Below are 57,671 nucleotides of genomic sequence, written 5' to 3'. Positions count from 1 at the left end.
GATGCTTATCACATGACTTCACCAAGTGAAGACGGTTCTGGTGGCGCTCTAGCGATGGAAGCCGCGATGCGTGATGCTGGAGTCACAGGAACTCAAATTGGTTATGTTAATGCTCACGGAACGTCAACTCCGGCCGGTGATGTCGCGGAAGTAAAAGGCATCAAACGAGCATTAGGTGAAGAAGGCGCTAAACAAGTATTAGTCTCTTCAACCAAATCAATGACGGGTCACTTGCTCGGTGCAGCAGGTTCTGTTGAAGCGATCATTACCATCATGTCGTTGGTTGACCAAATTGTTCCACCAACCATTAACCTTGATAACCCAGAAGAAGGGTTAGAGATAGACTTAGTGCCCCATACGGCGCGTAAAGTATCAGGTATGGATTATGCGATATGTAACTCGTTTGGCTTCGGTGGTACCAACGGTTCACTGATTTTTAAACGCGTATAATTAATCTATCTGATTGAGTTTGAGTTTAAACGGCTTGGTGCTTTGCATTAGGCCGTTTATTTTTTCAGGGAGTCAAGCATGATTGGGCAAAATGGATTCAACGAGCCCCTAATTACCGCCAGTGATCGTTCTTTCCAATATGGCGATGGCTGCTTTAGTACTCTATTGATTAAACAAGGTAAAATTCAGCTCTGGGATTATCATCAAGAGCGAATGGAGGCTTGCTTACAGCGCTTGGCGATTCCATCTCCTGATTGGTTGAAAATAGAACTTGCGTTGAATCAAGCGGCGATAGGTAAGCCACTGGCGGGAATGAAACTGCATATTAGCCGTGGCGAAGGAGGACGAGGTTATAGTCCAAGCCAACAACATTCATCAAGAATTACATTGAGTCACTTTGATTTTCCAGCTCATTATCATCAATGGCAACGTCAAGGGATCAGATTAGGCGTCTGTAAGCAGCGCATGGGACTCAACCCATTGCTGGCGGGACATAAACATAATAACCGCTTAGAGCAAATTTTACTGCGTGGTGAAATGGATCGTGCAGGGTATGACGATGGCGTTTGTTTGGATCTTAATCATCATATCGTTGAAACAACGATGGCAAATTTGTTCTGGGTGAAAAATGGCACCTTATATACGCCGAGTCTTGATAATGCTGGTGTTGCTGGTGTCGCGCGGCGGATGATTTTACAATCGGCAACATCATTCGGGTTGACCGTGGAAATTGGTCAGTTTCCAATGGAGCATTTAATTGCTGCTGATGAGGTTTTTATTTCTAATGCCATCATTGAAGTCGCGCCTGTCATCGGTATTGCGCATCATTTGTATACCATCGGCCGTTATGTACGAGATTTTCAGGAGAGTTTTAATTCGTGATTAAAAAATTACTGGCCTTAATTTTAGTCATCATTGTTTTTGCTACTGCAAGCTACTTTTATGCAGTTAAAAAGACCAATGATTACCTCGCGCAGCCGTTATTGATCACTGAACCGCAGTTGATCACTATTCATGGTGGGACGAGTTTAAACAGAGCGTTGGCGTTAATGACCGATCAAGCTTGGTTAGTTGATGATCCTTTGGCCTCGAAGTTATTACGTCGTTTCTACCCTGAATTAACGCCGATTAGAGCGGGAACGTATCAATTACAGCCCGGGTTATCGCTACAAGATAGTTTAGCGTTATTGGTTTCTGGGCGAGAATTTCAGTTTTCGATCACCTTTATTGAAGGAAGCCGTTTTTCTGAATGGCGTGCTAGCTTAGCGCAAAATCCTAACTTACAACAAACGCTGACTGAGCATTCAGAGGCAGACATCGCCCAATTATTAGGCATCGATAATGCAAAATTAGAAGGCTTATTTTTGGCGGAAACCTACCATTTTACTAAAGGGGAGAAGGATATTGATATCCTTCGTCGAGCGCATCGTAAGCTCAATCGTCTGCTTGAGCATGAATGGGAGCATCGTCAGCCTGATTTGCCATTGAAAACTCCTTACGAAGCCCTTATTTTGGCGTCAATTATTGAAAAAGAAACGGCGATCGATACGGAGCGGGAGCGAGTCTCTTCGGTGTTTATTAATCGATTAAACAAGCGAATGCGTTTACAAACGGACCCTACGGTTATTTATGGAATGGGTGATCGTTATCAAGGGCGGATTCGCCGTGCTGATTTGCGTGAAGCGACAGAATATAATACTTACGTGATCAATGGACTCCCTCCGACGCCGATCGCGATGGCTGGCCCCGCTTCGATTAAGGCCGCTTTAAATCCGGAACAGAGTGATTACCTTTATTTTGTGGCCAGTGGTCATGGTGATCACGTGTTTTCAAAAACATTAGCAGAACATAATCGCGCGGTTCGCGCCTATTTACAAGTGATCAGAAGTCGACAATGAACGCAAAATTTATCGTAGTAGAAGGGCTAGAAGGCGCAGGAAAAAGCACGGCTATTCAGGTTGTGATCGATACGTTACAAGCTTTTGGTATTGAGTCAATTACCCAGACTCGTGAGCCCGGTGGCACGGTATTGGCTGAAAAAATGCGTGCTTTAGTCAAAGAAGATCACCCTGGTGAAGTTTTACAAGATGTGACGGAAGTGCTGCTAATGTACGCCGCACGGGTACAACTTGTGGAAAACGTCATTAAACCTGCATTGGCGGCAGGATGCTGGGTCGTGGGCGATCGCCATGACATGTCTTCGCAAGCTTATCAAGGCGGCGGACGGCAGATTAGCCCTGCGACGATGCAGCAGCTTAAGCAGTTAGCGTTAGGGGCGTTTAGCCCAGATTTTACTTTATACTTAGATATCGATCCGCGAGTCGGATTAGAGCGAGCTCGTGGGCGAGGGGAGTTGGATCGTATTGAGAGAATGGACTTGAGTTTTTTTGAACGTACACGACAGCGTTATCTAGAACTGGCTAAGGACAATCCATCAGTCACGATTATTAACGCGCAGCAAACCTTACAAGCGGTGACACAAGATATTCAGCAAGCGTTATTAAACTGGTTAAATCAACATAAAGGTTAATGATGAACGCAGTATATCCTTGGTTAAGCGAGGCATGGGAGCGTTGGAAACAACAGCTTGAGCATCAGCGCTTTGCTTCAGCAACCTTAATCAATGCCCCACACGGAGTAGGCGCAGAGCAGTTGATTGAGAAATTCTCGCAGGCATTAATGTGTACTACACAGCGTAGTGAGCCCTGTGGATTTTGTCATGGCTGTGAGTTAATGCTATCGGCCACGCATCCGGATTATCATCTTGTTCGTCCTGAAAAAGAGGGCAAGTCGATTACGGTTGAGCAAATTCGTATAGCGAATCGATTAGCACAAGAGTCTTCACAGCTCTCAGGCTTTCGGTTGATCGTGATTGAGCCTGCCGAAGCAATGAATGAATCAGCAGCGAATGCTTTACTGAAAACGCTTGAAGAGCCCGCAGAAAAATGTGTTTTCATTTTACTGACTCATCAAGTGAGCCGTTTACTGGCGACAATCGTCAGTCGTTGCCAACAAATTATTATTCCAGAACCGCAGCCACAAGCCGTTATGCCGTGGTTAACCGAACAGTGTCAACAATCGATTCCTGCTTTTGCTGCTCATATTCATGGTAATGCTCCATTACTGACTCGAGCGTTTATTTTACAAGGTGAACTCCAAAATTATTTGGCGATTGAGCAGCAATTTGTTCAGGCATTACAAGGCGACATTTCGGCATTATTAAATTGTGCGAAAACGATCAGTGGCCAGCCTCTCAGTGGACTACGTTGGCTTTGGTATCTCTTGACTGACGCCCAAAAAACCGCTTTTGGGGTATGGCAGCCTTACTTTACTCCGCAAAGTCAGTGGCTTGCTCAAGCTCGTTCTTTGTCTTTATTACAACAACAAACGGATTTATTGGCGCAGTTGATCAATCAATTACAGGGATTTAGTGGGTTAAATAGTGAACTTTTAATTGCTGATTGGTTATTTAAATTTAATGAGGAAACATGTTTGTAGATTCACATTGTCATCTTGATAAACTGAACTATCAAGATTTACACCAAGATATCAGCGATGTTCTTGCTAAAGCCGAACGGGCTAAAGTGACACAATTACTTTCTGTGGGTGTGACGTTAGACTCATTTCCCAATATGTTAGCGATGATTACTCCCTTCGATAATATTCATGCTTCTTGTGGTGTCCATCCTCTCGACGTGCAAAGTGATTTTGATCTAGAGCGTTTTCACACTTATGCCCGTCACCCTAAAGTGGTTGCGATTGGTGAAACTGGGCTCGATTATCACTATCAGCCAGAAATGGCGGAATTACAACAACAGCGTTTTATTCAGCATATTGATACTGCCGTTGAACTCAATAAGCCATTGATTATTCATACTCGTCAAGCGCGAGAAGATACTTTAGCTATACTCAAAGCACATCACGCAGAGCGTTGTGGCGGGGTTATACACTGTTTTACTGAAGATTGGGCTTTTGCGCAGGCGGCAATGGATTTAGGCTTCTATATTTCGATCTCTGGGATCGTTACGTTTCGCCAAGCAACAGAGCTCAAAGCCGTGGTAAAGGCACTACCATTAGATAGGTTGTTGATTGAAACCGATTCGCCTTATTTAGCGCCAGTACCTCATCGAGGTAAAGAGAATCAGCCGGCTTATGTGGTTGAGGTTGCGGCGTATATTGCTCAACTTAAAGGGCTTTCTTTGGGCGAAGTTGCAGAAAAAACCAGCAAAAACTTCCAAGATCTTTTTTTGCGATGAAAATCAAATTTTATAGGTGTAAGACGCCTGGAATGGCTGTTTTACGTGCTTTACTTCAAATTATCATCAAGAATTAGCCTTGTTTACTTAATATGTTGAATATTTAGTCTAAACTAATCAATTGGTAATTTTGTTACTAAAAATAACAACCTCATCAATTTAATTTACCAAGTAAAATTAATTGATGGAAAATTATTATTAATATAAACAATAGGATAGAATGCTTCTGTTGCCTTGTCGACAAGTGATGGCTGTGTGATCTGTCTATTACTTTGAAACTAAATTTCTTTACGAACTGGAAAGTTTGAGGGGCATCAAGATATATTTAGAGGCGGAAAATATAATACATTTGTGGTTACATTTTCATTGGGTGCTAACATTTAGGCTACGGGGGTGTGCCGTTGGAACCCGAAAAATTCTAATAACTTAATCAGGAGCATAAACATGTTAAAGAACGCTTTTGCTAACCTGCAAAAAGTAGGTAAAGCACTGATGCTTCCAGTATCAGTCTTACCTGTTGCAGGTATTTTGCTTGGTGTTGGGGCGGCAAACTTTAGTTGGCTGCCAGAAGTCGTATCCCATTTAATGGAACAAGCTGGTGGCTCGGTATTTGGTCAAATGGCACTCTTGTTTGCCGTTGGTGTCGCCCTAGGCTTTACCAATAACGATGGTGTATCAGGACTTTCTGCTATTGTCGGCTATGGCATCATGGTTGCGACCTTGAACGTTATGGCAGAGGTAATGGGTGTTGATGGCATCGAAACAGGCGTACTTGGCGGTATTCTTGCGGGTGGTGTTGCAGCGTGGTCGTTCAATCGTTTCTATAAAATTCAGCTACCAGAATATCTCGGATTCTTTGCGGGTAAACGTGCGGTACCTATTATTACCGGTTTCTTGTCGATTGCTCTAGGTATTCTCTTATCGGTAATTTGGCCTCCGATTGGTGGCGTTATTGCTTCTTTCTCTGATTGGGCTGCGCATCAAAACCCAGTCACTGCATTTGGTATTTACGGTATTGTTGAGCGTGCACTGATTCCATTTGGTTTACACCATATCTGGAACGTACCTTTCTTCTACGAAGCAGGTTCTTGTGTGACTAACTCCGGTCAACCAGCAACAGGTATTATGACTTGTTTCTTGACTGCGAATGATGTGACTCGCGAAGCGGGTAATGGTTTTGGTCAGTTAGCCGGTGGTTACCTATTTAAAATGTTTGGTCTTCCTGCAGCGGCTTTTGCGATTGCGCATTGTGCTAAACCTGAGAACCGTGCAAAAATCATGGGTATCATGGCTTCTGCGGCATTAACTTCTTTCCTAACCGGTATTACTGAGCCAATTGAATTCTCTTTCCTATTCATTGCTCCTGTACTTTACGCGGTTCACGCGGTACTTGCTGGCTTGGCGTATGTCTTAACCAACTCGCTAGGCATTGTTCATGGCCACACGTTCTCTAACGGCTTTATTGACTTTGTTGTTCAATCTCCTCGTGCAGAAAACATGTTGCTACTGGTAGGCTTAGGTATTGCTTATGCTGTGCTTTACTATGTGGTATTTACGTTTGTTATTCGTACTTTGAATCTGAAAACACCGGGCCGTGAAGATGAATCCGCTGATGCGAATACTTCAACAGGGTCAGAGTTAGCAGGTGAATTAGTAGCGGCATTTGGTGGTAAAGAAAATATCACTAACTTAGATGCTTGTATTACTCGCCTACGCGTATCGGTTGCAGAGACAGAGTTGGTTGATCAAGCGAAACTAAAACAACTCGGTGCTGCTGGCGTTGTTGTGGTGTCTGGTGGTGTACAAGCTATTTTTGGTACTAAATCAGATAACTTAAAAACAGAAATGGATGAGTGGATTCGCAACCACGGTTAATTCTCATTCTTTCTTCCCCTATAAATAAGGAGACTTCGGTCTCCTTTTTATCGGTTTGCTGAAAGTGCTCATTATCAATGATGTTTTAACCTCTACCTATACTCTATCTTAACCTATCTTTACCTCTTTGCTGACATTGCTCAGTACACTCCTCGTTAGACTGCCGTTATTTCCTTTGATTTTATTTTGCACTTGGTTGGATTCTTCATGTCATGTTTATTCTTTCTTCTGGCGGAGCCGACTTTGCTGCAATTGGACATCATTGGGGAGTTTATTTCTCAATCTTAGAAATTTGAGTAAATACCAGACGATATAGGATAAGTGACTTATGAAAAAAATAGCTGCAGTGGCGATGTTATTCAGCGTACCAGTAAGTGTTTATGCACAACAAGAGCCGAGTTTAAAAGTGGGTATGGCCGTAGATAAGCAGTTGAGTGCAGTCATTGAGGTTGATGAGCAATATCGTTTTATTCTTGGTAATGAAGGTGCCGCTTTTGATTATTTGATGCGCCGTGGCAATTTTGAACGAGCTGACGTTCCTTTGGATTGGTACGTTGGGATTGGTGCTTGGGGAGAATGGGATGGTGATTTTGGTCCGCGCGTACCATTAGGGGTTAACTGGCCAATTAACAGTAATATTGATGTCTATGGTCAAGTTCATCCAGAGTTAAACCTCCATTCAGGCATCAATTTGCAACTGGGCGCGGCGCTAGGGGTTACTTATCGCTTCTAAAATCAATAAGGCCACGGCAGATTAGCTGCTCGTGGCCTTAATTAAGAGGAGATTACTCTTCTTGTTTCGCCATGGCTTTTTTAATGCAGATGGCTGCACCGCCCCAAGTGAGTCCGAGGCCGATAATCATCATGATAATTGCACCTGTAGTCATTAGTTTGCTTCCTTGCGATTAGTTAGATTAACGATGGCACCTAGCGCCAGTAACGCGATAATAATGGTCCAGCCTAGGGTCAGATCATAGCCGCCATACCCTTCAGTGAGCAGTGCACGTAATTTAGTTACTACAATGATCGCCAAAACGACTGGGGAGACAAAGCGCAAACAAATATCAAACCATACTCCAATCGTAAAATCAGAAATGGAGTTAACATATTTACGCACGTCGGAAATTTTCAGCAACCAAGTCATGAGAATGAGTTCAACTAGGCAGCTCGCCATAATGCCGACATTGTTCGCAAAGTGGTCGACTAAATCGAGCAACAGTAAACCGCCATTGGTCGCAAATGCCATAGAAATAATAAAGCCTGAGCCGATAACGATATTAGCTGCTTTTTTACGACTCCAACCCAGTTTGTCAATCACCGCGGAGGTGACGGCTTCTAAGATCGAGATGTGTGAGCTTAGTCCAGCGACCACTAACGCTAAGAAAAATAGCGGGCCTAGAATGTAAGGGATTGGAAGTAGGTTAATAGCCGCAGGGATAGTGACAAAAGCTAAACCAACGCCAGCAGAAACAACTTCAGTCAGCGGTTTGCCTTGTTCTTGAGCCATGTAACCAAGAACTGAGAAAATCATGATACCAGCGAGAATTGAAAAACCGCAGTTGATCAAGACGGTCATAAAAGCATTATTGGTGATGTCAGATTTCTGTGGTAGGTAGCTTGAATAGGCCAGCATAATCGCAAAGCCAATACTGAGCGTAAAGAAGATTTGCCCATAAGCGGCAGCCCAGACTTTAACATCCCAAATCTTACTAAAATCAGGCTCAAACATATAGTTGACGCCATCTAATGCACCCGGTAAGAAAATCATGCGTGCAATCAGCAGCAGTACCATGATAAACAACACCGGCATCATGACTTTAGAAGCACGTTCAATACCAGATTTAACTCCGCCAACGATAGCCGCATAAGTTATTGCCCAAGCAATCGCCATCGTAAAAGCAATTTTCCACTGAATTGATCCAAGGTTAGTCGGCGAGTTATCACCCAGACCTAAGTACTCGCTAAAGAAAAAGCCATTGGTATCCGTTCCCCAACTTTGGGTAAATGACATGCCGAAGTAGGAGATTGCCCAGCCAATCACGGCTACATAGTACACCCCAATGGTTGCCGCGATACCCACTTGAAACCAACCAAGCCATTCAAATTTTGTGTTAATTTTGGCAAGAGTCGTTGGTGCAGAGCCGCGATGTTTTTGACCCATACTGAATTCAAGGATCATAAAAGGAATGCCGGCTGTTAGCATGGCAAATAGATAAGGGATGAAAAAAGCGCCCCCTCCATTCTCATAAGCCATGTAGGGAAAACGCCAAATGTTACCTAGGCCAATCGCAGAACCTACTGCGGCTAAAATGAATCCGGTACGGGATCCCCATTGTTCTCGCTTCATTTATTTCTCCTTAATCATTCCCTGAGGTATGAAGCCTCATTAGACCTTGTTTACTCATTCATTGAGATGTGGAAGCAAGCCTTCCCGTTACCGCTCACTTTTGCCAGAGTAGACTGCCGAAAAGATCATCGTATGAGTATAGGTCTAATTGTTAAAATATTGTTCCATCATCCATGAAAGTGTAAAAACGTAGATTTACCTGTGGTCTATGTGGTTGTTTATTGGAATTTTATGCTGTTATTGTCGATGTGTGTTTGCGTAATCTGAAATAATCAGCTGCGCATTAATTGAGAGACTACAGAGAACTTTTAAAAATGGCAATACAATGTAAACGGTTTGTTGTTAGTGATAGATAGCGGCATTCAAGTTATTAAAGCACAAATCTAGGGATATATTTGTGCTTTTGGTCGTTAACTGAATCAATTCGCTCTATTGAACGTCATTATCCATTGATAAAACTGTATTTAACAACAGAGTGCTTGACTAAAAAATCATCAGTTAGTGGTCGGTACTTCTAGTAACGATTGATCTTGTAAGGTTAAATTTGGTTGGAGATAAATGGCTTCATAGCTATGATTCGCAATCAGGGAGACGATAAAGCGTTTTCCATACTAACCAGCGATGAATAGCTTAAAAACGTAAGCTGAGCCCTAGATTAAAAGCAAATTGATTCATCCAGTTGGAGCGAAAGCCAATCACACAGCCATTATTTTTCTCAAGTTGACAAATAGCACTGGTATCGTTGTCAACCATAGTGCCAAGCCATCGGAAATGCGATGTAATGGTGAGGTTCGAGGCAATTTTGTAGTCTATTCCTGCAAACACGCTGGACGAGAAGCCATATTTATTATTAACCCAGTCAACATCAGCGTATGAGCCACCCAGTCCTACACCAATAAACGCAGAACTTTTGGATTCTAGAGGGTAATAAATACTACTTTGGAAGTGCAGATAATGCATGGTGGCTTGATTATCGATTTGTTCAACTTGTGATGATTGATGGCTATAGAAAAAACCGATGCGTCCGGTTTGAAAGGAGGTTTCGATGGCTAATGCGATATTTTCCGATGGTTTTATGTCGTAGTGACGTTGCTGCTGATCTTCCACTTTGCCACCCAAGGTATAGCCAAAGTAAGGCGTCACATACAGTTCACTTTTTACTGGGAAGGCGAGTAAGCTCAATAGTAGGGGTAGCATAAACTGGGGGTAGAATAGCAATCCATGATGTCGCATTGTGATACTCCTTAAGTACAATTATCTATCCTACTATAGGATAGGATAGGATAGGATAGTGAGTGAAGACTCTCACTGCTCCGATAACTAAGAGTAAAAGCCTTGTTTGCTGCTCGTTCTGCGAGGATAAATGTGATAATCACTTGATATTTGTGTGGAAAAAAACGACAGTATAAAGGATTAGTGTATGCTTATGTTGTCATTCAGTGATTCTCAAGGAGAGGTGTATGGAACGCGATCTTAAACACGCATTAATGATTACCGCGGCAATATTTGCTGTTCTTATCGGATATGGTTTAATTACTATCGCCAATTAAAAGCTAGAGGTTCTGCTTATGGTGAACAGTGGAACAGTCTCAGGGCTAGAATTGAGAGTCGACATTGTTCGGCTCTCGAAGTTTCTGACTGGTAAAAATAGCTTAGTCGCCCAAGGTGGAGGGCAGCGGGGGATTTTTACTGCAGGTGTATTAGATGCTTTTATGCTGTCTAATTTTGACCCGTTTGATGAATTTTATGGTACGTCAGCGGGCGCGTTAAATCTTTGTTCCTATCTATGTCGTCAGCACGGTTTAGGTAAAGCTTTCATTCTCGAGCTAACCACCGATCCGCAATTTTTTCATTTATTCAGTTATATTCGACGTAAACAATACATGAATTTAGACTGGGCGCTCGATAAAATCAGCGATTATCCTTATCGTTTAGATTTGGACATGGGGCGACATGTCTTGGGCCAGCGCCAAGCTTTTGCTGCGGTGACGGAGGCTCAGTCATTAACCGATGCTTATTTTCCGATGTTGGGTGACGATTGGCGAGAAGTGCTTATCGCTACCTGCGCGATTCCAGGCTTATATACTCAAGAGGTCTCATTAGGTCAACATTGCTATATTGATGGTGGAGTGTCAGCATCCATCCCCGTTCAACAGGCTTGGCGTCAAGAAGCACGTTTTATCACGGTCATTCGGACTGAAACGTTAGAGGAAGAAGACCAACAAAATGCATTAGCAGAGCAAGAGTCTGATTCTCAGGTTAAATGGTTACGTGAATCGGTGAATCATATCCAGCAACATTGGCAAAATAAAATGTTGCAGTGGAAGCAAGATTGGAGTGGTTTTCTTCAACAACAAATCGCCAAGGCGCAACAGCTCAAGAAAGAGCAAAAACATCTCGATGTGTTAAATGGTGGACGTTGGTTGTTTGGTGCCGACAATATTTATCGGTTAAGCCATCTGTTAGGGAATAAATTTGATGCGGGGCTCGCAGATATGTTGATGGTCCATTATCAAACCTATTCATTGACCAGTGACTTTCTTCATACACCACCAGATGATGCATTTATTTTACAAATTGTGCCAAGTGAGCCACTGAAATCAAGTTCCTTACTCAGTAGTCAGGAAGCGTTGCTTTATGACTACGAGTTAGGTCTACAAGCTGGCTACCGATTTATTGAAACCTTTGAACAGGCTAAGCGACTCGTGACTCAGCGTCCTAATCCTCCTGTCATTGATCCTTTTTATGGCGATCAATAGGAGGAGAGTGATTTATTGGTATTCTTTTTCCCATATAAAACTCAATGTCATTCGGGTAGGTACGTTCCCTGTACCTACCGCTCAGATTAAAATACCGGCAAGATCCGCATACAGTTGGTGGTTCCTTCTACATCCATAATATCACCTTGAGTAATGATCACCAGATCGCCAAACTCGAGGAGCTTTTTGTCTTTTAGGGCTTGTAGGGCGGCTTGAGCCACCTCCGCTCCCTGACCATGGTTGCTATCAAAATAGAATGGCGTTACCCCTCGATAGAGCGCGCAACGGTTCAGAGCATGCTCATTACGAGACATGGCGAAGATAGGTAATATCGAGTTAAGGCGTGAGGTCATTAGCGCAGTTCGCCCTGACTCCGTTAACGTGACCATCGCTGTTACTCCTTCAAGATGGTTGGCGGCATAAATGGTCGACATCGCTATTGTTTCTTCTTCGGTTTGGAAAGCGCGATCGATACGATAATTTTGTTGGCTGGCTTCAATCATTTTTTCTGCGCCGACACAGACTTCGGCCATGGCTTTGACGGTCTCTACTGGGTATTTACCAGCGGCGGTCTCTCCTGAAAGCATGACTGCGTCAGTGCCATCAAGTACGGCATTGGCGACGTCCATCACTTCTGCTCGGGTTGGCATTGGATTGGTGATCATCGACTCCATCATTTGAGTTGCGGTTATCACGATGCGATTGAGCTCTTTAGAACGACGAATCAGTTTCTTTTGCACCGCGATTAACTCAGGATCACCAATTTCGACACCAAGGTCGCCTCGCGCAACCATAATGACATCAGAGGCGCGAATAATATCATCGATATTTTCATCACAAGATACCGTCTCTGCACGCTCAACTTTGGCCACTAATCTTGCATTCAGTCCTGCTTCGCGAGCCAAACGCCGAGCATAATCCATATCTTTCCCATTGCGTGGAAAAGAGATCGCTAAATAATCGACGCCAATGTCAGCTGCCAGCACAATATCTCGCTTATCTTTTTCTGTTAAGGCTTCAGCAGAAAGGCCACCGCCTTTTTTATTAATGCCTTTATTATTGGATAATGGTCCGCCGATAAGAACGGTAGTGTGAATTTTACTTCCTTGTACAGCGGTGACTTGCAACTGAACTCTGCCATCGTCGAGTAATAAAATATCTTCTGCCACAACGTCATTTGGCAAAGCTTTGTAATCAATCCCCACAGCGTGCTGTGTGCCTTCACCGAGTCCGAGCTCGGCATCTAAAATGAAACTGTCGCCTTCATTGAGAAAAACCTTGTCTTCTTTGAAGGTCGATACTCGAATTTTAGGACCTTGCAGGTCGCCTAATATCGCTACGTGTCGACCTAATCGTTGGGCAATTTCGCGAACTTTTTCCGCTCGTAAACGGTGATCATCTGCCGACCCATGGGAAAAATTCATTCTGACTACATTCACCCCACAGCGAATAATCGTTTCTAACACACTACCTTGATCCGTTGATGGACCTAATGTAGCGACAATTTTTGTTCTTCTTAACGCTGCGGTCATATTTTTCTCCTTGAAAGTCCGGCCAATAAGCGCAACCTATTGGATCTCAGTATAGACCTAAGTCTCTAAAAATAGAGGGTTTAGAAAAAAAATGACGATTTCTCGATCCAACACCCATCTTGGGTCTTTTGGTGGTGAAATCTGTAGTTTTGGGGTTAAAAACACAAACTCAAATTTATATGCGTGATGGCTGTCACGGCTATACATCAAGTTGCTTCACAATTAGTTCGCAAAGTAAAAAAATTGGCAGGTTATTGAAATCTGGAGTGCACCATGTATATGGCTCAACCAGGCCATATTGATCATATTAAACAGGTCAATGCTGGTCGTGTATATAAATTGATAGATCAAAAAGGCCCTATATCGCGCATTGACCTTTCTAAAGAGAGTGAATTAGCTCCGGCAAGTATTACTAAAATTACTCGCGAATTAATTGATGCCCACTTGATCCATGAAACGACGGTTCAAGAAGCGATCAGTCGTGGCAGACCTGCCGTTGGTCTGCAAACCAATAATCAAGGCTGGCAATTTCTTTCCATGCGCTTGGGACGAGGCTATCTGACGATTGCGTTGCATGAGTTGGGTGGGGAGGTATTGATTGACACCAAAATTGATATTCATGAAATCGATCAAGATGATGTTTTGGCGCGATTATTATTTGAAATAGAAGAGTTTTTTCAAACCTACGCCGCCCAATTAGATCGGGTGACAAGCATTGCGATTACTCTGCCGGGTTTAGTCAATTCACAGCAGGGCATGGTATTACAAATGCCCCATTATAATGTGAAAAACTTGGCGTTAGGTCCTGAGATTTATAAAGCTACTGGGTTGCCGGTATTTGTTGCGAATGATACTCGAGCTTGGGCCTTGGCAGAAAAATTATTCGGTCACTCTCAAGATGTCGATAATTCGATATTGATTTCTATTCACCACGGATTAGGGGCCGGGATTATCGTTGATGGGCGAGTATTACAAGGTCGCTATGGCAATATTGGTGAACTTGGGCACATTCAAATTGATCCTCAAGGTAAACGTTGTCATTGCGGTAATATCGGGTGCCTTGAAACGGTGGCGAGCTCGCAAGCGATTCGCGATCAGGTGTCGTTACGAATTGCTCAAGGAGAACCGTCGTCATTAGCCGAACAAGAGACGATTTCGATTGAGGACGTTTGCTTGGCGGCTGCCAATGGTGATCCGCTCGCCGTAGACGTGATTGAGCAACTCGGACGTTATTTAGGCGCTGCGATTGCGATAGTGATCAATTTGTTTAACCCTGACAAAGTGTTAATTGGTGGGGTGATGAATCAAGCAAAAACGGTGTTGTATCCTGCGATTCAGCGCTGTATTGAAGAGCAAAGCCTTCCTGCCTATCACCAACATCTGCAGTTGGTTGAATCCCGTTTTTATAAACAAGCCACAATGCCAGGAGCGGCTTTAATCAAGCAAGCGCTCTACGATGGTTTATTATTAATGAAAGTGGTTGAAGGATAATTTTTCTTCGTTTTTTTTGCACGACAGTTTACATTGTTCGCCTAAATTAATGATCTACCCAAGTGCCTCACAGAAATTTAGGTATATACTGTAAACGATGGTGCTTTTCTATTAGCGGGATTTTCTATGTCGAGTATCTTAAATACGGTCGATCAGCGTACCAATTTGGTGGGAGAGAACCGCCTAGAACTGTTGCTGTTTAGTTTAAATAGTCGACAGATTTTTGCGATCAACGTATTTAAGGTACGTGAGGTAATCAAGGTACCGCCAACGACTAAAATGCCCGGTTCTCATCCGAACATTATGGGGGTTGCTTCTCTACGAGGTGTTGCGGTTCCGATCATTGATCTTCGTCGAGCGATTGGTTTTCCTGAAACCAAGCTGGACAATCAAGAGCACAACTTAATCATTACCGAATACAACCGTACCGTGCAGGGTTTTTTGGTTGGTCAGGTACGCAATATCATTAATACCGCATGGACCGAGATTCAGCCACCACCAAAGTCGGTTGGGCGTTCAAACTACCTGACCGCGATTACGCACATTAAAGAGCAAAATCAAAACCATATTGTTGAAGTGATTGACGTGGAAAAAGTGCTCGCTGAAATCATCGACTATGATGTCTCGATTTCTGAACATGTGTTAGATCATGACATATTAGGTGAAATGGTTGGGCGTAACATTTTGATTGTTGACGACTCTTCCACCGCCCGTAAGCAAATTAAAGATACTTTATCTCAACTTGGCTTAAATATTATCGAGTGTTGGGATGGTTTAGAAGCCTTGAAGCTACTAAAATCATGGTGTGATGAAGGTAAAGATATCAATCAAGAGCTGTTGATGATGATCACCGATGCCGAAATGCCAGAAATGGATGGTTATAAGCTGACTTATGAAGTGCGTAACGACCCGCGCATGGCGAGTTTGTACATTACGCTGAATACCTCACTCAGTGGTAGCTTTAATGAGGCGATGGTACAAAAGGTCGGTTGTGATAAATTCATCTCCAAATTCCAGCCTGATTTACTGGTGCAAGCGGTACAAGACCGATTACGTGATACCTTATGATCCGCGTATAACGAATGACTAAAAACCCCGTCGTTGATATCGAATTAGCGACGGGGTTTCTATTTTCCGAATGAATGTGTTTGAAGTGGATTATTTCGGTTGTGCGTCAATACATTGGCCATGCACGTGTTGGCTCTCTCTGGCCATTAAATAGAGATAAAGCGGCATGATCTCTTGCGGTGTTTTCAAGCGGTTAGCATCTTCTTGTGGATACGCCTTGGCGCGCATGGCGGTGCGTGTTCCACCAGGATTAATCGCGTTGACTCGTAATGGGGTATCACGTAGCTCATCGGCGAGGATCTGCATCATCCCTTCAGTAGCAAATTTTGAAATAGAATAGCTGGCCCAACCTGAACGGCCACTGTGACCGACCGTCGAGCTGGTAAATACGATTCGACCTTGTGGCGAGCGCTTAATCAAAGGTAAAGCGGCTTGAGTAAGCAATAATTGAGCTTTGACATTGACTTGCATCACCTGATCATAAGTGTGTTCGGTAATCGCTTCAAAGGGGCTGATTTCGCCTAATAACCCAGCGCTATGCAATAACCCATCCAGTTGACCACATTGCTGCTCTATATCGTGGATCAAGGTTTGGTAATCGTATCTGCTGGCCTTTTGCATATCTAAGGCGATCACTCGGGCTTCAGGGTATCCAGCACTAACAATTTCAGCGTAGGTTTGTTGCAGTTTTTCTTCGCTGCGGCCTAGCAAAATGACCGTTGCGCCATGAGCTGCATAAGTGAGAGCCGCTTGTTTGCCGATACCATCACTGGCACCGGTGACTAAAATAACCTTATCTTGTAAAGCATCAACAGCAACAGAGTAATTCACGTCAGATTCCTTTTGGTTATAATCTCGAATCTAATCCAACTTTGGCAGTTCAACCGTTCGAGATGAGGTTTTACTTTAAGTCTTTGTGACAAGGTGGTTACAATACACCAATTCGTATTAAAGAGGATGAGCACTTTGGAATTTTTATTAGATTACGGGCTGTTTCTAGCCAAGATTGTCACTGTGTTGGTGGCGTTAGTCGTGATCTTGGTGATGATAAAATCGGGTGGTGGTAAATCAGGCGCCAATAAAGGCGAGCTAGAAATCACCGACTTAACCGAGCAACATAAAGCAACCGTAGAGCGTTTAGAATCTTATCTGCATGATGAAGCGTTTTTGAAAGCACGCGATAAAGCAGAGAAGAAAACGGAAAAAGAGCAGAAAAAAGCCAAGCAAAAAGCACTCAAACAGGCAGAGAAAGAGGGTGAGCTAGACTCTAAACGCGAACCGCATCTATTCGTGCTCGATTTTCATGGCAGTATTGACGCCAAAGAAGTCAGTTCATTACGTGAAGAAGTGACCGCAATTTTGGCCGTGGCTCAACCAGGCGATGAAGTGCTGGTTCGGTTAGAAACCGGTGGTGGCATGGTTCATGGTTACGGACTGGCCTCATCACAGCTTGATCGCCTCAAAGCCGCTCAGCTTCCTTTGACGATTGCCGTCGATAAAGTGGCTGCCAGTGGCGGTTATATGATGGCGTGTATCGCCGATAAAATTGTTGCTGCGCCGTTCGCAATTGTCGGTTCAATCGGAGTTATCGCTCAAATTCCTAATTTTCATAAATTACTTAAACGCAATGATATTGAATTTGAACAGCTTACCGCTGGCGAATACAAACGAACTCTGACCATGTTTGGCGAAAACACCGATAAAGCCCGTGAGAAATTTAAGCAAGAGCTGGAAGAAACCCATGGTTTGTTTAAAGACTTTATCCGTGACCACCGTCCAGCGCTTGATCTAGACAAAGTGGCCACCGGTGAGCATTGGTTTGGCAGTCAAGCCAAAGCATTAGGCTTAGTGGATGAGATTGCCACGTCAGATGATTTGATCGTCAACGCATGCAAAGAAAAGACCGTTCTTGCGGTGCGTTATGTGCGTAAGAAAAAGCTTGCCGATAAGCTCGCCGGAACGGCCAGTCAAGCTGCGGATGCGGTACTGTTGAAATTGCTCAGCCGTGGTCAGCGTCCGGTGATGTAATCGCAAGCCATATTTGTGCTAATCAGCGCCGTGACTTGTGTTGCGGCGTTTTTTTATCAGCAGAAACTGAACCAAGCCTAAAACCAAGCCACCTAGAGCGCCTGCTAAATGGGCTTCGGTGGCGACTCGGGCTTGAATCAATTCCGCGGTCATCATGGACGCTCCGAACCACTGCTCCCAAGCGACTTTAGCGATGACGCCAAGCACTAGCCATAAGCTACTGCGGCGGCCGTTTAGCCACTCTAGTAGAGCAAAGTAAGCAAACAAACCGTGCAATACGCCAGACAAGCCGACATACAGCGTCATCTCGGTAAAAAAGATACTTATCCCGACCGATAAACTCAGCATAATTAAGGCGAAGAATAGTGACTTGATGCTAGGCATAAATAAAAAGACGATGACCCAGAGACCCGCAAGGTTCATACCTAAATGAGCAAAGTTGGTATGAGTGAAATTTCCTGTTAGGATCCGCCACCACTGTCCCTGCTCAATCGACGTTAGTTGCCAAGCGCTGAGCTCGGAAAAAGGCGGGAATTGCAAGCCGAAACAGGCTAAGCTCAGCAAAATTAACCCTAGGTAGATATTCACGCTATGTCTCGATATTGTTCTCAATGTGGTAAAGCTCATAAAGTTTGTTTTTGTTCGGCTATCGTGCGTTTAGATTCAGCCATTGAGCTTATCATACTCCAGCATCCTACCGAGCAGAATCGCCCATTAGGCACCGCGCGCATTTTAGCCTTATCGCTCCCTAATAGCCGTTTATTGATCGGAGAGGATTTCACGACACACCCCGAGCTTAATTGTCTATTGGCTGAGGAAGAGGTACAGCATATGGTGTTGTATCCTAGCCAGCAATCAATCTGCGCTTCAAGCAAACCATGGGTTGGTCGGTCTCATAAACTACGGGTCATTTTACTCGATGGTACTTGGAAGAAAGCGTATAAAATGTGGCAGCTATCGACCAATTTGCATGGGTTACCGTGTTTGCATTTGCCCACGGATCTCGAAGGTAATTACCGGATCCGTAAAGCGCCCAGTGAAAATAGCTTATCGACCGTTGAAGCGGGTTACCACCTATTGCAGTTGGCGCAACCAGAGCAGGATTATTCACCACTACTGACGGTGTTTTCACAGATGATCGATACCCAGATTCAGCACATGCCGCCAGAGATTTTTGCTAAGCACTATCTTCAAGATCAATAAAAACGCCGAACTCACAAGCTATGGGCGGAAAACAGTTCTTGATGCATCCTTTGCGCATAGCCGTCGGTCATGGCGGCAATATAGTCACAAATCACCCGCATCCCACCACCGAGATGCTGCTCTGCGCTTTGCCATTTTTCTTGTGTTCCATGAGGCAATAAACGTTCAGGGTCGGCGGCCAGCGCTTCAAATAAATCCATAATAATTTGTTGGCCTTTATATTCAAAACGCTGAACTTGTGGCACTTGAATGACATATTGGCTGACAAATGACTTTAAGACTTCCAACGCATCGGCCATCGCTGGCTGTAGATAAGCATTAAACGCCAGCAATGGGCTTGCAAATGGATGATCGACCGGATGAATGCTGATACTGGTTAATAGCGCGTTGACCATGCCGCCTATCGCATCTTTACGAATATGATGCTGGCCGGAAAATAGCATGTCAGTGAGCGTATGAGCATGCTCTGCAAACCAAGCGTCGCCACTGTTAAGCAGTGGGATTTCCGCTGCTTGCTGCCACTGCGCTTTGGTGACTAAACCAAGCACAATCGCATCTTCTAAATCATGCACTCCGTAAGCAATGTCATCGGCAAGCTCCATAATCGAGCAATCTATCGATTTAAAACGGGTTTTCTTATGCTGATAAGGGGCGCTGACTTGGTCGCGCATTTCACTCAGTTGTTGCCTATCTTGTTCACTCAGCGGTGAGAGAACCCACTCAAACCCTATCTGATCACCATCATAAATGCCCTTAGCCGGAGACCAAGCTTTGGCTTTTAGTTGTCGCTGGTGGGGCACGGCTTCAGGAATTTTCTCAGCGCGAGTCTGACTTAATAGTGCGGGATATTTTAATAGCCCCAGCAGAGTACGACGTGACAGATTCATCCCATGATGCTCTGTATAAGGCTCTAAACTGGTGACAATCCTAAACGTCTGCGCATTGCCTTCAAACCCGCCATGCTCACGCATCATATAATTGAGCGCCACTTCACCGCCATGCCCATAAGGCGGATGGCCAATATCGTGAGCAAGGCATAACGCATCAATCAAACTGTCAGAAGGTAACAGACTACGAAATTCTGGCTGTTTAAGTTTCAGCTGAGCCACAATGCCAGTACCAATTTGCGCGGCTTCTAAAGAATGGGTTAAACGCGTGCGGTGAAAATCATTTAAGTAGGTACCATGGACTTGAGTCTTGGCTTGTAAACGCCGAAAAGCCGCCGAGTGGAGGATCCGCGCTCGGTCGCGCTGAAAAGGGCTGCGATGATCGTCACGGCGAATCTTATGTTCATCATCATTACGCGCGTGCCATTCTGCTGGAAGGGTGATCTGCATACTGAGCGACTCCTAAAGGATTTTTATAAAACTGATACCCTTTCTACCTGCAACTCCAAGTTGTTTGGGTACATAAGTTGTTTAGCTACAGGTAGATTAGCTTATTTCGTCGAGTGTTAATTCAAAACTTGGAGCAAAAGTTTGCAGAAAGTAGACCATTTCTGGGGTCTGACGCTCTTTTAGCGTAACATCCAAGCGCTTTTTAGCCAGAGCGTATTCATGGTTGCCAGCACTCAGCTCTTCCAAACATTTCAGATAGGCGCACAAACTGTCGGCTTGTTTGACGATGGTGGCATCTTCACTGTGAGCCGCTTCAGTGAGTAGAAAAGGTTTAAAATCGTCTTGAAACTCTTCCGGCAACATGGCCAGTAGGCGCTGTTCAGCGGCGGCTTCAATTTTTTTATATTCTTTAGCAATATCAGGGTTAAAGTATTTAACGGGTGTGGGCAAATCGCCAGTTAACACTTCACTACTGTCGTGATACATGGCCAATAACGCGATACGCTCAGGGTTGAGCTGCCCGGCAAACTTCTTGTTTTTTATCACTGCCAGCGCATGAGCAACAAACGCGACTTGCAGGCTGTGTTCAGAAACGTTTTCTTTGGAGATAGAGCGCATCAGCGGCCAGCGTTGAATTAATTTCATCCGTGCGAGGTGAGCAAAAAAGTGGCTCTCTTTCATAGCAATAGACATCCTTGCTTAATGGGATTGATGGATCTCGTCAACTGAGTATAACGTTATCTCTCTATGACTTGAAGTTACCACTTTGCCGCGACAAACTTGCAGCGGCAGTGAGTAGAGTGACATTCGTTCACCAGGGTAACGTGTTTTTATGTTTATGGGGATATGAGAGCCATTGATGGCTCTCACCAAAGGTTAGCCTAGCGCGGCGTAAAAGTTTGCTCGATAGATTGGTCATATCACAGGATGCGTAGCTGAAACGTTAAGTTATTCAGAAAATATTTAGTCCAAAGATATCTTTTACAACAAAAAGTACTTTTTCCGTCTTTTCTCTAGATACTTGGCTACCTTTCGCCAATATATCAATTAATTGAGCCTTATCACTTAAAAACTCAGCTCTTCTTGTCCTTATTGGTCTGAGCATATCTTGTAAACATTCCTCTAATACTTTTTTTGTCGTGCCATCTCCGAGCCCACCACGTTGATAATGATCTTTTAGCTGGTTGATATAGTTTTGATCGGGGTGAAACGCATCGAGGTACCTAAATACAATATTGCCTTTAATAGTACCAGGATCTTGGATTCTGAGGTGGTTAGGGTCGGTATACATAGATTTCACTGCTGCGGAGATCTCTTTTTCAGTCGCGCCAAGATTAATGGTATTTCCCATTGTTTTAGACATCTTATTTTTACCATCTGTGCTAGGTAAACGTGATGCATTGCTTAACAAGGGCCTACACTCGTTCAAAACGATTCGTCCTGCTAATAAATTAATCTTTCTAACTATCTCATTAGTTTGTTCAAGCATTGGCAACTGGTCATCCCCAACTGGAACCAATGTTGCGTTAAAGCCAGTAATATCAGCTGCTTGAGATATAGGGTAGGTTAAAAATCCTGCAGGAATTGATCGTTCAAAGCCTTTGCTTTGTATTTCACTTTTGACCGTTGGGTTTCTCTCTAATCGACTGATTGTCACAAGATTGCTGTAGTACATAGTCAATTCAGCAAGAGCAGGAAGTTGTGATTGAAGGCAAATTGTCGTTTTACAGGGGTCGATACCAACGGCAAGATAATCCGCGACAACATTCAGAATATTAGATGATACTTTGTTCGGATTGTGAGCATTGTCTGTAAGACCTTGCATATCAGCAACAAGAACAGTTTGCTCGTGAATATCTTGTAAAGCGACCCGTTGTTTTAAAGAGCCGACATAATGCCCCAAGTGCAATGGGCCAGTAGCTCTATCGCCAGTTAAAATTACTTCCGATTTTTCAGTATATTGAGTTGTATTCATTGATGGATCTCCTAGTAAAAATAGATTGCTACTGGAGATACAAGAGAAATTACAGTCTTAGCTACCTTCCAGCAGCTTAAGAATGTAAAAATTCCGTGCCGCTCTAAATAGAGCGCCACCAGAAAAATAATGATGAAGGTTTGGAAATGTTTTTCATTTTTGCAACTTATCAACAATTCTTTTGAAAGACAATCTAAACAATGGTTACTTTCTATTGAATTGAAAAAGCGGTTTTAGTTGATTTACGATCTGTATGATGAATATCAATAACGCTGGTTCTGTTTTTACTCTGATGGCTAGTCTCGTTTTTGCGGTAGGCGTACGGTTACATTGGTCATCTTCGCAATTAAGCTGCCGACTCTTTGGCGCATATCACGTCTATCGACAATCATATCTAGAGCGCCATGCGCTAAGAGAAACTCACTTTGCTGAAAATTTTCGGGTAATTTTTCGCGAACGGTTTGCTCTATCACTCGGCGCCCTGCAAACCCGATTCTTGCTTTTGGTTCGCCAATATTAATATCACCCAGCATCGCTAAGCTTGCAGAGACACCACCATAAGTTTGATCGGTTAGGACAGAGATATAGGGTAATTTAGCCATGACTAGTTGTCTGAGAGCCGCGCTGGTTTTGGCCATTTGCATCAAAGCGGTGAGTGACTCTTGCATTCGAGCGCCACCACAAGCAGAAAAACACACCAATCCACACTGGTTATCAATCGCTGTGTCAACTGCCCGCACGAAACGTGCTCCCACCACAGAGCCCATTGAGCCAGCCATAAAAGAGAATTCGAAGGCACAGGCAACAATAGGTAAACCCATTAGTTTCCCTTTCATTACCACTAGTGCATCTTTTTCTCCGGTATTTTTCTGAGCGAGAGCAAGGCGTGTTTTGTAGCGTTGTAGATCTTTAAAATTGAGCACATCTTTAGGTTCATATTCACTGCCAATTTCAATTCGATCTTCGCTATCCAAAAAATGATCCAAACGTTGACGGGCAGTCATTCTCATATGGTGATCACATTTGGGACACACCGCCAAATTTTCTTCCAGTGCAATCCGGTATAAGATCTGTTCGCAAGCAGGGCATTTAGTCCATATTCCCTTGGGAATGGATGCCTTGCGATTACTAATTCTATTCTTTTTGTCTAATAGTCTTTCTAACCAACTCATGGGAAACTTTAATCTAGTTAACTTTAGTAAAGGGTATTGTATAAGCCTATTTCTGGTAATAAAGTGTTGATTATTGGTTTTACAATCCCACCTTATGGGACTAAGTGCGATGCTTGATAAGATTGATCCGCAGTGGTTAACCAGTTTTCACTGTGTTTATGAACACAACAGTTTTAAACGGGCTGCAGAATTTTTAGGGTTACCGACATCCAACGTCAGCCGTCATATTGCGTTATTGGAGGAGCGATTAGATACTCGATTATTTACCAGAACCACACGCCGAATTGCTTCAACAGATGCTGGAGAGCATCTTTATTTGTGTACGCAGCCATTGCTGGATAAGCTTAATCAGGCTCTTGAAGAGGTCGCTCAGCATTCTCATGCCGTTGTGGGAGAATTGAAGATTTTAATGCCAGATTCGCCAGCTTTAGCCGAGGCCGTGGTTTCTTTTTGTAACCAGTATCCGTCAGTTTCATTATGTTGCGATACCAGTATCAATCCGAAAGAGGATTTATTGGACGGTTTTGATATTGTGTTAAGTTTTCAGCGGGGAAAACTTGAAGACAATAGTTGGGTAGCTAGGGAAATTCAACGCTGGCCAAGTGCTGTGGTGGCCTCCCCCAAAATCCTACAACGTTTTCCCAGACCTTTTCAGCTTGCCGATTTGAAACAGGTTCCCTGTATCAATAGTTTTACTGTATTGCATGGCAACCCGTGGATATTTAAAAATGCTAAAGGTCAGTTGATTACGCAAAAAGTAGCGTCTTCGTTTAAGGTCAACAGCGGACATCTTGCAAAAACAGCGGCTATTTCTGGTTTAGGTTTTGCGATATTACCTAGGGCATTTTGCCAAGCAGAGATACAAGCTGGCATGTTAGAGGTCATCGAGATGGAATATCAGCCTGACGATCTCGTGCTGTATGCTTTTTATGCTTCCCGCCGGCATTTAGCGAAAAAAATTCCGATCTTCATTGAACATCTAAAATATCACGCCAGTCTCGTTGCTTGAGAGGTAAACAAACCTGCTATATTGGCTTATTAAGAAATGAGCGCAGGATGATTCACTGCGCTCAAGACGGTTTGCGGTATTATAGGTGAAAATCTATTGACTATAAGTACTTAAAAAACGTTCGAAGCGGCCGATGGCGACTTCCAAATCCTCAACGTGCGGTAAGGTTACGATGCGGAAATGATCCGGCTTTGGCCAGTTAAAGCCAGTGCCTTGCACCAGTAGTACTTTTTCTTGGATCAAGAAGTCTAAAATCATTTTTTGATCGTCTTTGATACTGTATTTTTTGGTATCAATTTTCGGGAATAAGTACATCGCCCCTTTGGGTTTCACACACGAGACACCAGGGATTTGGTTGATCAGTTCCCAAGCGCGATCGCGCTGCTCCAACAAACGGCCACCAGGTAAGATAAGCTCATTAATACTTTGATAACCACCAAGGGCGGTTTGAATCGCATGCTGCATCGGCACGTTAGCGCATAAACGCATCGAGGCGAGCATATCAAGGCCGGCGATATAGCCTTCGGCTTGATGCTTAGGGCCAGTTAAGAACATCCAACCACCACGAAAACCACATACGCGATAAGCTTTTGATAAGCCGTTGAATGTTACCACTAATACATCTTCGGTTAGTGTTGCGACTGAAGTGTGTACGGCACCATCGTAGAGAACTTTATCGTAAATCTCATCAGCAAAAATCATCAACTTATGTTGACGAGCAATCTCAATCACTTCCAGCAAGAAGTCTCGGCTGTACACTGCGCCGGTCGGGTTGTTGGGGTTGATGAGAACAATGCCACGAGTTTTAGGGGTGATTTTCTTTCTAATATCATCCAGATCCGGATACCAATCGGCTTGTTCATCACACAGATAATGCACCGCAGTGCCGCCAGAGAGAGCCACCGCAGCGGTCCATAATGGATAATCTGGAGCTGGGACTAGCATTTCATCGCCGTTGTTGAGTAACGCTTGCATTGACATGACGATCAGTTCAGACGCGCCATTACCAATGTAGACATCTTCGACATCGAGGCTGCGAATACCGCGTTTTTGGTAATACTGAACCACCGCTTTACGAGCGGAGTAGATCCCTTTTGAATCACAATAACCTTGGGAAGTAGGGAGGTTGCGGATCACATCAACTAAAATTTCATCTGGGGCATCGAAGCCAAACGGGGCCGGGTTGCCGATATTGAGCTTTAGTATTTTATGCCCTTCTTCTTCCATGCGTTTAGCATGTTTGAGTACTGGACCTCGAATGTCGTAGCAGACATTATCGAGTTTTGACGACATCCCGATATTTTGCATTGTAAAATTCCTGAAATTTATTAAAAAACTTTATTAAACCAGTCTAGATTGCCTTTTTTAAGAATATAAATCTATAGCTAAGGGGTTTTCGTGACGATATTCTTTAGGGCTGAGGATTAGCGATATCAGTTCAGTAGATGCCTTGATGGGTTTTAATGGCCCACAGTAATGTTAAATAGTTAAATAGATCCCTTCAGAGGCGGGAGAAGGTCAAAAAAGAGCAGTCGCAACCTTGATTTACGCTAACGCTGTCAATAGAGTAGCCGCTGTTAATCGAATCTCATAGTCGACGAGGTCGCTTTGTCTCATTTTCATCAAGCCATTGCTCGGTTGATAGAGCAAATCAAGAACGCAAAGGATAACGACGTTCGTTTTGTCCAAACATTAATAGGACCACCGCCTTTTGCATTGATCGATTGGCTTGAAGCCCAGCCTCTATTTCCCAAATTTTATTGGCAGTCTCGTGATGGACGCGAAGAGGTGGTGGCTGTTGGTCAATTGTATACCTTTACCGAACCGGCCCCTGCTTATGCGATATTAGGCGATAATCAGCGCGTTTGGGGTGGGCGCTCGTTTGATGGTCAGACCGATAAAAATCGGCGTTGTATGTCATCGTTTTTTTTCTTACCGCAAGTGGAAATTATCCGTTTTGATCAGCATTGGAGCGTAGCTGCCAATTTTATCGCCCAAGATCGCCAGCGTACGTTAGCCACCTTAACGAAGTTACACGTCGATGTTGACGAATTATCGCGCTTACACAGTCAAGTGTTAGACGTTGAACATCTGCCTAGTCCAATCGATTGGAACCAATTAGTCGGTCAGGCATTGGCGGCGATTGAGCAGCAGCAGTTCAAAAAAGTGGTGTTGGCTCGCCAAACGCGTTTAACCCTTGATAACCCAATCAGCGCTGCGCAATTACTCAAAGCCAGTATTGCTGATAACCAACGCAGTTTTCATTTTTTATTAGCTCTAGACAGCAAACACAGTTTTATCGGCTCAACACCAGAGCGTCTATACTGTCGCCAAGGGCAAGAGTTACAAACGGAAGCTTTGGCCGGAACCATTGGCCGTGGCGATACGGCTGAGCAGGATCAACAACTGGCGGATTGGCTCATTCATGACGGTAAAAACCTCAATGAAAACCAATATGTGGTGGATGATATTATTGAGCGTTTAACGCCTTTGGCTGAGCAGGTTGAAGTGGAAAGCAACGCGCAGTTACTGACGCTGCGTCAAGTACAGCATTTAAAGCGTGATATTGTCGCGCAGCTCAAGCCAAGCGTGAATGGGGTGCAGCTACTAAGCGCGCTACAACCAACCGCTGCCGTCGCGGGATTGCCTCGCCAACCTGCGTTAGATTTTATCACCGAACATGAACCGTTTGCTCGCGGTTGGTACGCGGGTTCGATGGGCTATTTTAGTCATCAACAAGCGCAATTTTGTGTCGCTATCCGTAGTGCGTTGGTGGTGGACAATTGTGTTCAGCTTTATGCGGGTGCCGGCATTGTACCGGGCTCTATCGCTGAGCATGAATGGCAAGAGCTGGATAAAAAAATGTCCACCTTACTCAGTTTGATCACCAATCAACCACCATTAGGGACCGCCTTATGAATCAAGACCAAGCATTACTGAATCGAATTTGGTCGCAGACTCTATTAGAAGAGTTGACTCGCTTTGGCGTTACTCAAGTGTGTATCGCGCCCGGTTCGCGTTCGACGCCACTGACTTTAGAAGCCGCGGCTAATCAACAACTGCAAATCCATACTCACTTTGATGAGCGTGGTCTAGGATTTTTAGCCCTCGGTTTAGCCAAAGCCAGTCAAGCCCCCGTGGCGGTGATTGTCACTTCCGGCACCGCCGTGGCTAATTTACTCCCGGCGATTGCTGAGTCGAAATTGACCGGAGAAAAACTGATTGTGTTAACCGCCGATCGTCCGCGAGAGCTAGTGGATTGTGGGGCTAATCAGGCGATCGTACAAAATAATATTTATGGCTCGCATGTGACTCAAGCTATTGATTTGCCAAGCCCAACCTTGCGTTTACCATTATCTTGGTTATTAACCACACTGGATGATGCTTTGCATCAGCAAGCGATGTTTGGCGGCTCGGTTCATATTAACTGTCCCTATCCAGAACCGCTTTATTCCAGCCATGAGCGTGAGTTATACGCCGACTATCTCGCGACGGTTGATGAATGGCGTCAAGGTCAGCAGCCTTACAGCCAACGTTATCAAACCCTGAGCGCATCACTGCCAAGTGATAACGCACTGTTAAGCCAAAAAGGGTTAGTGATCATTGGCTCGCTACCGTTAGTTCAAGCTCAGGCAGCATTAAGCTTTGCCGAGCAACTTGGTTGGCCTGTGCTGTGCGATCCTCAATCTGGGGTGAGCAGCGAATGGGCCCACTACGATTTATGGCTACAAAATAGCACGGCAAGGGCGCTGCTGAGTGAATGCCAGCATGTGGTTCAATTTGGCGCTCGAATCGTTTCCAAACGTTTAAGCCAGTGGTTAGAACAACAACTGATAAAGACTAACTGTAATTACACCTATGTTAGCCCACAAGTCGCGCGCAATAACCCTAGCCATGCGGCGCAGCAGCATTGGCTGTGCGATGCTCTATCTTGGGTTGAGCATCAATTGGCTAAGCAGCACCCATTGCAAACCCTACATGCTGGTTGGGCTGATGAGCTGAAAGCGTATGCCTCAAGCATTGCCCAGCTTGCAAAGCTGCATCTATCGCAACCTCAGTTGAGTGAAGTGGCGGTGGCTTTGGATCTCACCGAGCGTGGCGCTGCCAGTACTCTGTTTATTGGTAATAGTTTGATCGTGCGTTTAGTGGATATGTTCAGTGAGCTCAAACAGCGTGAGGTATTTTCCAACCGCGGCGCATCAGGGATTGATGGACTGGTGGCGACGGCTGCAGGGGTTCAGCGGGCATTGAATAAGCCGATGTTGATGCTGCTCGGTGATACCTCACTCTTATATGATCTCAATTCGTTAGCTTTAGTTCGCACGCCACCACAGCCGCTGGTGATTGTGGTGATCAATAACGATGGCGGCGCAATTTTTGATTTATTACCTGTCCCCGACGATCAGCGCTCGGCATTATATCAGATGCCACATGGCTTAAATTTCGAGTTTGCGGCTAAGCAATTTGCCCTCGATTATCAAGCCCCAGAAACCCTAGTGACTTATCAACAAGCCATTGATCAGCACTTAAACGCCGGAAAAGGGACGTTAGTGATTGAGGTGATAACCCCATCACAACAAGCCGCTGAACATCTTAAGCAACTGATATCACAAATTCATGCTTTATAGTCAGTGGTTAGCGAAGATTGAGCCGATTCAACCAGCACAGAATAACCCTGTGCAGCCGGTGGTGGTTTTTCTGCATGGTTTTTTGGGCTCAAGTCAAGATTGGCAAATGGTTGTCGAGCGGCTGCGTGGCGCGTATTCGCTACTATTGATTGATTTACCGGGACACGGTCAGAGTCACCATCTTGGTTGCAGCGATTTTGCCGATGCTTGTCAGCAGATAGCGCAAGTTGTCACCGCTCATTGCCCACCGACAACGCCTATCTGGTTGGTTGGCTACTCACTGGGGGCAAGATTGGCAATGCTGGGTTGCACTCAGGGCTGGTTTGACGCGCTCAATATTCAAGGCTTAGTCATTGAAGGCGGTCACTTTGGGCTGACGGATGAGCAGGAAAGAAATGCCCGCTGGCAGCACGACCAACATTGGGCCGCGCGCTTTGCTCACCAACCGATTGCTCAAGTTCTCAGCGATTGGTATCAACAAGCGGTATTTTCTTCACTGAATCATGAGCAAAGACAAACCTTAGTCACATTACGTAGTGATAACCTTGGTCCTGCGGTTGCAGGCATGTTGCTCGCCACCTCTCTTGCCCGTCAGCCGGATTCGTTGCCTAAGCTGCAATGTCTGCCGTTTTCGGTCTATTATGTGTGTGGGCAAAACGATGCCAAGTTTTACCAGCTTGCCCAGCAAAGTGATTTGCACTACCACGTTGTTGAGCAGGCTGGACACAATGTTCACCATGAACAACCGCAAGCTTTTGCTCAACTGATGATTGAGTTAATGGCATGTAGCAACGCTGAACGTTAATTATAAACCTAGACAATAACAGTGGAAATTCACCATGGCTAAAACAGTAGGCATTTCAGAACAAGAACTCTATGCTCCCGTTGAATGGCAAGATTGCAGCGGCGATTATCAAGATATTCACTATCACAAATCGGCTGATGGCATTGCAAAAATCACCATTGCACGTCCGCAGGTGCGTAATGCGTTTCGCCCACTGACCGTGAAAGAAATGATCCATGCTTTAGCCGATGCACGCTACGATGAGGGTGTTGGGGTGATCATTTTAACCGGTCTTGGTGAAAAAGCATTTTGCTCTGGGGGCGATCAAAAAATTCGTGGCGATTACGGCGGTTATCAAGACGATAGTGGTACTCATCATCTCAATGTATTGGATTTTCAGCGTCAAATTCGCACTTGTCCTAAGCCGGTGATTGCTTCTGTTGCCGGTTGGGCTGTTGGTGGTGGGCATGTATTACATATGATGTGTGATTTAACCATTGCTGCCGACAATGCTCAGTTTGGTCAAACTGGCCCTAAAGTTGGCTCGTTCGATGGTGGCTGGGGCGCATCGTATATGGCGCGGATCGTTGGGCAGAAGAAAGCGCGGGAAATTTGGTTCCTATGCCGTTTTTACGATGCGCAAGAAGCCTTAGATATGGGCTTAGTCAATACCGTCGTCGCGGTTGAAGATTTAGAAAAAGAGACTGTGCGTTGGTGCCGTGAAGTGCTGCAACACAGTCCAATGGCGCTGCGTTGCTTAAAAGCGGCGCTGAATGCCGACTGTGATGGGCAAGCGGGTCTGCAAGAGTTAGCGGGCAATGCGACCATGCTGTTCTACATGACCGAAGAAGGGCAAGAGGGCCGCAACGCGTTTAATGAAAAACGTCGTCCAGACTTTAATAAATTCCCCCGCAACCCGTAATTCATCGCTTTAGCTCTATCTCTTATCGGTCATATTGGATCCGATGAGGGATAGACGTCTTCCACCGCATTTAACTAAAAGGATCCATCATGCGCAGTGCCAAGCTTTATCAATATCAATTACCCATGGATAGCGGCGTGATCCTTCGTGAGCAAAAATTGACTCAACGTGAAGGATTTATTGTTGAACTAGAGCAAGATGGGAAAATGGGTCGCGGAGAGATTGCGCCATTGATAGGCTTTAGCCGCGAGTCTTTGCAAGAAGCAGGAGCGCTAGCGAAAGAGCAATTAGCCTTGTGGGTACAAGGGAAAGAGGGCCATATCGATAATGGTTTTCCTTCGGTGGCGTTTGGCTTATCGATGGCGCAGATGGAGCTGGCAGGCGAGCTTAGTCCAGAGGGGCAATATCATAGTGCGCCATTGTGTAGTGGCGATCCTGATGAGTTGATCCCGTTACTTAACGCTATGCCAGGTCAGAAAGTTGCCAAAGTTAAAGTGGGTCTCTATGAGCCGATCCGCGATGGCATGCTGGTGAATTTGTTTTTAGAGTCGATGCCAGATCTGCAATTGCGGCTTGATGCCAATCAAGCATGGAGTAAAGAGAAAGCGGCTAAATTTGCTCAATATGTCTCGCCTTCGGTGCGCGGCAGGATAGCGTTTTTAGAAGAGCCTTGTCGCTCACCAAGCGATAGCCTTGCTTTTGCGATTGATAGCGGGATTGCCATAGCGTGGGATGAAACCCTACAACATGCGGTGCAGCAAGCGGATTTTCAGTTAGAAGATTTAACCGGAGCCAAAGCGATCGTGATTAAACCGACACTGATTGGCTCAGTGCAACGTTGCCAAGCTCTGATTGAAAAAGCGCGCAGTTTGGGCATTCAAGCGGTGATCAGCTCGAGTTTAGAATCAAGCTTAGGTTTAACTCAGCTTGCTCGGTTATCCCATTGGTTGTTGCCAGAGACCATCCCCGGTTTAGATACGATCGGTTTATTTAAAGCCCAGCTAGAAACCCCTTGGCCGGGCTGCGCCTTACCAATCCACAGCTTAGATCAACAAACACTTGTGTGGCAATCCGCTTAATGAATACTCCTTGGCGACAGTGGCAGCAGCGCGATCCGCAGCGTATTGCGTTGCTGCTTGAGCAGCAAACACTCAGTTGGCAGCAAGTGACCGAACAAGTGGATCAGTACGCCGCCGCACTGAAGCTGGCCGGTTTACGGTCTGGTGATGTGTTAACTTTGGTGGGTAAAAATCAGCCATCAATGTTGTGGTGGCTATTAGCCGCGATGCAGCAAGGGGTGATGTGTGCCATCACTATGCCGCAGCCCGCTGCGCAACTGACAGAAAAACTCACTCGTCTGTATGGCTCTCAGCCTGCTTGGTTATGGTTATCACCATCACTCAACGCCTTGAGCGATGAATTGAAAGCATCTTATCGATCACCACTGCAACTGATTGAGCCGCCTAGCGATCAAGTCTTTTCAAGCGCGGGTTCTTCAATCGCGGTATTAGATAGAGATGGAGATAGAGATGGAGATGGAGGAGTTGCTTGCTCTGCCGCTTATGCGTTGGATAATCTGGCGACGCTTATTTTTACCTCTGGTTCCATGGGCGTCCCTAAAGCGGTGGCTCATACCCATCGTCAGCATTTTGCTTCTGCTGAGGGCTTATTAGCACGGTTTGCGTTTAGCGAGCAAGATACTTGGCTACTCAGTTTGCCCCTTTATCATGTCTCTGGACTGGCGATTGTTTATCGCTGGCTCGCGGTCGGCGGCTGTTTAAAACTGGGTACGGGTCAATTACTCGAGGATATTCAGCAGGTCAGCCATGCTTCTTTGGTGGTGACGCAACTGCAACGACTGTTAGCCAGCCAACAACCCCTCAGCTTAAGCCATGTTTTATTGGGTGGCAGTCATATTCCACTGACCCTCGCTCAGCAAGCGGCTCAGCAAGGGATTGAAACTTGGATTGGTTATGGGATGACGGAAGCGGCGTCTACGGTGACTGCCAAACCGGTAGATGAGACAGCGAGTGCTGGCCAAGTGCTACCGAAACGGCAAGTGAAAGTAGTCGATAGACGAATTTGGATAGCAGGGGAAACCCTCGCCAGTGGTTATTATCAACACGGGACGATTACACCATTAACTAATCAACAAGGCTGGTTTGATAGTGGTGATCTGGGGGCGTGGTATGGCGATGAACTGTGCATTATTGGCCGCGCGGATAACTTGTTTATCTCAGGCGGAGAAAATATTCACTGTGAAGAAATTGAAACCGTGTTAGCTCGTCATCCGCAGATTGAATTGGCGGTAGTTGTCCCCGTGCAAGACGCCGAATTTGGCGCGCGCAGTATTGCCGTGCTGCGTTGTCATTCATTACCCGATCAAAAGCAACTTGGTGAATGGTTGGCCGATAAGCTGGAAAAATTCAAACATCCCATCGCTTACTGGCAACTGCCTGACACTCTGACTGAGAGTGGTATCAAGATTTCACGCCAAGCGGTCAAGAACTGGTTTGCCGATCAGCAAAGTCGCTATACACCACTAGACTAGACCTATCAGCGCCAATCCCCACGTAGCTGAGCGACTTTTTGTTGCATCAATTCGGTGTTGGCCTGTCCACTGCTCACCGCTTCACCGGCTTCAATCTCGATTTTGCCGCGCAATTTACGAGGCAGGCTACAACAAGCACGGCCCTTGTAACGGCTAAAAAAGCTGCCCCATAAGCCTTTAATGGCCATCGGGATCACCGGTACTGGGCTGCGTTTTAAAATCACGTCTATTCCGCGCATAAAAGGAGCGATCTCACCATCACTGGTTAGGCGACCTTCGGGGAAAATACACACCAAATGGCCTTCTTGCAGCGCTTGATCGACTTCAGCAAAGGCGCGGCGAATCGAACTGCGTTTATTGGCACAAATCGGGATCACCCCAGCTCGATTGAGTAACGGCCTTAAGATAGGAATATTCGCGTAATCTTCTTCCATAACAAAGCGGATCAAACGTGGGCAAACCGCGCTGAGCAATAACGCGTCCATATAACTGACATGATTACAGACAATCAGCGCGCCGCCTTGCTCAGGCAGATGGTGTAAATTTTTGTGCTTCATTCGATAAATGCTGTGGGTTAAGGCCCACACCACCAAGCGCAGCACAAAAATAGGTACTTGTAAGAACAGGTAAGTTGTTACTAACACATTGAGCACGGCAAGTAGAATAAACAGCTGCACAATAGTTAATTCAAGTAGGCTTAAGCAGACAATACCGAGTAGTGCGCTGCCCACCATAAATAGCGCGTTATAGATATTTAACGCCGCGATGACTTGTGCTCGTTCAGTGACTTTGGCTCTTTGCTGAAGCAGAGCATAAAGTGGCACAATAAAAATACCGCCAGAGACGCCCAATAACAGTAAATAACTAAACAGGGGCCATAGAGCTTGGTGGCTAATAAAATCACTAAATTGTGTAAAAGGAGGTAAAACAGCGGGAACGCTGGCGGCCATCAGATAGCCAAATAAGCTAATACCTAAACTGCCGAGTGGTACCAGTCCGACTTCGATTCGATGGTTAGAGAGTTTATCACAGGTGAGTGAGCCTATCGCAATCCCAACAGAGAATAAGGCCAGCAAAAATGACACCGCGCTTTCGGTGCCACCAAGAAACAGTTTAGTGAAATTTGGAAACTGGGTGAGATAAGTCGCGCCTAGAAACCAAAACCAACTGATCGCCATGATCGATTGAAAAATGGTTCTGTCTTGTTTGGCAATCGCCAGCGTAGTGCGGGTATGCTGAACAGGACGAAAAGTAAACACCAAGTTTGGATCGCTGGCTGGGGCGATAGGAATAGAGCGACTAGCAAGATAGCCGAGTAGGGCGAAAAGGATAACCGCTCCGGCGGCAATATAATGAGCATGATTGAGCGAAGCGATAACGCCAGCGCCAATGGTACCGAGTAATATAGCGAGAAAGGTGCCTGTTTCCACTAATGCATTGCCCTGAACCAGTTCATTGGTTTTTAATTGTTGAGGCAGCAGCGCGTATTTGACCGGACCAAAAAACGCCGATTGGGTGCCCATTAAAAACAGCATAAACAGTAGAAGACCATAGCTTTGGGTGATAAAACCTATCGCACCAATACACATAATGGCGATTTCAAACAGTTTTACGCGGCGGATAAACCACGATTTTTCGAACTTATCGGCTAGTACCCCCGCTGAAGCAGAGAACAAGAAAAACGGCAGCACGAACAGACCAGCAGCAAGGTTAATAAATAGGTGACTGGAGATGGATAACGTATCCACAGCGGCAAAAGCCACAAACAGCAACAACACGTTTTTAAAGATATTATCGTTAAATGCGCCAAAAAACTGGGTGATAAAATAGGGAAGAAAACGTCGTTGTGTTAACAATGAAGATTGAGAGCTGTGCATGGTTTTGCCTTAATGGTTACCAGTTCGCCAAATATTGGCTCAGTAAATCTTCAATCAATGCTTTACCATCGACCGGCTCAGCGGTAAAAAATTTATCATCAATACTCAGTAACGTAATACCATGCACGCCAGCCCATAAAACGCGACTCGTGCGTAATACTTGTTGTGCACTACGGTGAGGGGCAATGACTTGTAACAGCGACTCTAGCATGGTAGTCATGCCGTTGATTCGTTCTGCTTGCCATTCTGGAAGATCTTCGCCATTCATATTGTGTTCAAAAATCAACTGCCAGCGGTAGGGGTGCTTTTGAGCAAAGTCATGATAACAGTAGGCTAGTTTATACAGCGCTTTTTTAGGGTCTGCGCATTTTTTTACGGCTAACTTAGATTCTGAAGCCAGCTCATCGAGCGTTTGTGCAACAACATGTAAAAGCAGCAAGTTATAGCTACCAAACACATTGACCAAGGTGCTTGGCACATAACCTATCATACTGGCGATTTTTCTTAGGCTAAGTTCATGATAAGAGTGCTTGCTTAAGAAAGCTTTACTGGCTTTTAAAGTAAGAGAGATCAACTCTTCGCGAGTATGATCGTTGCGTCTGGCCATAAGTTGTTGTTAAACCGCATAATCAAAAAAGAACAATGTTCGATATTCTAGAGAGTGTCTGGGAGAGCGTCAACTCAATAAGGCTGCAATATTCTGATACATGTCAGTCAGGCAAAAGGTTTGCTTAGCGTCTTGAAGTGACTATCATGACAAAGAATAAAAGCCTTTTGTACCTAATGACATCCCCTGAGGAAATATATGAAGCGTTTGTTTTCTTTTATGGCGTTACTGATGATCACTGTCATGGTGATTCCTGATGCTGAAGCTCGACGGATGGGCGGTGGTAAATCGTTTGGTCAGAACCATCGAACCGCGCCTGCACAAAATCATCAACAACAACAAGCGACTCCGCAACGTCAGCAAAATAATCAGCAACCTGCTGCGACCAACAGTCGCGGAGGTTTAATGGGCGGCCTGATGGGTGGCTTACTCGCCGGCGGCCTACTGGCTGCGTTTTTTGGTGGTGCCTTTGAAGGTATCCAATTTATGGATATTTTGGTCTTCGGTCTGATAGGATTTGCACTCTTTAAGCTTGCTCGTCATTTTCTGGCAGGTAAGCAGGGTAGCCTTAATCCTCGTCAGCCAGCTTATAACACCAATGTACATCGCCAAAGTTTTGAGCAAGCTCCGGAGCAGGAATTTAAACCAGCAGCGAGTTCTGGGTTTGGTTCAACCATGCATAACGATGTGCCCCATAACTACCCACCTGGTTTTGATAAAATCGCTTTCATTAATGGTTCACGTGAGCACTACCGTATTTTGCAAGGTGCTTGGAACCATAACCAGCTTGAGACGATTGAGGAGTACGTGTCTGAAAGTTTATTCGCTGATCTGAAAGCTGAGCGAGAAAAGTTGGATCAACAGCCACAAACTGAAGTCATGTATGTCGATGCAGAGATTGTTCGTTCCGATTACGATGATCGTAAAGCGCAACTGAGTCTACAATTTACGGGTCGATGCCGCGACTTGGGTTCTGAAACCGAAGAAGAAATTTTAGATATTTGGCATTTAGAGCGTGATTTAACGCAACCTAACGCGCCATGGTTAATTGTTGGTATTCAAGGCTGATTGATATCAGCGTTGGATGATTGATGAACGCCCAAGCTTGTCTTGGGCGTTTTGCTATCTTGAGATAAGCTAATGCTACCGCTCACTATTAAAAAGGAAACATCATGTCAGAAGCGAACATTCAACACTTAACTCAAGAACAACAAGATAAAATCGATGCGGCAGTCTTTCGTCGTCTGTTAGCGCATTTAGATAATAATAAGGACGTTCAGAATATTGACCTGATGATCTTGGCTGGTTTTTGTCGTAACTGTTTTTGTAAATGGTATCAAGCGGAAGCTGAGACGATAGGGGTTGAAATGGATATTGATAAGGCGCGTGAGCGGATTTATGGCATGAGCTATGATGAGTGGAAAGCTAACTATCAATTACCGGCAACACCAGAGCAAGCGGCGGCTTTTGCCGCACGCCAGCAAAATTCTTAATGTTGGTATTATCCCCAAACACTCTATTTTCAGGTGGTTGGGGATAAGTGAAAAGCATTTATCGAAGCAACGGCTATTGTTTTTTAAGATTATACAAAGACGCTAAATCGCCAGTAATTCTCTCGCCATTACTGTCTAATTTCATCAACATGTTTTCACCGACAAAGTATTGATTGGGCGCATCCGATTCCCCGTCTAAGGTGATGACGCTGCCATTGTTTTCCCAGTGGAATTTTCCTTGAGAGACAAATGGAGCTGCTTGCTCTTTACCTTGATAAACTTGAGTAAGTTGATAGGTCAGATCATCATTTAAGACCAAGGTATACTCAATGCCGGCACAATCCGCACAAGGGAGTACGCCTTGATAGGTCCCTTGCCAATCTAAGCTATTGTAAGCGGTATGCTCACTCTTAAATGCTTCATCCATCACGGCTTCATCATCATTAACATCGATGGTCACGGGAGCGGTTTGTGACTCTACAGGGGCAGAGGCTTGCTGTTGATTATCACAGCCAGCCAACACTAAGGTCAGTGCACTGACGACAAAAAGAGATTTTTTGATCATATTCTATACCTTCAATTGAAACGGACGTTGTGATAGCCACCGGCCTTATCTATGAGCCGTTCGACGATAGTGTAAAGTCGTTGGTGACTGAGGTCGTTATTATTCATCAAATGAACGTTAACCGCGTCAGATAGGCGTCATGTTTTCGACATTCGCTGTCAGAGAACGGTCATCGTTAAAACAAAATCCACATAATCAATAGCTTGATGTTATCCCCTTCCTACTTGAAGCTGCAGCGGTGTTAGCTACGTTCGTTCATCCTAATCACATAGTCTGTCTATATTCATGGGGACTCACTTACCGCCAACCTGCAACTCCAAGTCGTTTGGAGATAGATCTATTAATTTTCAATCGTCAAGGATAGCTTTAATCCAGTTGGCCTGTAAGCTGAAACGCTTCTAACTTCGAGGTGTAAGGTGATAAGTCACCAATATTATTCGCTAGCCACTCTGGGTTGTAATAAGTATCCAAATAACGCTCACCACTGTCGCATAATAAGGTCACAATTGAGCCTTGTTCACCGCGCTGTTTCATCTCACTGGCTAATTGAAGTGCGCCATAAAGGTTGGTTCCGGTTGATGCGCCGGCTTTTCTTCCCACGATCTTTTCTAACCAATGAATGGTAGCGATACTGGCCGCATCTGGGATTTGTCTCATCTCATCAACCACATTGGGAATAAAACTCGGTTCGACACGTGGCCGGCCAATGCCTTCAATTTTACTGCCGCACTGAAGGGTTAACTCACTATTGCGCGTTTGGTAATAATCGAAGAATACCGAGTTTTCTGGGTCGACGACGCACAGCTTAGTATTATGTTGCTGATAACGGATAAAACGGCCAATGGTGGCGGAAGTCCCGCCGGTTCCCGGGCTCATCACAATCCAACTTGGAATGGGATGATCTTCCCGTTGCATTTGCTGAAAAATACTATCGGCGATATTACTGTTACCACGCCAATCGGTGGCTCGCTCAGCATAAGTAAATTGATCCATATAATGACCGTTTAACGCTTGCGCTAAGCGGCGAGACTCAGCATAAATTTGATCGCTGCGATCGACTAAATGTGCTTTGCCACCATAAAACTCAATTTGTTCGATTTTCTTACGCGCGGTGCATTTCGGCATCACCGCAATAAAAGGCAGGCCCAATAAGCGGGCAAAATAGGCCTCAGAAATCGCGGTGCTGCCAGAAGAGGCTTCAATAATTGGCGTATCTGGACCAACCCAGCCATTACATATCGCGTACAAAAACAGCGAGCGAGCCAAGCGGTGTTTGAGCGAGCCAGTGGGGTGCGTGCTCTCATCTTTAAGATAAAGATCAATCCCCGCAATGCTAGGCAGATCGAGCTTAATTAAATGGGTATCAGCCGAGCGTTGAAAATCGGCTTCGATTTTACGAATCGCGTTATTAATCCATTGATGGTCGGTACACATGGTGGCGTTCTCACAGTAATGACGAGCAATTGCTCATGAGTTAATGCTGATAATGTACGTTGTGTGAGGGAGAAAAACTTGGTTATCTTGCCTTTGATTTGCTAATTTAAGAGAATTATTTTCTCTATAATATGATTGCTATAGAAATAAAAGGTGGTGGATATGGATCGCATTGATAAACAGTTACTGGCGATGTTGCAAAAAGACAGCACGTTATCACTCAATGAGCTGGCCGATGCGGTCAATTTAACCAGCACGCCATGTTGGAAACGATTAAAAAAGCTCGAAGAGTCGGGGGTGATCAGCCAACGGGTGGCGCTGCTTAATCCTGAACGTTTAGGGCTATCTTTTATCGCTTTTGTGATGGTCAAAACCAGTGATCACTCCCATGAGTGGTATCAACGGTTCGTGAATACCGTGGAGGATTTTCCGGAAGTGATGGAATTTTATCGCATGGCTGGTGAGTATGATTACATGATGAAAGTACTGGTCAAAGACATGAAAAATTTTGACCAGTTCTATAAAAAACTGGTCAATAGTGTCGATGGTTTAAATAATGTCACTTCCACCTTTGCGATGGAGTCTTTGAAATACACCACCGCCTTACCGCTTTAAAGGGAGCGTTTTATTTAAAACGCATTACCCCTTCTTGTACCGCTGTCGCCACTAAAGCCCCTTGCTGGTTGTAAATCTCGCCGCGCACTAAACCACGGGTATTGCTCGCGGTTGGGCTCTCAATTGCATAGAGCAGCCATTCATCCATTTTAAACGGGCGATGGAACCAGATCGAATGATCGATCGTCGCTACTTGGAAATTCGGCGTCATCAGTGAGACCTGATGAGGATGCAGCGCGGTAACCAAAAATCCCCAGTCTGACGCATAACCGAGTAAGTATTGATGAATTAACTGATCATCAGGCACTTCACCATTCGCGCGAATCCATAAATATTGTTTAGGCTCTTCTTTTTGCGGTTTTAACGGGTTAATCACCGTCACAGGGCGGATCTCAATCGGTTTCTCACCGCAAAACGCGTTACGAATTTTTTCTGGCAATAAATGGGCAATTTGTGCCGCCAGCTCAGATTCTGAAGCAAAGTTTTCAGGCCCGGGGATATTAGGCATCGAATTTTGATGCTCAAACCCCGGCGCTTCACCATGATAAGAGGCGGTGAGATAGAAAATAGGTCGGCCATTTTGAATCGCTTTTACTCGGCGGGTGCTAAAGCTACGACCGTCACGTAGGTTTTCTACATCATAAATAATTGGTTTTTCAGGATCGCCCGGATACAAAAAGTAGCTATGGAAGGAATGGACGGTGCGATCGGAATCTACCGTGTAACGGGCCGCCGAGAGCGCTTGCCCAATCACTTGACCGCCATAGACTTGGGGTAAACCAAGGTTCTCGCTTTCACCTCGGTACAAACCTTCTTCAAGCTTTTCAAGCTGTAGTAGGCGTAATAATTCGCTTAGTGGTTTACTCATGACCCTCACCTAATGATGGTTGTTTGTATACCCTTCCTACCTGCAACGCCAAGTGGTTTGGGCATAGACTAAAATTATTTCACTTAAGTATTAGCCACTATTTTGTGAAATGGGTCAAATATTTGTCAAGAGGGAATGTGATTTATGAAACATGTTGAAACGATCCCTCGCCCCTTTGCTGATGAGAGAAACGTCTAAGGTCGCCATTGATACTGGCGTAATAAAATTTTTCCAGATGAATTGATCACAACCTGTTCGGCAAGCAGTAAAGCGTGTTGACGCGCTTTATCGGCCCCGCTCAACGATGACTCACCTCGGCCATTAATCACTCTAAACCAAGGCAGTTTGCTGCCTTGCGGCAATCGGCTTAACACTTTTCCTACCTGACGAGCATAGCCCGGATAGCCCGCTAAATGGGCAACTTGTCCATAGGTCGCTACTCGACCAAAAGGAATTTGGTGCACCACGGCAAAGATTTGTTGAGAAAATTGGTCCATACTCATAAAGCCCTAGTTCAATGGTTACCACGGATAGGTATAAGGAGAGGGTATGATAGTGTCGGTTATGCAATTTATGATCACCATAATCTTAGCGATTGTCTGCGGTCAAGCCCTAGGTTTGAGTGAAGACAATTGGTCATTGATCGCTTTATTAGTCCCAGCACTGTGGGTGTTGCCTCGCAGTGGTAATGCGGGCTTGGTGTTGTTGGGCGGTTTACTGGTCTATGGCTTCACGCTGTCTTACCAGCCAGCCGCATTATCTGTGAGTATGTGGGTTATTTTCCCATTACTGATGGTCGCTTTTTCTGCGCCACGCCATAAAGGGGTAATGGTGATTTGTGGTTTGATCTTGCTGACGCTGCAAGTCGGAATTATGACTACCCAATCAGCTGGTAAGCTTGATGGCACGCCGACAATGACGGTATTACAAATACTCTCGGTGAGCGCGATATGGTGGGCAGTTAATAGTTGGAAATACACGCCTTCATCGGCTCGCCACTGGTGGGCATTATTATTGTTGCTGCCTTTGTGGATTGCTGAATTTACCTTCGCGGTTGTTATCTCATTGTGCGTGACTGGGTTAATCGCCATCATCAATAAACTGGTGAAGCAAAGAGCAGAGCATTGGTCAACGTTATTGTGCTGGACGCTACCGTCGGTGGCGTTTATGGGCATCATGCTTGCTCCTGCTATCGAAGTGCCCAAACCGGTCTTCGTAGTTTGGTTATGTCTACTCGCAACGGCGTGGATGACGGACTACCTACTGAAAAGCAGTGAAGAGCAGATAGAGTAGAACAAAACAGCAGCATCAGCAGTGGATGACGAATAAGATTGTTTAATTACTGCCCAATTAACAAGGGTTTATTGATTTTATGCGGGCTGAGGGTTGCAATAGTGAAGTGGATGCCTGATAATCCTCGCACTCTTTAGCCAACACGCTAAAGCGCTCTATGGAGGCCCTGGTCCTCCCGCAACACTAGTTCGTGAACTTGGTCAGGTCCGGAAGGAAGCAGCCACAGCGAATGACGTGTGTGCCGGGATGTGGCTGGGGCTTCCACCCATCTAGCCTCTAGCGGCACTCAGTACTCTAATACCCCCTAACATCATTTCACAGTTTGATATACTTTTACGGTAAAAATCCTATTTTTTCGCTATGTGAGCCATTTTATATCGTTGGTATTAAAGCAAGCGGTCGAACAAAAATATGTTCTATTGCCGATAACCATAGTTAACACGGTTGTAGGCATTTGTGAGTTACAGCGCTTACTAAATTAGAAAGTTACAGATTAGATGGTGTATTGCAAATCCCCTTTTCAGAAGGGATAGAGACGAGAGTATATCGCATTGTATCTTACCTCTCTTTCCATGTACGTCAGAGAAGCTTTTCACCGCTTATCAAACCGTCGAATCTAGTCGATATACTAATCGATTACATCATGCTTTCGGTGTAATGAGTGTCGGAAGAGCATTCTATATTTATATTTATTTCTGACGAAGTAATCCGTTTCCATACAAGATGGCGTAGCAAACATTCACAGCAGAACTAATGTAGATTAATCTTTGTATTGAGCTGGAGTGGCTGCTACTAGTTTTTTAAAATTACGATGAAAGTGACTTTGATCATTAAACCCTAATTCTGTGGCAACTGATGCAATATTATATCCTTTCTTTAGCAACACCTTCGCTTCATTTATTCGCATGGCAATTTGCATGGCATGGGGGGTTATCCCATAAGATTTTCGAAATGAATGAATTAAGTGGTATTCACTTAACCCAGAGTGTTGAGCAATCTCTCTGATTGAGATATTGTTTTTGAAGTTGTCACGTATAAAACGATGAGCTCTGGCGATATTTGCTTTTGTTAGGCTCAACTCATCGATATCTATGGCGTTGGCATTGCGAAATAAATCGGAGAAAAATTCGATGCTTTCTTCTTCCATTTTTATGTGATCGACATCGTCTATGATTGAGTCTGCCAATGATTGAAACTGCCAGTAGAGCTCTGGGGAATTAGTATGGATAATCGAGAATGGTATGAAATTTTTTGAGGGGTTATCTACAATCATGGATTGTATGTTACCTAACCACTTCGGGCATACATAAAGCATCTTATAGCTCCAATTTGTATCTCGAGTGGGGTTACATGAATGTACTTCCAATGGGTTCACTATGACAAGAGAGCCCATTTCGATTTTGCTTTCCATATTGTTATTAAAATAATCACTTTGACCACAATCTACCGATCCAACAGAAAACTCTTCGTGAGTATGTTTACCATAGCATGCGTTTGAATTTGTGGAACAACGCAGTTCTATAGGAATTATATTGGATCGATAAAATTGCTGTTTAGCCATATCAACGAATACTCTTTCAACTAGATATGAAGAAAGTATATAGAACAGTTAACGCTAATAGTAGTCCCATAGAGATGTTAAACAGCTTGAACTGCTTAGGTGTTTCTATAACAGAACTTATGGTAACCCCTAGTATTGCCCACACTGAGAGCGATATGTAGCAAACGACAAAGAATATGCCACAGAATAAAAGTAATACCTCTAGTCCTACGTTTTGCCCTGTATAAAAAACTGAAATACCAGCAAGCGAAACGATCCATGCTTTAGGATTCAGCCACTGGCACATCATACCCTGTAAGAGCGATGGCGCTGATTTGCTTTCTTCTGAATCTTTACTTTTAGTGGTAGGTTCTTGGGTCGTCACTTTATAAGCGAGATATAATAGAAAACTTCCTCCTACATATGTCATGCCCTTTGCTAAATAAGGAATCTCGGCAATGAATTGCGATAATCCAAAGCCCAACAAAAACAAAATGGATACAAACCCGAAAGTTGCGCCAGTGATATGAGGTATAGTACGGGTATATCCGTAATTCGCTCCAGTAACAGTGGCTAAAATGTTTACTGGGCCTGGTGAGATCGAAGTCACCAAGGCAAAAGCAGCCATCGCTATTAGTTGTGAAATCATTATTGTTCCTTAAAAATCCGTAACTTCGCCAGTGCCATCAATGAAGCGATGTTCTTGTAAATCAACGATTCGATATCTTTTGGGTTTGATCTTGCCAGTCTTGCAATAGCCCGCTTGCCTCTCCCAATATCCCTGTTCAAATTCATCGGTTAAATGTAACTCTGATAGACACTTGACTCCCTTATAGCGATATAATGAGAAATCAACCTATATCTTTACATGCCAAGTAGTAGGAGGGGGGGCAAAAAAACGAACCTAAAAGGAGCGTTCGCTCGTTCATGTAAAAGTTATCAACCCTCTGGTATGCATTAGCAACAAGAAGTAAACATGACTCATTGGATTCAACATGCTCAGAGGCTTGTTCAAAGGTTCTGAATAATAGTACTTCTAATGGGTCCCCAATAAGCCTTGATAGGTACTGAGCTGCATATTGGCTGCTTGAACCTTCAGGTCCCAGCGTAGCTACACAGGTTATTTTCGGAGTTTGCCTAAGCCAAAAAATGCCGTTATTTGGTGTCATTGTATAGTCCTTTTACACAGCAGTAATTGAGCTACACAATAAAACTCTCCTTAACACAAGTATTGTACAAAACTGTTGTTTATTTCCCCAATTTTGAATAATAAAAAGCTAGCTATCAAGAGATTTTATATAGTGTGGATAAGCAATAGGGTGACACTTGGCTGAATAATAGGTTTCGTATACTCAATACAAACTATTTACCCTAAGGTGCCATTTATCGCGAAGTTATTTATATGTCTAGATGAAAATGCTATCAAAACGCATAAAATACCTTATTTTTCTGTCTTGTATGGTTGATGCAGATCAGTTGTCTAACAGACGCAATCCTATCTTCTGCCTTACTATTTTTTATTGAAGCACACCGAACATGAATTTTTTTCACAATCAACATTAAGTAACAACATTGTTAAGTTAATTGAGGGCGAGTTATAACTGAGTCATGAATTGAACGGATGATCATTTGGTTTCATCTGATTGACACGGAAGATAACGCTGATGACTCAACATTTTACTTTTACCATTAAAAAGACTCGTCTTGATGAAAATTATCATCCAGCAGACAACACTCGTATTACCACGAACTTTGCTAACTTAGCCCGTGGTGAACATCGTCAACAGAACTTGCGTAGCGTATTACGCATGATAGACCAACGTTTCAATGAGTTGGCTTGTTGGGATAACCCAACGAGTGATCGCTACTCGGTCGAGTTAGATATTATTTCAGCCAATATCAAAGTAGAAAATAGCAGCGAAACCATTCCATCGATTGAAGTGCTAAAAACCGGTATTTTGGATCGTAAAACCGGTCAACGGATTGAAGGGATTGTCGGCAATAACTTCTCTTCTTATGTTCGTGATTACGATTTTAGTGTCCGTCTACTGGATCACAATAAAGGCAAAGCGCAATTCTCAGTACCAGAAGATTTTGGTCTTTTGCATGGTAACTTATTTAAATCATTCATTAACTCAGAAGGTTACCAACAAAACTTCACTAAGCCGCCGGTGATTTGTTTGAGCGTGTCAGACAGCAAAGTCTATCACCGCACCAATAACCAACACCCAATATTGGGGGTGGAATACCAGCCGACGGATTTATCGCTAACGGAACAATATTTCCAGAAGATGGGCTTAACAGCTCGTTACTTTATGCCGAAAAACAGTGTTGCGCCTTTTGCCTTCTATTTCTTTGGCGATCTGCTGAACGATTACACCAATTTGGAGCTGATTAGCACCATCAGCACCATGGAAACTTTTCAAAAGATTTATCGTCCTGAGATTTACTTTGCTAACCGGGTTGCTGGTGAGCGCTATGAAGCGAACTTGAAAAGCGATGCCCACTCGTTAACGGATATTGTCTATGACCGCGAAGAGCGCACCCAACTGGCGATAAAACAAGGTAAGTATGCGGAAGAAGTCTTCATCAAACCTTATCAATCGGTTCTTGAACAATGGGTCACTCAGTGCGCTTAATCGTCAACCAAACAGTAGAATAGCCAACATTATGACAAAATTACTCCCAACTTCAACGGCAGGTAGTCTGCCAAAACCGACGTGGTTAGCTCAGCCAGAAGTGCTTTGGTCACCTTGGAAATTAGCGCAACAAGAGCTGATAGATGGTAAATACGATGCTCTGCGTATTGCCTTACATGAACAATTAATCTCAGGGGTAGACATTGTCAGTGACGGCGAACAAACCCGTCAGCACTTTGTAACGACCTTTATTGAACATTTGCATGGCGTTGATTTTGAGAATCGGCAAACGGTGAAAATTCGTGACCGGTACGATGCTAGCGTGCCAAGCGTTGTCGGCCCTGTATCTCGGCAGAAATCGGTGTTTGTAGAAGATGCAAAATTTTTGCGTTCTCAAACGGATAAGCCCATCAAGTGGGCTCTGCCTGGGCCGCTGACGATGGTTGATACTCTGTACGATGGTTATTATCAATCTCGTAAAGAGCTAGCGTTTGAGTTTGCGAAAATTCTTAATGAAGAAGCCAAAGAGCTAGAAGCGGCTGGTGTCGACATCATTCAATTTGATGAACCCGCGTTCAACGTTTTTTTTGACGAAGTCAATGATTGGGGGATTGAAGCGCTTGAGCGAGCTATCGATGGTTTAAAATGCGAAACCGCGGTACATATTTGTTATGGCTACGGGATCAAAGCCAATACGGATTGGAAAAAAACCTTAGGCAGTGAGTGGCGTCAATACGAAGAGGTGTTTCCTAAACTGCAACAATCGAATATCGATATCATTTCTTTAGAGTGTCATAACTCTCATGTGCCAATGGAGTTACTCGAATTGGTACGCGGAAAAAAAGTGATGGTCGGTGCTATCGATGTCGCAACCAACAGCATTGAAACACCAGAGGCGGTAGCGGCCACCCTGCGTAATGCTCTGAAATACGTCGATGCTGATAAGCTTTATCCATGCACAAACTGTGGCATGGCTCCGTTGTCTAGAGCGGTAGCACGAGCGAAACTCCACTCATTAAGCGCTGGTGCTGAAATTGTGAGAAATGAACTATTAGCGAAGTCGTAGTGTGTTAGCAAATAGCCACGTATTTAGCTAGACTATGAACAATTGAGCGTTTAAGTGCACGATGCAAGGACAGCCAGTTAATGGATTTTCAGATACAATCGGGAGTGGCAACATGGTAGCGATTTACATTATTTGTGGTATTGCGATGAGCATTGGTTTATTGGCGCTCTATGCACCCGATATTGAAAAATGGTGTGATAAACAATTGGGTAACCAAGACTAAGCTTGGTTATTGAATCTCTTTTTCTTATCAATAAAACTTATTTTTAGTTCTTGCATCATCAGCTACTTACGGTTGCTGGTAAGCACAGGTAAATCCCCATGGGCATCAATCAATACTGTGATTAGGGCTGTTGATTGTAGCATCTAATTAATATGCCATTCGTTATTAAAAAAGGCCGCTTAGCGGCCTTGATAGCAATAACAGAGGTGAGCGCCATATTTACTGGCTTGATGAACTAGTACTACTGGCGGGTTCGATTTTTGCTTGATCGCGGGCTAGCTCTTCACTAAAGGTACGCTTACGGTAAAAGAAAGTGACTACAGTGGAGTTGATAACGATAAACAGTGAGTACATGACGGGGATCAATAAGATTTGTTGCTGTAATTCTCCTGCAAAACTTAGGCTAACCACCAAAGCGGCGAGAGGGCCATTTTGAATGCCGGTTTCTAATGATACCGTGCGCGCTTTTTGCGGATTAAGACCAAGCAAGCGTGAGAAGAAATAGCCAAAATTAAAACCAATCAACCCAACCATGATAACGGCAACATAAACCGTCCAATGAGTGGTAAGCAGCAGTTGCCAGTTACGTGGTACCCAAGTAGCGAGCAAGAAAATAATCACCAATGCGCCTAACACGCCCCCCGTTAATTCAACCACAGCGCCAATATTGGCATTTTTACGCCGTAACCAGATACCAATCAGAGTGGGGATCAGTAGCGCAAACAATAAGCGACCAATTTGATCGGGCGGGATACGCAGCGAATCATCAATCCCTTGGGTATAGAACTGCATCAGTAGCGGAACCATCACAAAAGCCGCTATTGTTGAGCAGATAGTCATCATGATACTCAAGCTGAGTAGGCTACGTGAAAAGTAAGCAAAGATATTCGAGGTAGTTCCTCCAGGCATACAACCAATCAATACCATGCCGACCGTTTGTGCTGGGGTGAGGTTAAGTAGCCAAGATAAAGCAAAGGCAATAAAGGGCATTAGGGCATATTGCGAGCTGAATCCGACCACGATAGCCCTAGGGTGTTTAAAGGCGATCCGAAAATCACGAAAGGTCAGGCTTGCGCCCATGCCAAACATAATGATGATCATCATGACCGATAATAGGGTTTCTTCAAAAGCGCTTAACATGGTGGCCTCCTAATGATCAGAACTGGTGAGTTGGCCAAGGGCCATGGCACGAACATCTTTGCGCAGAACCTTGCCTACTGGCGTTTTCGGTAGCTCATCAACAAAGACCACTTTTTTCGGGACCTTATAAGCGGCGAGTTCATTTTTACAGTGTTTCCTCAAGCTTGCTTCGTCTAATCCTTGTTCACGCAGCACCACATAAGCTTGAACTTGTTCGCCAGTGAGTGGGTCAGGAACGCCGACGACCGCTGACTCCATCACTTGCTCTAAGCCGGCGATGGCTTCTTCTACTTCGTTGGGGTAGACATTAAAACCACTAACAAGGATCAAATCTTTTTTCCTATCCACTAAGCGTAAGCGGCCATCAGGATGCATGATGGCGATATCGCCAGTGTATAACCAACCATCTCGCAGCGCATGAGCCGTTTCTTCCGGTTGTTGCCAATAGCCCTGCATAATTTGCACTCCCTTAGCAATTAGTTCTCCCGGCTCACCAAGCGGGACGGTATGCCCGTCATCATCCACTAAGCGCAACTGAGTACCAGGCGTTGGAATGCCGATACAGTCGGGACGTGGATCGGTTAAGGGGTTAAAACAGAGTACCGGCGAGCTTTCGGTTAGGCCATAACCTTCCACTAAAGGGCAATGAATCGCTTTTTGCCAACGTTCAGCAACCGTAGCATGTAAAGCGGTGCCGCCAGCTAAAGCGGCTTTAAGGTGTTTAGGCGGAAAGGTAGTGAACCACTCTTCATTGAGCAGCGCGTTATACAAGGTATTCACGCTAGTCATCCAACTGATAGGGTAGTTATCAAACGCGCGCTGACAGTTTTGGATAGGTCTTGGGCTGGGTACCAGAATATTATGTGCACCTTGATGCCAAAACTCCAACAAGTTAACGCTGAAAGCAAAAATATGGTACAGCGGCAGAGCGGTGAGCACCGTCTCTTGGCCGCTCGTGACATGTCCTTGAACTAGGCTATCCATCTGCTCTACGTTACCGAGCAAGTTACCATGACTGAGCATCGCCCCTTTGGCGACGCCAGTGGTACCGCCTGTGTATTGCAGCAGCGCGGTATCGGCGCGAGTTAAACCTTGCCAATACTCTTCCACATTGAGCTTATCGTTTTTTTGGCGCAGGCGGCCAAGCTGAATCGCTTGATCGATAGAATGATGGCTCAACTGATGCGTTGGGATCACCTTGTTCCAATATTTTAAGACCAGCTTAAGAATGCCGCGTACTACCGGAGGAAACCACTGGGCTAGAGAGGTGACGACAACGTGCTGAATCGGGGTTTGCTCAATAATGTCTTGCAGTTTATCTGTGAACATATCGCAAATGACAATCGCTTTTATCCCAGCGTCACTGAACTGATGTCTCATTTCACGTCGGCTGTACAGTGGGTTAACGCTGGTTAAGATGCAGCCGGATTTGAGCACCCCGATCACCGCGACGGGTAAGCTTAAACAGTTTGGCATTTGTACCGCAACGCGATCACCAGCTTGCAAGCCAAGTTCGCCGCGTAGGTAATGAGCAAAAGCGGTCGACATCTCATCGACCTGTCCAAAGGTAAGGCTACCGTTCATGCCATTGGGCATACAGGTGGTAAAAGCTTTACGTTGGCGGTATTTGGCGGCCGCTTCACTGAGCATTTCAGGAATACTGCGCCAAGCATGGCTGTCTTTAGCATGGCCTTGATGCAAAGCCAGTTGCTCCGGACTGTAGAGTTTGACCCAAGGGGCTTGGTCATAAATAGCATCGTTAGACATGAAGCGCTCACTTAACAAGTTATCGTTGTTTTGATATCTGACTCATTAACGTATAGCACAAACCACAGAAGGTGCTGATTTTAGTCAGCAATTTCTGAATTTCTATCTTCGGAAATGTGATTTATCCTGACGACTTGAAGCTATGGTGTTGGTTGAAGACGGTTAGCCATCTTTGAATTTACTATTGGATTGACAAGATTGATCGGCGTAGGCAGCTTACTCACCGATCATTCTTTGTCTTATTTATCTGCTATCTGCACACCTTCTCAATCAGTTTTGCTCTTTCGGTTTTTATTCCGCTAGCAGAATTCTTTTTAAGAGCTGCTCTAACTGTATTTGTTCTTGTTCCGTGAGCACTTCTAACATGCGATTCATATTGTCGACATGGGCATTCAAGGCTTGGTCGATCAAACTTTGTCCTTGTTCGGTCAACATCACCTTACAACTTCGTCTGTCTTGATCGCTGGCCATACGCTGCACTAAGCCGCGTTGCACCAGTTGTTCAATGCGTGTACTGATCGCACCGGAAGAGAGCATCAAGGTTTGGTACAGCTCAGTAGGCGTGATGGCGGTATTGCTACGACGGATGGTCGCCAGAATATCAAACTCAACTGAGCTTAAATCAAAGCGCTGGAAGACTTGATCTAATTGAGGTTTCCAAAGTTCATAAGTGCGGTTTAATCGGCCAACAACGCCCATCGAAGAACAATCTAGATCCGGTCTGATATTCTGCCATTGTGCAAGAATGGCATCCACTTTGTCATTTGGCATGGTGTTATCTGATGACATGATCTCTCCCTCTGAATATATCTTTCTGAAAAGATACTTGATTAAAAACCATTTCTCTATTATTTTCTAAAAAGTATCTTTTTTAAGAGATACTTTTATGGAAGTTAACACTACTAAATAGGGTCAAAAATGAATACAACGTCAGGAATTAAGACGATGCTGCTGACTGCTATCGCACCTATCGTATGGGGCAGCACTTATATCGTAACCACCGAAGTACTACCGCCAAATGCGCCACTCATGGCTTCTTTAGTACGAGCTCTGCCTGCTGGGATATTGCTAGTACTGTTTGCTCGAACTTTACCAACTGGAAATTGGTGGTGGCGTTTACCTGTATTGGGCTTTTTTAATATTGGTTTCTTCTTTTACTGCTTATTTTTTGCAGCGACTGAATTACCAGGAGGAATGGCAGCATTGGTGATGTCATTCCAACCTATGTTGGTGATGATGATGAGTTGGATTCTTCTGAGCGCACGCATCACCCCTTTGCAGTGGGCTGCGGGGGGGGTTGGTGTTATTGGGATCGGACTATTAGTGCTTAATCAAACCGCATCTTTGAGCATACAAGGTTTATTGATCGCCTGTTTGGGAACATTCAGTATGGCCTCTGGTGTCGTTCTGACCAAAAAATGGGGGCGTCCTCAAGGCATGTCCATACTTGGATTTACCGGCTGGCAATTATTGTTTGGTGGCGTGTTTTTGCTGCCTACGACCCTGTGGATTGAAGGCGTACCAGAGAAAATTACTGTGCTTAACTACCTCGGTTACGGATACCTGAGTGTGGTTGGCGCTATGCTGGCTTACTTTCTCTGGTTTCGTGGTATTGAGCAACTGCCAACGGTCACGGTGTCCTTTCTTGGTTTTTTGAGCAGTATCTCGGCTTGCTTACTGGGTTATGTAATTCTCGATCAAGCACTCACTTGGACGCAAATTTTCGGGGCAGGGGCGATTTTTATCTCGATCGTGCTGGCTATCCCGCGTTCCACCTCAACCACTTATTCAACAACACTGGCTTGCAGTTTAAAAAGAAATTGATATGAAACGGACTCTTATCTCTGGCAGTCAAAGCGCACACTCACAAAGTTTGAATGTGGCGAGCTACTTGAAAGGCCTTGTAGAACCACATTTTAATCAGATCGAAATACTGGATTTACCGTTTTAGAATGAAGGTGTCTGGCAGAATAGTGATTACTGAGTGCCTACGAGACAGCGCTTTCGTCTGTGCACCGTGACATGGTCAATTTGGGCAAAACGTTTCTATTGCGAAATATTGCTGAACTGATACCGTCAGTGTCATTCGATACATCACAGTACAAGGCAGCGAAATGGAATATTTAGGCGCGAGTGTGTGGATTGCCATAATGTTGGTTTTCATGGGCTCCTTTGTACAGACCGCGATCGGCTTTGGGCTGGCTGTGGTTGCATCGCCGTTGTTGTTCCTGATTTCTCCAAATTATGTGCCAGCACCGATCTGCTTAGTCGCGCTATTTATTTCGGTGCTTAATGCGATGAAACATCGCGAGAGCATTTCGATTGGTGGGTTAAAAATGGCCTTAATTTGGCGTATACCGGGTTCGATTGTCGGTGGTTTACTGCTGATGTGGATTTCTACTCAGGCTTTGGCTCTGTGGCTGGGTTTGTTGGTGCTGTTTGCGGTAGCGGTGAGTTTGCTACCACTGCGTATTGAGCCTAATCCAACTCGGATGGGCATCGCGGGATTTTTCTCTGGCGTATTTGGTACCAGCAGTGGCATCGGTGGCCCTCCGATGGCGCTGTTGCTTCAGCATCAAGAAGCCAATCAACTGCGCGGTAATTTATCGGCTTTCTTTGTATTTAGCTCAATCATCTCGTTGATGGTGCAATGGCCGACTGGGTATCTAACGTGGCACCATGTGTTACTGACACTACCGCTTATTCCTGCGGCTTGGTTGGGCTACGCGCTAGCACGTAAAATCACGCGCTCGTTGCCGAAAGAAAAAATCCGCTTTGCAGCGCTGGTACTTTGTTTAGTCAGCGGTGCAACCGCAGTATGGCATGGATTATTCTAATCATTTATCTTCTCTTCATGATCGCCGAGTTCCAACGTGACGAAATAGCGACAATCTGTGCAACGCTCTTACGTTCACATCAATGACAAAATCAGGAGGAGTAACTCTGATTTTCTCCTCTTGACTTCTCTAGCTGAAATCTCCTAATCTGGTTGCCTCATTTCTTTAGGAGAGTACGCCCACATGAATAACTGAGCCTGTTATCCATTTTTTCATTTACTTTTGGATCGACAGGGTTAGTCGGCGTAGCCACAGTTGGATGCGATCCTTATCGGCGACGATTTTACAGCAACTGCTGCGTCAAAATATGGGCTTTGAAGGCGTTATTATTTCAGACAGCACGAACATGGGGGAATACATACTGAATGTGGTCTAGCATGGTGAGTAACTGATATCTTCCAACCATCCCTTTACCAAGTAACGAATAAACAAAAGCCCGATGTTGAACATCGGGCTTTGTCGTTTTCGGAATCGACTGTCATCGGAAGGCGTTACCTCGGTTTAATCTCCGAGAGGCTGTCTTTCTAAACCGCCACGATAAGAGTCGAGGGCAACCTTGAGTCGGCGAAGTTTATCGCGAGAGCGTCGCTTATGATTAACTGCTAATGACATCGAAAGCACATCAACCAAAGCCAACATCGCGTAACGACAAGCGGATGGTTTGTAGATGAAATCTGTCTCTTGATGCTCGATAGGCAGAACCAAATCGGCTTGCTCGGTCAAAGGCGTGTTTTTCGGAGTAATCACAATGACTTTTACGCCATACTGCTTTGCTAATTGCGCGGTTTCAATGATCGCAGGGGTATAGCCCGTTGCTGAGATCATCACTAACACATCGTTTGTGTCTGCAGTCGCCGCAATCATGCGCGATAACAAACCATCATTATAGGCCACAACAGGATAGCCCAGACGGAACAAACGATGCTGCATCTCCTGTGCTGCAATGGTCGAACCTCCACCCATACCAATACAAATCACTTGTCTTGCGTTGTGTAGCCAGTTCACGGCAGTGTCGATATCTTCTTCAACAATCAAACGGTGGTTTACGTCAAGGGATTGCTTGATCGACTCATAGATACCTTGGTAGCCACTTTGATCAGGAGGCTCAAGGATGAATCGTTGTCCAACCGTTAAAGTTTGTGCCAATTTGATCTTCATATCTCGTACGTTTTTACAGCCAACAGCTTTGGCAAAACGGGTGATGGTGGCTTCACTCACTTCTGCGTTTTCTGCCAGTTCAGTAATGCTAGCATTGGCGGCAGTTTGAATGTCGTCTAGGATCAACTTAGCGACCTTCTTTTCGGCATCGCGCAGCGCACTGAAACGCTCAGTGATTTGCGAAATAATATCGATTTCTAAACTCAAGCTGTGTTCCTATCTTTTACATGGAGGTGATTGTGCCGCCTCTACAGGTTTGACATGAAGTATAGCGAAAAGCTTCACTAAGCTCATCATCAGAAACATGTTTTCACCCAATGAGTGACTTGATACTCATCATCACAAACCGCCACGGAACGCCACTTATCAAACGTTAAACATGGATGAGAGGTTGAGAAAGCAATTATATCACCCACTTGAAGGTCGCTGTTTGCGTCTACTTCGATGAAGGCGTGCTGATCCATCACTGCGGTAGTTAGCGCACTTTCAATAGAGATTGGCTCACCATCGCGGTATGCGCGTTCAGGGATTGGCAACCCGGCATCAAATGCAACGTCACGTTTACCGAAGCCAGCAACTAGCTTAGTTGGCTCAGGGCGAGAAATGACATAAGCCCAAAGCTCTAGAGCCGATTCCAAATCACCGCCTAAATCACACGCTGCCCCTTGGTTGTTTTCAGCTCGCTGCATGACTTTATTTTGTGCGTCTAGGTAAATGCCTGTGTCATGAATCGCGTAGCAACCTGGGCGAATGATGGCGTCAAAATCTTCTAGGTTAGCGAAGCATTCGGAAACCACGTCATACCAAGCAGAGCCTGCGCCAGTAACCAGAGGTTTGGACTCAATCAACTTTTTGCTTTGTAGCTGAGCTGCGATTTCTAATGTGGTGTTGAGGAAGTCACGAATGTCCTGTTCAGCATTGTCACCATGAATGACGCCTTCGTAGACCTCGATACCTTTGAGCGTAAGATGAGGTTGCTGGTGGATGAGAGTAGCGAGTTCAACCACATCTTGCTGGTTTCGGCATCCACAGCGACCGCCTTCGACACCAAACTCAATCAGTACATTAAGCGGCAATTGATGTTCAGCGAACGCACGTTCTAGCGCTTTGACGTTTCGGCTTGAGTCCACACAGCAATAGAAGTTGATCCCATGGGATTTAATCAAGTTGGCGATGATGGTCATATTCGCGCGCCCCACTAGTTGGTTCGCCATGATGATATTTTTCGCTCCGCCGAGAGCCGCAATCTCTGCCTGAGCCGGCGTTGCTACGGTAATGCCCCAAGCGCCGTTTTCTAATTGCTGCTGAAAGAAAGCAGGCGTCATGGTGGTCTTACCGTGCGGTGACAGCTTCACTTTGTGTTGATTGGCGAAACGCTGCATCCAATCGAGGTTGTTCTTTAATGAAGAAGATTTGATCACCGCAGCGGGCAGGGTGATCTCTTCATGGATCAAACTGTGTAATCCTGCCGAATTGCCCGCAACAGGTTGAGCCTTTTCTCCGTAACCTGGCGTGGTAACAAACTCATTATGATAGTTTTTATCACACTTTTGGCGATTGTCTTTCATAGCGCACCTACTTCTAACATGGTTTAACTGATTGATATTAAGTGTTTGTTGCTAACCACCATAAACAATATGTTAAAAAGTATCAAACAAATCTGATTTTTTTTGTGTGTTTCTTCACTGTTTAAATTTCAAGAATTATTAAGATGGAATCATGTTAACTACGGACGAAGAGAGTGAAGTATGCTGTTCGACACCATTATCAAAAGCGTAGAGGTATTTGACGGTACAGGTGCAGCACCATTCATGGCTGATGTTGCAATTCGTCAAGATCGTATTGAGCAAGTAGGTCAGCTAGACGAGCTTTCTGCAAAGAAGGTTATCAACGGTCAAGGTCTTGCGTTGGCTCCGGGATTTATTGATGTGCACACGCACGATGACATCAATGTGATTCGTTACCCTGATTGCTTAGCAAAGATTAGCCAAGGCGTGACGACGGTAATCGTAGGCAATTGCGGAATTAGCGCAAGCCCTGCGGTACTCAGTGGTACTCCGCCAGACCCAATGAATCTATTGGGCAAGCAGGAAGATTTCAAATACCCAACTTTTGCGGAGTATGCGAAGGCGGTACAAGCGGCTAGCCCTGCGGTTAACGTCGCGGCGTTAGTCGGTCACACAACATTACGTAACAATGTGATGGACGATTTACTGCGCACGGCAACCGATGAAGAAATCGACCAAATGCGCCAAACATTGACGCAAGCGATGAAAGAAGGGGCATTGGGTTTGAGCTCGGGTCTTGCTTATGCGAGTGCCAAACAAGCGAACGCGGACGAAGTCATGCGCCTAGCGGAAATTCTCGGTCATCACGGTGGTATCTACACCACACACATGCGCACCGAGTTTGAAGAAATCATCAGCGCAATGGAAGAAGCTTTTGAAACAGGGCAGTACGCCAAAGTGCCAGTGGTGATTTCTCATCTTAAATGTGCAGGTGCAGGCAACTGGGGACGTACGGTAGAAGTGCTGGATTTGATGGACAAGGTTTCTGAGCATCAAGACGTGTCTTGCGATTGCTATCCATATTCCGCTAGCTCTTCGACACTGGATTTAAAACAGGTTACGGATGAAATTGATATCTTCATTACCTGGTCTGAAAGCAAACCAGAGCACGCTGGCAAGATGCTGAAAGACATTGCTGACGAGATGCACTTGCCTCTTATGGAAGCGGCAAAAGCATTGCAACCTGCGGGCGCGGTTTATCACTGCATGGTTGAAAGCGACGTTAAACGTGTACTTAAGTATAAGTTGACCATGGTGGGCTCAGATGGATTACCAAACGACCCGCATCCACATCCACGTTTGTGGGGCACATTCCCGAAAGTCTTGGGGCATTACTGTCGTGAAGAGCAGCTTTTCCCATTGGCAGAAGCGATTCACAAGATGACGGGTATGTCTGCCACACGTTACCAATTAAAAGATCGTGGAGAAATAAGAGCAGGCGCTTACGCAGATTTGGTTTTATTTAACCGTAAGCGTTCACCGAGGTATCTTGACTTACCATGCCTGAAGAAGCATGTGCAGTTTATAGATCAAAAACGTTCGGGTACGGTTTCTTCTCAACGACTGACGTGATGATTTCACTCAGAACTGACAT

General features: G+C 44.9%; 54 protein-coding genes, 1 other RNA gene and 2 pseudogenes (1 of these 57 running past the window's edge). 33 read left to right on the top strand and 24 right to left on the bottom strand.

Annotation, left to right across the window (positions count from 1 at the left end; translation table 11 throughout):
* The 8 genes from fabF to FKN93_RS05515 form a co-directional block, all read left to right on the top strand.
* A protein-coding gene (fabF, locus tag FKN93_RS05550) for a beta-ketoacyl-ACP synthase II (protein ID WP_161438383.1) crosses the window boundary here: on the top strand, positions 1 to 450 show its final stretch. Its footprint begins 795 nt before the window's first position; only the last 450 of its 1,245 coding nucleotides appear in the window; its start codon lies beyond the left edge, outside the window; the stop codon is at positions 448 to 450.
* A gap of 78 nt (positions 451 to 528) precedes the next feature.
* Positions 529 to 1,332: an aminodeoxychorismate lyase gene (gene pabC, locus FKN93_RS05545; protein WP_170904657.1), complete on the top strand. Its 804-nt coding sequence runs from the start codon at positions 529 to 531 to the stop codon at positions 1,330 to 1,332.
* Positions 1,329 to 2,348, top strand: a complete 1,020-nt coding sequence (mltG, locus tag FKN93_RS05540; protein ID WP_161425403.1) for an endolytic transglycosylase MltG — start codon at positions 1,329 to 1,331, stop codon at positions 2,346 to 2,348. Before pabC ends, mltG begins: the two co-directional genes overlap by 4 nt.
* Positions 2,345 to 2,980 carry a dTMP kinase gene (tmk, locus tag FKN93_RS05535; protein ID WP_004395587.1) on the top strand — a complete coding sequence of 212 codons (636 nt, stop codon included), beginning with the start codon at positions 2,345 to 2,347 and terminating at the stop codon, positions 2,978 to 2,980. Before mltG ends, tmk begins: the two co-directional genes overlap by 4 nt.
* A 2-nt stretch (positions 2,981 to 2,982) precedes the next feature.
* On the top strand, positions 2,983 to 3,948 hold the full coding sequence (holB, locus tag FKN93_RS05530; RefSeq protein WP_170904656.1) for a DNA polymerase III subunit delta': 966 nt from the start codon (positions 2,983 to 2,985) through the stop codon (positions 3,946 to 3,948).
* Positions 3,939 to 4,706, top strand: a complete 768-nt coding sequence (locus tag FKN93_RS05525; protein ID WP_154168601.1) for a YchF/TatD family DNA exonuclease — start codon at positions 3,939 to 3,941, stop codon at positions 4,704 to 4,706. Before holB ends, FKN93_RS05525 begins: the two co-directional genes overlap by 10 nt.
* A gap of 444 nt (positions 4,707 to 5,150) precedes the next feature.
* Positions 5,151 to 6,581, top strand: coding sequence for a PTS glucose transporter subunit IIBC (gene ptsG / locus FKN93_RS05520; RefSeq protein ID WP_004395584.1), 1,431 nt, complete (start codon positions 5,151 to 5,153; stop codon positions 6,579 to 6,581).
* Between the two features lie 328 nt (positions 6,582 to 6,909).
* A complete protein-coding gene (locus FKN93_RS05515) occupies positions 6,910 to 7,314 on the top strand; it encodes a hypothetical protein (protein ID WP_154168599.1) in 405 nt (134 codons plus the stop codon).
* A 52-nt stretch (positions 7,315 to 7,366) separates the two neighbouring features.
* Here the strand turns inward: FKN93_RS05515 and FKN93_RS05510 are convergent, their stop codons facing one another.
* The 3 genes from FKN93_RS05510 to FKN93_RS05500 form a co-directional block, all read right to left on the bottom strand.
* Positions 7,367 to 7,468: a MetS family NSS transporter small subunit gene (locus FKN93_RS05510; RefSeq protein ID WP_110167920.1), complete on the bottom strand. Its 102-nt coding sequence runs from the start codon at positions 7,466 to 7,468 to the stop codon at positions 7,367 to 7,369.
* Positions 7,468 to 8,928 (bottom strand): sodium-dependent transporter, encoded by a 1,461-nt coding sequence (locus tag FKN93_RS05505; protein ID WP_170904655.1) that lies wholly within the window; start codon positions 8,926 to 8,928, stop codon positions 7,468 to 7,470. Before FKN93_RS05505 ends, FKN93_RS05510 begins: the two co-directional genes overlap by 1 nt.
* 630 nt (positions 8,929 to 9,558) lie before the next feature.
* A complete protein-coding gene (locus tag FKN93_RS05500) occupies positions 9,559 to 10,161 on the bottom strand; it encodes a porin family protein (RefSeq protein WP_249374153.1) in 603 nt (200 codons plus the stop codon).
* Positions 10,162 to 10,388: 227 nt separating this feature from the next.
* Here FKN93_RS05500 and FKN93_RS05495 point away from each other — a divergent pair, with 227 nt between their 5' ends.
* Both FKN93_RS05495 and FKN93_RS05490 read left to right on the top strand, forming a co-directional pair.
* Complete coding sequence (locus tag FKN93_RS05495) at positions 10,389 to 10,478, top strand: YnhF family membrane protein (RefSeq protein WP_110167917.1); 90 nt, start codon at positions 10,389 to 10,391, stop codon at positions 10,476 to 10,478.
* 18 nt (positions 10,479 to 10,496) lie between these two features.
* A complete protein-coding gene (locus FKN93_RS05490; protein WP_170904654.1) occupies positions 10,497 to 11,687 on the top strand; it encodes a patatin-like phospholipase family protein in 1,191 nt (396 codons plus the stop codon).
* Positions 11,688 to 11,773: 86 nt separating this feature from the next.
* Here FKN93_RS05490 and pyk read toward each other — a convergent pair whose 3' ends face one another.
* Complete coding sequence (pyk, locus tag FKN93_RS05485) at positions 11,774 to 13,219, bottom strand: pyruvate kinase (protein ID WP_158138179.1); 1,446 nt, start codon at positions 13,217 to 13,219, stop codon at positions 11,774 to 11,776.
* A 273-nt stretch (positions 13,220 to 13,492) separates the two neighbouring features.
* On the opposite strand from pyk, the gene FKN93_RS05480 reads away from it, so the two are divergent.
* Together FKN93_RS05480 and FKN93_RS05475 are read left to right on the top strand one after the other, a co-directional pair.
* The gene (locus FKN93_RS05480; protein ID WP_004395578.1) at positions 13,493 to 14,710 is read left to right on the top strand and encodes an ROK family protein; all 1,218 of its coding nucleotides are present in this window, start codon (positions 13,493 to 13,495) and stop codon (positions 14,708 to 14,710) included.
* A 126-nt stretch (positions 14,711 to 14,836) separates the two neighbouring features.
* Entirely contained in the window at positions 14,837 to 15,778 is a 942-nt protein-coding gene (locus FKN93_RS05475; protein ID WP_040904416.1) for a chemotaxis protein CheV, read from the top strand.
* Positions 15,779 to 15,868: 90 nt separating this feature from the next.
* Here FKN93_RS05475 and FKN93_RS05470 read toward each other — a convergent pair whose 3' ends face one another.
* A complete protein-coding gene (locus tag FKN93_RS05470) occupies positions 15,869 to 16,609 on the bottom strand; it encodes a YciK family oxidoreductase (RefSeq protein WP_170904653.1) in 741 nt (246 codons plus the stop codon).
* A 135-nt stretch (positions 16,610 to 16,744) separates the two neighbouring features.
* Between FKN93_RS05470 and sohB the strand changes: the two genes are divergently transcribed.
* On the top strand, positions 16,745 to 17,806 hold the full coding sequence (sohB, locus tag FKN93_RS05465) for a protease SohB (RefSeq protein ID WP_161439188.1): 1,062 nt from the start codon (positions 16,745 to 16,747) through the stop codon (positions 17,804 to 17,806).
* An 18-nt stretch (positions 17,807 to 17,824) separates the two neighbouring features.
* Here sohB and rrtA read toward each other — a convergent pair whose 3' ends face one another.
* Positions 17,825 to 18,433, bottom strand: a complete 609-nt coding sequence (rrtA, locus tag FKN93_RS05460) for a rhombosortase (RefSeq protein ID WP_170904652.1) — start codon at positions 18,431 to 18,433, stop codon at positions 17,825 to 17,827.
* Here rrtA and FKN93_RS05455 point away from each other — a divergent pair.
* A complete protein-coding gene (locus tag FKN93_RS05455; protein WP_170904651.1) occupies positions 18,398 to 19,009 on the top strand; it encodes a DTW domain-containing protein in 612 nt (203 codons plus the stop codon). The two genes, rrtA and FKN93_RS05455, sit on opposite strands and share 36 nt — an antisense overlap.
* Before the next feature lie 11 nt (positions 19,010 to 19,020).
* Here FKN93_RS05455 and FKN93_RS05450 read toward each other — a convergent pair whose 3' ends face one another.
* The 4 genes from FKN93_RS05450 to accD all read right to left on the bottom strand — a co-directional run bounded on the left by FKN93_RS05450 (position 19,021) and on the right by accD (position 23,493).
* Complete coding sequence (locus FKN93_RS05450; RefSeq protein WP_110167911.1) at positions 19,021 to 20,346, bottom strand: anti-phage deoxyguanosine triphosphatase; 1,326 nt, start codon at positions 20,344 to 20,346, stop codon at positions 19,021 to 19,023.
* Positions 20,347 to 20,442: 96 nt separating this feature from the next.
* Positions 20,443 to 21,027 carry a 5'-deoxynucleotidase gene (yfbR, locus tag FKN93_RS05445; protein WP_004395571.1) on the bottom strand — a complete coding sequence of 195 codons (585 nt, stop codon included), beginning with the start codon at positions 21,025 to 21,027 and terminating at the stop codon, positions 20,443 to 20,445.
* A gap of 271 nt (positions 21,028 to 21,298) precedes the next feature.
* Positions 21,299 to 22,321, bottom strand: coding sequence for a tryptophan--tRNA ligase (trpS, locus tag FKN93_RS05440; RefSeq protein ID WP_170904650.1), 1,023 nt, complete (start codon positions 22,319 to 22,321; stop codon positions 21,299 to 21,301).
* 296 nt (positions 22,322 to 22,617) lie between these two features.
* Complete coding sequence (gene accD / locus FKN93_RS05435) at positions 22,618 to 23,493, bottom strand: acetyl-CoA carboxylase, carboxyltransferase subunit beta (RefSeq protein ID WP_170904649.1); 876 nt, start codon at positions 23,491 to 23,493, stop codon at positions 22,618 to 22,620.
* Between the two features lie 109 nt (positions 23,494 to 23,602).
* Between accD and FKN93_RS05430 the strand changes: the two genes are divergently transcribed.
* Entirely contained in the window at positions 23,603 to 24,502 is a 900-nt protein-coding gene (locus tag FKN93_RS05430) for a LysR family transcriptional regulator (RefSeq protein WP_170904648.1), read from the top strand.
* Positions 24,503 to 24,595: 93 nt separating this feature from the next.
* On the opposite strand, the gene FKN93_RS05425 is transcribed toward FKN93_RS05430, so the two are convergent.
* On the bottom strand, positions 24,596 to 25,810 hold the full coding sequence (locus FKN93_RS05425; RefSeq protein WP_004395561.1) for a pyridoxal phosphate-dependent aminotransferase: 1,215 nt from the start codon (positions 25,808 to 25,810) through the stop codon (positions 24,596 to 24,598).
* A 300-nt stretch (positions 25,811 to 26,110) separates the two neighbouring features.
* Here FKN93_RS05425 and FKN93_RS05420 point away from each other — a divergent pair, with 300 nt between their 5' ends.
* From FKN93_RS05420 to menE, 6 genes are all read left to right on the top strand, one after another.
* Entirely contained in the window at positions 26,111 to 27,421 is a 1,311-nt protein-coding gene (locus FKN93_RS05420; RefSeq protein WP_170904647.1) for an isochorismate synthase MenF, read from the top strand.
* Positions 27,418 to 29,130, top strand: a complete 1,713-nt coding sequence (menD, locus tag FKN93_RS05415; protein ID WP_170904646.1) for a 2-succinyl-5-enolpyruvyl-6-hydroxy-3-cyclohexene-1-carboxylic-acid synthase — start codon at positions 27,418 to 27,420, stop codon at positions 29,128 to 29,130. The genes FKN93_RS05420 and menD overlap by 4 nt, the downstream gene beginning before the upstream one ends.
* Entirely contained in the window at positions 29,120 to 29,935 is an 816-nt protein-coding gene (gene menH / locus FKN93_RS05410) for a 2-succinyl-6-hydroxy-2,4-cyclohexadiene-1-carboxylate synthase (RefSeq protein WP_212755124.1), read from the top strand. The genes menD and menH overlap by 11 nt, the downstream gene beginning before the upstream one ends.
* A gap of 34 nt (positions 29,936 to 29,969) precedes the next feature.
* Complete coding sequence (menB, locus tag FKN93_RS05405) at positions 29,970 to 30,836, top strand: 1,4-dihydroxy-2-naphthoyl-CoA synthase (RefSeq protein WP_158138198.1); 867 nt, start codon at positions 29,970 to 29,972, stop codon at positions 30,834 to 30,836.
* 89 nt (positions 30,837 to 30,925) lie between these two features.
* A complete protein-coding gene (gene menC / locus FKN93_RS05400) occupies positions 30,926 to 31,915 on the top strand; it encodes an o-succinylbenzoate synthase (RefSeq protein WP_170904645.1) in 990 nt (329 codons plus the stop codon).
* Positions 31,915 to 33,387, top strand: a complete 1,473-nt coding sequence (gene menE, locus FKN93_RS05395) for an o-succinylbenzoate--CoA ligase (protein ID WP_170904644.1) — start codon at positions 31,915 to 31,917, stop codon at positions 33,385 to 33,387. The genes menC and menE overlap by 1 nt, the downstream gene beginning before the upstream one ends.
* A gap of 5 nt (positions 33,388 to 33,392) precedes the next feature.
* Here the strand turns inward: menE and FKN93_RS05390 are convergent, their stop codons facing one another.
* A complete protein-coding gene (locus FKN93_RS05390) occupies positions 33,393 to 35,264 on the bottom strand; it encodes an MFS transporter (protein WP_170904643.1) in 1,872 nt (623 codons plus the stop codon).
* A 16-nt stretch (positions 35,265 to 35,280) separates the two neighbouring features.
* Positions 35,281 to 35,871, bottom strand: a complete 591-nt coding sequence (locus FKN93_RS05385) for a TetR-like C-terminal domain-containing protein (RefSeq protein ID WP_170904642.1) — start codon at positions 35,869 to 35,871, stop codon at positions 35,281 to 35,283.
* A gap of 198 nt (positions 35,872 to 36,069) precedes the next feature.
* Between FKN93_RS05385 and FKN93_RS05380 the strand changes: the two genes are divergently transcribed.
* Entirely contained in the window at positions 36,070 to 36,939 is an 870-nt protein-coding gene (locus tag FKN93_RS05380; protein ID WP_170904641.1) for a TIM44-like domain-containing protein, read from the top strand.
* 104 nt (positions 36,940 to 37,043) lie between these two features.
* Entirely contained in the window at positions 37,044 to 37,364 is a 321-nt protein-coding gene (locus FKN93_RS05375) for a DUF1244 domain-containing protein (RefSeq protein ID WP_154168545.1), read from the top strand.
* Between the two features lie 73 nt (positions 37,365 to 37,437).
* Here FKN93_RS05375 and FKN93_RS05370 read toward each other — a convergent pair whose 3' ends face one another.
* Both FKN93_RS05370 and FKN93_RS05365 read right to left on the bottom strand, forming a co-directional pair.
* The gene (locus tag FKN93_RS05370) at positions 37,438 to 37,926 is read right to left on the bottom strand and encodes a copper resistance protein NlpE (protein WP_161425767.1); all 489 of its coding nucleotides are present in this window, start codon (positions 37,924 to 37,926) and stop codon (positions 37,438 to 37,440) included.
* A gap of 369 nt (positions 37,927 to 38,295) precedes the next feature.
* Positions 38,296 to 39,363, bottom strand: a complete 1,068-nt coding sequence (locus FKN93_RS05365; RefSeq protein WP_158138206.1) for a PLP-dependent cysteine synthase family protein — start codon at positions 39,361 to 39,363, stop codon at positions 38,296 to 38,298.
* Between the two features lie 162 nt (positions 39,364 to 39,525).
* Between FKN93_RS05365 and FKN93_RS05360 the strand changes: the two genes are divergently transcribed.
* Positions 39,526 to 39,978, top strand: a complete 453-nt coding sequence (locus FKN93_RS05360; protein WP_170904640.1) for an Lrp/AsnC family transcriptional regulator — start codon at positions 39,526 to 39,528, stop codon at positions 39,976 to 39,978.
* Positions 39,979 to 39,988: 10 nt separating this feature from the next.
* Here FKN93_RS05360 and tesB read toward each other — a convergent pair whose 3' ends face one another.
* Together tesB and FKN93_RS05350 are read right to left on the bottom strand one after the other, a co-directional pair.
* A complete protein-coding gene (gene tesB, locus FKN93_RS05355) occupies positions 39,989 to 40,846 on the bottom strand; it encodes an acyl-CoA thioesterase II (RefSeq protein WP_158138207.1) in 858 nt (285 codons plus the stop codon).
* 194 nt (positions 40,847 to 41,040) lie between these two features.
* Positions 41,041 to 41,343: an MGMT family protein gene (locus tag FKN93_RS05350; RefSeq protein WP_170904639.1), complete on the bottom strand. Its 303-nt coding sequence runs from the start codon at positions 41,341 to 41,343 to the stop codon at positions 41,041 to 41,043.
* A 52-nt stretch (positions 41,344 to 41,395) separates the two neighbouring features.
* Here FKN93_RS05350 and FKN93_RS05345 point away from each other — a divergent pair, with 52 nt between their 5' ends.
* Together FKN93_RS05345 and ffs are read left to right on the top strand one after the other, a co-directional pair.
* Positions 41,396 to 42,139, top strand: a complete 744-nt coding sequence (locus FKN93_RS05345) for a hypothetical protein (RefSeq protein WP_170904638.1) — start codon at positions 41,396 to 41,398, stop codon at positions 42,137 to 42,139.
* A gap of 164 nt (positions 42,140 to 42,303) precedes the next feature.
* An RNA gene (gene ffs, locus FKN93_RS05340) (signal recognition particle sRNA small type) lies at positions 42,304 to 42,400 on the top strand.
* A 499-nt stretch (positions 42,401 to 42,899) separates the two neighbouring features.
* On the opposite strand, the gene FKN93_RS05335 is transcribed toward ffs, so the two are convergent.
* Complete coding sequence (locus FKN93_RS05335) at positions 42,900 to 43,700, bottom strand: AraC family transcriptional regulator (RefSeq protein WP_158138219.1); 801 nt, start codon at positions 43,698 to 43,700, stop codon at positions 42,900 to 42,902.
* A gap of 16 nt (positions 43,701 to 43,716) precedes the next feature.
* Positions 43,717 to 44,328, bottom strand: a complete 612-nt coding sequence (locus tag FKN93_RS05330) for a LysE family translocator (protein ID WP_202598238.1) — start codon at positions 44,326 to 44,328, stop codon at positions 43,717 to 43,719.
* Between the two features lie 1,015 nt (positions 44,329 to 45,343).
* Between FKN93_RS05330 and FKN93_RS05325 the strand changes: the two genes are divergently transcribed.
* Both FKN93_RS05325 and FKN93_RS05320 read left to right on the top strand, forming a co-directional pair.
* Positions 45,344 to 46,318: a DUF1852 domain-containing protein gene (locus FKN93_RS05325; RefSeq protein ID WP_170904637.1), complete on the top strand. Its 975-nt coding sequence runs from the start codon at positions 45,344 to 45,346 to the stop codon at positions 46,316 to 46,318.
* Positions 46,319 to 46,349: 31 nt separating this feature from the next.
* Positions 46,350 to 47,384, top strand: coding sequence for a methionine synthase (locus tag FKN93_RS05320; RefSeq protein WP_161439442.1), 1,035 nt, complete (start codon positions 46,350 to 46,352; stop codon positions 47,382 to 47,384).
* Positions 47,385 to 47,826: 442 nt separating this feature from the next.
* Here the strand turns inward: FKN93_RS05320 and FKN93_RS05315 are convergent, their stop codons facing one another.
* The 3 genes from FKN93_RS05315 to FKN93_RS05305 all read right to left on the bottom strand — a co-directional run bounded on the left by FKN93_RS05315 (position 47,827) and on the right by FKN93_RS05305 (position 51,285).
* Positions 47,827 to 48,747, bottom strand: coding sequence for a bile acid:sodium symporter family protein (locus FKN93_RS05315; RefSeq protein WP_110167890.1), 921 nt, complete (start codon positions 48,745 to 48,747; stop codon positions 47,827 to 47,829).
* A 9-nt stretch (positions 48,748 to 48,756) separates the two neighbouring features.
* Entirely contained in the window at positions 48,757 to 50,514 is a 1,758-nt protein-coding gene (locus FKN93_RS05310) for an AMP-binding protein (RefSeq protein WP_170904636.1), read from the bottom strand.
* Positions 50,515 to 50,805: 291 nt separating this feature from the next.
* Positions 50,806 to 51,285 (bottom strand): MarR family transcriptional regulator, encoded by a 480-nt coding sequence (locus tag FKN93_RS05305; RefSeq protein ID WP_170904683.1) that lies wholly within the window; start codon positions 51,283 to 51,285, stop codon positions 50,806 to 50,808.
* 147 nt (positions 51,286 to 51,432) lie between these two features.
* Here FKN93_RS05305 and FKN93_RS05300 point away from each other — a divergent pair, with 147 nt between their 5' ends.
* The 4 genes and pseudogenes from FKN93_RS05300 to FKN93_RS05290 form a co-directional block, all read left to right on the top strand.
* Positions 51,433 to 52,338, top strand: a complete 906-nt coding sequence (locus tag FKN93_RS05300; protein WP_170904635.1) for an EamA family transporter — start codon at positions 51,433 to 51,435, stop codon at positions 52,336 to 52,338.
* Position 52,339: 1 nt separating this feature from the next.
* Positions 52,340 to 52,462: pseudogene (locus FKN93_RS17635) on the top strand (NADPH-dependent oxidoreductase); the annotation flags it as partial.
* 166 nt (positions 52,463 to 52,628) lie between these two features.
* Positions 52,629 to 53,351 (top strand): sulfite exporter TauE/SafE family protein, encoded by a 723-nt coding sequence (locus FKN93_RS05295; RefSeq protein WP_170904634.1) that lies wholly within the window; start codon positions 52,629 to 52,631, stop codon positions 53,349 to 53,351.
* A 265-nt stretch (positions 53,352 to 53,616) separates the two neighbouring features.
* Positions 53,617 to 53,703 (top strand): annotated as a pseudogene (locus tag FKN93_RS05290) (glycoside hydrolase family 3 N-terminal domain-containing protein); the annotation flags it as partial.
* 149 nt (positions 53,704 to 53,852) lie between these two features.
* Here FKN93_RS05290 and FKN93_RS05285 read toward each other — a convergent pair.
* A complete protein-coding gene (locus tag FKN93_RS05285; RefSeq protein WP_170904633.1) occupies positions 53,853 to 54,716 on the bottom strand; it encodes a MurR/RpiR family transcriptional regulator in 864 nt (287 codons plus the stop codon).
* An 89-nt stretch (positions 54,717 to 54,805) separates the two neighbouring features.
* The gene (locus FKN93_RS05280) at positions 54,806 to 56,077 is read right to left on the bottom strand and encodes an amino acid deaminase (protein ID WP_170904632.1); all 1,272 of its coding nucleotides are present in this window, start codon (positions 56,075 to 56,077) and stop codon (positions 54,806 to 54,808) included.
* A gap of 180 nt (positions 56,078 to 56,257) precedes the next feature.
* Here FKN93_RS05280 and FKN93_RS05275 point away from each other — a divergent pair, with 180 nt between their 5' ends.
* Complete coding sequence (locus FKN93_RS05275; protein WP_170904631.1) at positions 56,258 to 57,649, top strand: D-aminoacylase; 1,392 nt, start codon at positions 56,258 to 56,260, stop codon at positions 57,647 to 57,649.
* Positions 57,650 to 57,671: the final 22 nt, after the last annotated feature.

The organism is Vibrio sp. A8-1 (assembly GCF_013048685.1).
GTDB classification, from domain to species: Bacteria; Pseudomonadota; Gammaproteobacteria; order Enterobacterales; family Vibrionaceae; genus Vibrio; species Vibrio metschnikovii.
The sequence above is the reverse complement of the archived record's forward strand: the minus strand, read 5'-3'. Positions and strand labels throughout refer to the sequence as shown.

Bases quoted from the DNA above. Each gene is read 5' to 3' on its own strand.
- pabC (WP_170904657.1), top strand. From the start codon at position 529: ATGATTGGGCAAAATGGATTCAACGAGCCCCTAATTACCGCCAGTGAT.
- tmk (WP_004395587.1), top strand. From the start codon at position 2,345: ATGAACGCAAAATTTATCGTAGTAGAAGGGCTAGAAGGCGCAGGAAAA.
- holB (WP_170904656.1), top strand. From the start codon at position 2,983: ATGAACGCAGTATATCCTTGGTTAAGCGAGGCATGGGAGCGTTGGAAA.
- FKN93_RS05525 (WP_154168601.1), top strand. From the start codon at position 3,939: ATGTTTGTAGATTCACATTGTCATCTTGATAAACTGAACTATCAAGAT.
- ptsG (WP_004395584.1), top strand. From the start codon at position 5,151: ATGTTAAAGAACGCTTTTGCTAACCTGCAAAAAGTAGGTAAAGCACTG.
- FKN93_RS05515 (WP_154168599.1), top strand. From the start codon at position 6,910: ATGAAAAAAATAGCTGCAGTGGCGATGTTATTCAGCGTACCAGTAAGT.
- FKN93_RS05510 (WP_110167920.1), bottom strand. From the start codon at position 7,468: ATGACTACAGGTGCAATTATCATGATGATTATCGGCCTCGGACTCACT.
- FKN93_RS05505 (WP_170904655.1), bottom strand. From the start codon at position 8,928: ATGAAGCGAGAACAATGGGGATCCCGTACCGGATTCATTTTAGCCGCA.
- FKN93_RS05500 (WP_249374153.1), bottom strand. From the start codon at position 10,161: ATGCGACATCATGGATTGCTATTCTACCCCCAGTTTATGCTACCCCTA.
- FKN93_RS05495 (WP_110167917.1), top strand. From the start codon at position 10,389: ATGGAACGCGATCTTAAACACGCATTAATGATTACCGCGGCAATATTT.
- FKN93_RS05490 (WP_170904654.1), top strand. From the start codon at position 10,497: ATGGTGAACAGTGGAACAGTCTCAGGGCTAGAATTGAGAGTCGACATT.
- pyk (WP_158138179.1), bottom strand. From the start codon at position 13,219: ATGACCGCAGCGTTAAGAAGAACAAAAATTGTCGCTACATTAGGTCCA.
- FKN93_RS05480 (WP_004395578.1), top strand. From the start codon at position 13,493: ATGTATATGGCTCAACCAGGCCATATTGATCATATTAAACAGGTCAAT.
- FKN93_RS05475 (WP_040904416.1), top strand. From the start codon at position 14,837: ATGTCGAGTATCTTAAATACGGTCGATCAGCGTACCAATTTGGTGGGA.
- FKN93_RS05455 (WP_170904651.1), top strand. From the start codon at position 18,398: ATGTCTCGATATTGTTCTCAATGTGGTAAAGCTCATAAAGTTTGTTTT.
- rrtA (WP_170904652.1), bottom strand. From the start codon at position 18,433: ATGAGCTTTACCACATTGAGAACAATATCGAGACATAGCGTGAATATC.
- FKN93_RS05450 (WP_110167911.1), bottom strand. From the start codon at position 20,346: ATGCAGATCACCCTTCCAGCAGAATGGCACGCGCGTAATGATGATGAA.
- yfbR (WP_004395571.1), bottom strand. From the start codon at position 21,027: ATGAAAGAGAGCCACTTTTTTGCTCACCTCGCACGGATGAAATTAATT.
- trpS (WP_170904650.1), bottom strand. From the start codon at position 22,321: ATGAATACAACTCAATATACTGAAAAATCGGAAGTAATTTTAACTGGC.
- accD (WP_170904649.1), bottom strand. From the start codon at position 23,493: ATGAGTTGGTTAGAAAGACTATTAGACAAAAAGAATAGAATTAGTAAT.
- FKN93_RS05430 (WP_170904648.1), top strand. From the start codon at position 23,603: ATGCTTGATAAGATTGATCCGCAGTGGTTAACCAGTTTTCACTGTGTT.
- FKN93_RS05425 (WP_004395561.1), bottom strand. From the start codon at position 25,810: ATGCAAAATATCGGGATGTCGTCAAAACTCGATAATGTCTGCTACGAC.
- menD (WP_170904646.1), top strand. From the start codon at position 27,418: ATGAATCAAGACCAAGCATTACTGAATCGAATTTGGTCGCAGACTCTA.
- menH (WP_212755124.1), top strand. From the start codon at position 29,120: ATGCTTTATAGTCAGTGGTTAGCGAAGATTGAGCCGATTCAACCAGCA.
- menB (WP_158138198.1), top strand. From the start codon at position 29,970: ATGGCTAAAACAGTAGGCATTTCAGAACAAGAACTCTATGCTCCCGTT.
- menC (WP_170904645.1), top strand. From the start codon at position 30,926: ATGCGCAGTGCCAAGCTTTATCAATATCAATTACCCATGGATAGCGGC.
- menE (WP_170904644.1), top strand. From the start codon at position 31,915: ATGAATACTCCTTGGCGACAGTGGCAGCAGCGCGATCCGCAGCGTATT.
- FKN93_RS05390 (WP_170904643.1), bottom strand. From the start codon at position 35,264: ATGCACAGCTCTCAATCTTCATTGTTAACACAACGACGTTTTCTTCCC.
- FKN93_RS05385 (WP_170904642.1), bottom strand. From the start codon at position 35,871: ATGGCCAGACGCAACGATCATACTCGCGAAGAGTTGATCTCTCTTACT.
- FKN93_RS05380 (WP_170904641.1), top strand. From the start codon at position 36,070: ATGAAGCGTTTGTTTTCTTTTATGGCGTTACTGATGATCACTGTCATG.
- FKN93_RS05375 (WP_154168545.1), top strand. From the start codon at position 37,044: ATGTCAGAAGCGAACATTCAACACTTAACTCAAGAACAACAAGATAAA.
- FKN93_RS05365 (WP_158138206.1), bottom strand. From the start codon at position 39,363: ATGTGTACCGACCATCAATGGATTAATAACGCGATTCGTAAAATCGAA.
- FKN93_RS05360 (WP_170904640.1), top strand. From the start codon at position 39,526: ATGGATCGCATTGATAAACAGTTACTGGCGATGTTGCAAAAAGACAGC.
- tesB (WP_158138207.1), bottom strand. From the start codon at position 40,846: ATGAGTAAACCACTAAGCGAATTATTACGCCTACTACAGCTTGAAAAG.
- FKN93_RS05350 (WP_170904639.1), bottom strand. From the start codon at position 41,343: ATGGACCAATTTTCTCAACAAATCTTTGCCGTGGTGCACCAAATTCCT.
- FKN93_RS05345 (WP_170904638.1), top strand. From the start codon at position 41,396: ATGATAGTGTCGGTTATGCAATTTATGATCACCATAATCTTAGCGATT.
- FKN93_RS05335 (WP_158138219.1), bottom strand. From the start codon at position 43,700: ATGGCTAAACAGCAATTTTATCGATCCAATATAATTCCTATAGAACTG.
- FKN93_RS05330 (WP_202598238.1), bottom strand. From the start codon at position 44,328: ATGATTTCACAACTAATAGCGATGGCTGCTTTTGCCTTGGTGACTTCG.
- FKN93_RS05325 (WP_170904637.1), top strand. From the start codon at position 45,344: ATGACTCAACATTTTACTTTTACCATTAAAAAGACTCGTCTTGATGAA.
- FKN93_RS05320 (WP_161439442.1), top strand. From the start codon at position 46,350: ATGACAAAATTACTCCCAACTTCAACGGCAGGTAGTCTGCCAAAACCG.
- FKN93_RS05315 (WP_110167890.1), bottom strand. From the start codon at position 48,747: ATGTTAAGCGCTTTTGAAGAAACCCTATTATCGGTCATGATGATCATC.
- FKN93_RS05310 (WP_170904636.1), bottom strand. From the start codon at position 50,514: ATGTCTAACGATGCTATTTATGACCAAGCCCCTTGGGTCAAACTCTAC.
- FKN93_RS05305 (WP_170904683.1), bottom strand. From the start codon at position 51,285: ATGCCAAATGACAAAGTGGATGCCATTCTTGCACAATGGCAGAATATC.
- FKN93_RS05300 (WP_170904635.1), top strand. From the start codon at position 51,433: ATGAATACAACGTCAGGAATTAAGACGATGCTGCTGACTGCTATCGCA.
- FKN93_RS05295 (WP_170904634.1), top strand. From the start codon at position 52,629: ATGGAATATTTAGGCGCGAGTGTGTGGATTGCCATAATGTTGGTTTTC.
- FKN93_RS05280 (WP_170904632.1), bottom strand. From the start codon at position 56,077: ATGAAAGACAATCGCCAAAAGTGTGATAAAAACTATCATAATGAGTTT.
- FKN93_RS05275 (WP_170904631.1), top strand. From the start codon at position 56,258: ATGCTGTTCGACACCATTATCAAAAGCGTAGAGGTATTTGACGGTACA.